This is a genomic window from Verrucomicrobiota bacterium (assembly GCA_037139415.1).
Lineage (GTDB): Bacteria > Verrucomicrobiota > Verrucomicrobiia > Limisphaerales > Fontisphaeraceae > JBAXGN01.
In genome coordinates, this window is record JBAXGN010000032.1 from 1 (window position 1) to 49,573 (window position 49,573).

Below are 49,573 nucleotides of genomic sequence, written 5' to 3' on the forward strand. Positions count from 1 at the left end.
TTTCTTATCCTCTCAGCTATCGTCGGCCACTTACACGAAAATATTTATAGCCTCAACGAATCCATTTGGGGTTGGGCCAGGATGGGTTCCGTATCCCCTACCCTGCCCGCGGGGAGGGAATTTTCTCCCCGACCCAGGTGGCCGTTTTGGTTTCGCTTTCTTATCGCCACGGATTTGCTAGGTTGTGCGCATGCCGGATAGTGCGGTTACAACATCTGAAGCGCCAGACGCAATCCACGATGCCCTCGTGGAGGAATTCCTGCGTCATCTGGCCCATGAGCGCGGCGCTTCGATTTACACCCAACGCAATTATCGTCAGGCCCTGGTGGAGTTTCATCGCTGGCGGAGCGCGGCGCACCACCAGCCACCGCACTGGGAGGCCTTGCAATCGGATGATTTCCGCGCCTTTTTGCGGCACCTCGGACGCGAGGATTTCAGCCGGGCGGCGGTGCAACTGCGCTTTTCCGCATTGCGCACCTTTTACCGGTATTTGATCCGTAAAGGGTTGGTGGAAATTTCGCCCATCCGCAAGCTGGCCATGCCCAAGCCGGTCAAGCGGTTGCCCCAATTCATTTCCGTGCAGCAGATGGGGGATCTGCTGGACGCGCCATTGAAGGATCTGGCGCAATTGCAAACGCACGCGGAAGCAAAGCCGGAGGCCGCTCCGTTTCTGCGCGATGTCGCCATCCTGGAAACCATCTATTCGTGCGGGTTGCGGATCAGCGAACTCTGCGGGTTGCGGGTGGCGGACCTGGATGCCCGCGAACAAGTCGTGCGCGTGCGCGGCAAGGGGAAAAAGGAGCGGCTGTTGCCCATTGGGGAACCGGCGCTCAAAGCGATTGAGCATTACTGGCGGGCGCTGACGCGCCGGCCGGATGGCCCGGACCCGGTGTTCTATGCCAACCCGATCAAAGGGCGTCCGCTTTACCCCCGTTTGGTGCAACTGCGGTTGAAACGCTACTTGGAAATTGCCGGGTTGGACCCGAATCTGACGCCCCACAAACTCCGCCACAGCTACGCCACCCACCTGCTCAATGCCGGGGCGGATTTGCGCAGCGTGCAGGAATTACTGGGCCATGCGCACCTGGTCACCACGCAAGTTTACACGCACGTCTCCACCGAACGGCTCAAACAGGCTTATGATGCGGCGCATCCCCGGGCCTAATCGACGGGTGGGAACCGGGCGCTTATTTCACCAAGTTGTTCTTAATGGCATAGCGGACCAGCGCCGCCGTGGTATCCAGGCCCAGCTTCTCCAACAAACGGGCGCGGTAGGTGCTGACGGTTTTGACGCTAAGCGAAAGTTCTTCGCCGATTTCAGATACCGCCTTGCCCGCCCCCATCAGGCGCAACACTTGAAACTCACGGTCGGAAAGGGCTTCCACGCGCGGCGGCCCGGAGGGGTTCACGTTCTGAAGAGCCATGGCCTCAGCCATTCTGGGGCAGATATACCGCCGGCCATCCAGCACCGTGGTAATGGCCGTGCGCAATTCATCCGCCGACCCGCCCTTTTCAACATAACCCGAGGCCCCACTGCGCATGACGCGTTGCGCGAAATCAACATTCGCCGCGCCGGTGAGGAATAACACTGGCGTGGTGGGACGCTCGCGCTTGATGTCATCCAGAATATCCATCCCGCTCCGATCCGGCAAATCAATGTCCAGCAGAATCAGATCCCAGGATTGCTTGCGCACCCAGACCATGGCCGCTTGCGCGGTCTCTGCCTCGACCACGTTCACCACGCCAAAGGTCTGGCGGACAAATTGCCCCAGACCAATACGGATAAGCGCGTGATCATCTACGATAAGAACCTGTCGCATATTCTAGTCTAACCGGGGTCAAACATACGCCATTGGTGCGAAGATTCAAGTGAATTGGCAGGCGACATGGTGGCGTGGCGGCAAGCGGCGGCGGATTTTCAAGGGCTTTCCAGGTTTCATTTCCTTACCGGATACGGCATGCGGTGCGGTGTTTGTACGATTTCAGCCTACACGCTTTTGTGTGTATGTCCCATACCATTTGGCGGTTTGCACCGATTTTAATTCCATGGCGTTGGCGTAGATTGCTTTCATGAAGATGAATTTAAATAGTTGTAATCGGCCAGCGATGCAAATCAGCCGCTGGATGACCCCAATCGTCATGGGCATGGCTCTGGCGTGCTCGTCGTTTGCCGCAGCGGCGCCACAGGGATACCAGCTCCGCGCCGGGGATGTGTTGACCTATCGCGTGGAAGTGGTGCAATCGTGCAACCAGACCGCGGCGCCAGTGAGCGTGACCGTCAATGAAGAGGGGCGGATTATTATTCCCGCGCAGGAATCAAAGCCGGGGTTCGTGGCGGTGAGTGTGCGGGGCAAAACCGTGGCGGAAGTGCGTGCCGAGGTGCGGCTGGCGCTGGCCCGGGAGTATCAAGAAACCAATGCCTTCGATCTCACGTTGACCACCAGTCACACGACCGAGCCGCAAATCACGCTTTGCGGGGATATCCAAGCCACGGTCCATCTTGATCACGGCGTCAACACCCATTTGGCCCAGGCAATCCAGTTTTTTGAACCGAGTGAGTATGCGGACCTCAAGCATGTCACCATTTCCCGGCAACAGACGGATGGCTCGGTGCAGGTGATCCAAGTCAATGTTCGGAATGTGTTGAAAAATAAGACGCCGGATGTGGCCTTGCAATCAGGCGACATTGTTTATGTTCCCAAGACGGTTTGGCCCGCTGGCCGCATCGAGACGCTGGACAACCGGCGGATGCCCACCGCCAGTCCCCTCTTGATTTGGCCCAACCTCAGGTTGATGGCCAGCAGGTGATAAGCCAGTAGTCTGGTCGTCCGCCCTGCCCCGCTTACTCGAATCCACGCCGGGCGGCTTCTTGCAGAATGGCCTCGGTGGCCGAAGCCCCCACCCGCTCAACCCCCAGTTCCCGTACCGCCAGCAATTCATCCAAGGTGCGAACCCCACCGGAGGCCTTGATTTTTACCGATGGCGGGCAATGTTGGCGCATGAGCGCGAGATGGGGCAGCGTGGCCCCCTTGTAACTGAACATGCCGTTGGCTTGTTTGACGAATCCAAAGCCCGTGGACGTCTTCACGAACGCCACCCCGATGGCCGAGCAAATTTCGCAAAGCTGGATGATGTGGGCATCCTGCAAATAGTCATTCTCAAAAATCACCTTCAGAATGGCGCCTTGCGCCACGACGCCCTCGTTCACCGCTTTGATTTCGGTTTGCACATAACCCCAATCACCGCCCAAGGCCTTGCCGATGTTGATCACCATGTCAATTTCCGTACCACCCAGTTGAGCCGCCTCCACCGCTTCCACAACCTTGTTGCGGGTGGTGCTATTGCCGTGCGGAAAACCGATCACCGGACAGACACCGGTTTCAGAGCCGGTCAAAATCTCGCGGGCCAGCGGGATGGCATACGATTTGACACAGGCGGTCGCACAGCCCAATCGGCGGGCCAGTTCGCACCCGGCGCGGATTTCCGCATCGGTCATGGTTGGATGCAACAGCGCGTGGTCAATCATTCTGGCCAGTTCGCGCACGGAAGGAGGATGGGGCATAAAAGTGAGGTTGAGGTTAATCAGGATTTATAGTTTACAGGTCAGTGGGAACCGAAGGAGGCCGACCATCCAGGCAATCTCGCACAATCCGGGCCAGAGTGATGGGACGGTATGGTTTGGGCAGAAAATAATTACCCGGGGCGTTGGCCATGGTTTTACCGGCCATTTCCACACTGTAGCCACTCGTAAAAACGACTTTCAAATCGGGCCGCTCAGCAAGCAGCCGTTTAGCCAGTTCCTCGCCGCTCATGCCGCCCGGCATCATCAGATCAGTTAGCAGCAAGTCAATGCTCGCCTGATGCTGCTGCCAAACAGCCATGGCTTCCGGCCCGTTATTGGCGTCAAACGTCTGATACCCAAAGCTGCGCAAAATTTCACGCACCAGCAGACGCAAGGCCGGTTCATCCTCCGCGATCAGGATGGTTTCCGTGCCCCCTGGAACACCCACAAACGAGGTGGAAGCCGTAGCCATGGTTGTGTGATCAACCATTTCGGGCAGGTAAATGCGGAAGGTGGTCCCGACATTCACCCGACTTTCCACTTCGATCCAACCTTGATGTTGCTTGACAATGCCATAGATGGAGGCCAGACCAAGTCCGGTGCCTTTGCCGACCTCTTTGGTCGTAAAAAACGGCTCAAATAAGCGGGCCTGCGTGGCTTCATCCATGCCGAGCCCGAAATCGGTGACCTGCAAACAAACGTATTTGCCCGAGCGCGCCTCCGGGTGACGGCGGGCAACCAAGTCATCCAGCGTTTCGAGACGGGTGCTAAACACTAATTTGCCGCCTTTGGGCATGGCATCACGCGCATTGACGGATAGGTTCATGATCACCTGTTCGAGCATGCCCAAGTCCGCCCAAACATAAATCGGATGCGGGGTGAACTCACAACGTACCTGGATGTTTTCGCCCACCACTCGACTCAACATTTTCACCACATTCCCCATCACCTCGTTCAATTCCATCGGCTCGGGGTTCATCACCTGCTTGCGGCTGAAAGCCAGTAATTGCGCGGTCAAGCGCGAGGCGCGTTCTGCTCCAGATAGAATATTTTTCACCGCCTCATTTTGTTGCGGGGGCAGGTTGGCAGCCTGCATTAGCATCGTTGCATATCCCTGGATAATGGTCAGGATGTTATTGAACTCATGCGCCACACCAGCCGAAAGCTGGCCCACCGCCGCCAAACGTTCCTGCCGCACTGCCGCCTGCTGGCTTTCGCGCAATTGCTCATTGATCTGCTGCAAATCGGTAACCAACCGGGCGTGATGCGCAGCCATCGAGATGTGCTCGCTGAGCGCCTTTAGGAACTCAATCTCATCGTCCTTGAACGCATCCACTTGGCGGCGCATGAGGGAGAGAATCGCAAAGGTCTTTCCCTCCACAGCCAAGGGAACGGCGACCGCCGAGCGAAATCCAAACCGGGCCATGTCCCGAGCCTTAGGGAGGATCTCCGTTTGTAAGTCCCGGTGATGTACAATTGTCCCGTTTAGACATGGTTGCAGGTCGGTCATGGCCAGAGGAATGGCTGTGGACGACATCCCGATCTGATTACTGACGACCTCGCTGTGCGGCCCGTGCGCCACCAACCGCAGTGATTGTTGCCCCGAGTCGTAATAAAACACGCGGCCCAAATCAATCGCCAAATGCTCTTCCAGATGGGCTAGGGCCACCTCGAAGATGCTGACCATGTCCTGCCGCTCCGCGATGGCGCGGGTAATCTGATTCAGCAGACTGATGCGCAGGAATTGCTGGCGCAGGCGCAATTCGCTCTGCCGCAGCGCTTCCGCCGCCCGATGCCATTGCAGCGAATAACGGATCGCACGCTCCAGTTGCGCGGCGTCCAAACCGCTCTTGACCAGGTAATCCGAGGCACCCGCTTGCATGGCCGCCATGTCCACCTCGCGATCCCCCTGCCCGGTGAGAAGAATAATGGGGATACGAATGCCTTCGCTCCGGGCCGTCCGTAACAGATCCAGCCCGTTTGTCGCTCCCAAACGATAATCACAAAGACATAGGTCCACTTCTTCGCGGCGTAACACCTCCAGTCCTTCCGTTCCGGTTCGTATCCAGCGAACATTAAACCTTTCCCGCTCCACTTCCTGCAGCAAGTCCCTCGTGATGAGGTAATCATCCTCATCATCATCAATTAATAATATCCTGATGGAAATGGGCGGCATGTCAGGTGGCGCTGGCGCGGAACGGCAGCCGGACGATATCCGACCAGTATTGAACGAAGGTTCGCATCATCGGGAGCAACGCCTCCGGCGAGGGCGGCTTCACAATAAAGGACGTGCTCCCCAAGTTGTAGCTGGCGGCAACCTCCCGCTCCTGGCGGGACCCGGTCAACACCACGACCGGAATGATGCGCAGGCGTGGATCGGCCTTGAGCTCTTTCAGAACTTGCGGGCTGTTTGCCAACTCCAAATCCCAATCCAGCAGGATCAAGTCAGGCAAGGGGAACTGCGCCGCATTGGTGTAAGGCCCACGATGGTGCAGATAATCCAGCAGCGTTTCGCTGGTAGAGACCACCGTCCAATGGCAGATCTGCGGCAATTGGGATAAAGCATGAGAAACCAACAGCGACTGGCCGGGATTGGACTCCAATAATAATAAACGCAAGGCACGCCTCATACTTCAGCATTCTCCCGTGGCAGTTCCACAATTTCAAACCAATATTGGCCCAGCACCCGCATGATTTCCACCAACCCTTCAAAGGTCACCGGCTTGGTGATGAACGAACTGACCCCCAGATCGTAACTGCGGAAAATATCCTCTTCCGCTTTGGAGGTGGTCAGCACGACGATGGGGATTTGTCTCAGATTCGGGTCGGCTTTGATTTCGCGCAAGGCCTCGCGGCCATCTTTTTTTGGCATGTTCAAATCCAGCAGGATAATGCCGGGCCGCGGCGATGTTTCCGGATTGGCAAACGCGCCCTGTTGTCTGAGGTAGTCCAGTAATTCTTCGCCATTCTCCACGAAGCGAACGTCATTGGCCAAACGGCTTTCCACCAGCGCGTCTTTGGCCAGCAAACGATCGTCGGGGTCGTCTTCGGCGATCAAGATCGTAATCGGTCGCGGGTTGCTCATAAATTTTTGATAACAGTAGTCAAACTTGTTTCAGAGGTAAAGTAATAATGAACGTGGCCCCGGCCCCCGGCTGACTGTGCGCGGTAATGTCGCCTTGGTGCCGTAACGCGATTTTGCGGCAGATCGCCAGTCCCACACCGGAACCTTCGTATTCGCCACGCCCATGCAACCGCTGGAACACCACAAAAATCCGGTTCAGGTATTTTTCATCAAACCCAATGCCGTTATCCGCCACCTCGATTCGGCAATAACTGCGCCCCGCCAAGAACCGCTCACCCATGGTCGCGTCCGCCACAAACGTCTGGCTCCGCACCTGAATGACCGGGACGTCCTGCGGTTGGTGAAACTTCAATGCGTTCCCAATCAGGTTTTGCAGCAGTTGGCGCATTTGCATGGGATCGGCCTCCAAGGTAGGCAGGGGACCCGCTTCAACCCGGCCTTTGGTGCGTTCAATCGCCAGTTCCAAATCTTCCAAAACACCTTTGATCACCTCGTTTAAATCCACCAACACAAACGGCTGAGCACGGGTCGAAACGCGGGAATAGGACAGCAACGCATCAATCAGATTCTGCATGCGTCCGGCGGCGTTTTGCATGCGCTCCAGGTAATCCTTGCCCTCGGGGGTGAACGCATCGGCGCACTTGGCTTTGAGACGGTCGCCAAACGCACGCACTTTGCGCAAAGGTTCCTGGAGATCATGTGACGCCACATACGCGAACTCCTGCAACTCGCGATTATTTTGCTCCAGTTGGCTGGTAAACTGGCGCAGCTTTTGTTCTGCCAGCTTGCGCTCGGTAATATCCGTGAATAATCCCACCAACCCGATGACCTCACCCTCGTCATTGATCACCGGGGCCTTGACCACCTCCACAACGCGTTCCTGCCCATGGATCAGGTTCTTTTCCTCGATCGTGACTGGTTTGCGATGCGCCATGACCCGCATATCGTCCATTCGATACTTGTCTGCCAGCTCTTTGGGAAAGAAATCAAAGTCGGTTTTACCCACGATTTCAGCAGGTTTCTTCCCCAAATCCCCCGCAAATGCCTCATTGGCACCCAGAAATACCAACTCCCGGTCTTTGAAGAAAATCCGCTGCGGCAGGCTCGAAATCAGCGTGCGGTTTAACTCCTCGCTCTCCCGCAATTCCAGTTCGGCCGCTTTGAGCGCCGTGATATCCCGCGAAATGCCAATGAGCCCGGTAACCCGGCCACTAGAGTCTTGCAGAGACGCCTTGGAAACCAACGCCCACGTTGTATCTCCTGTCTGGTTGGTTTGGCGTTCCACCTTGTTGATGATGGGTTGCCCGGTCTCCATGACGCGCCGTTCATCCTCGGCGAATTCGTGCGCGCGTTCGGCGGGATGAAAATCAAAATCATTTTTGCCGATCACCTCTTCATGCCGTTGCACTCCCAGCCGCCGCAGCATTTCCCAACTGCACCGGATGAACCGACTTTGCCGGTCCTTGAAATAAATGCGGTCGGGCATGGTGTCCAGCAGAGCGGTCAGCAAGTGCCGCTCGTGGGACAAAGCCAATTCGAGTTTCGCAAGTTCCAGCAGATATTCCCGCATCAGACTGATGACCCGCAGCCAGATGAGTAACAGGGCTGGCACACCGGCCATGAGTACAAGCAACGCGCCGGTCATTCGTTGCCACTGCCACTCAATCTCCTGTTGTTGTTCAAATGCCAATCTGGACCGCGTCTGCCGAATCAATCGCGAAAACTTCTGCTGCTGTTTATTATAATCCGCACTATCCAAGAGTTGGGACGCCGCCTCGGGGTGCCCTTGCTTGAGCAAAACCATCGCTTGCTTTTCCTGTGGGCCGATCGGTCTATGAAAAATCTGCAGGGATTTTGCATCGGTCACGAACAGGTCCGGGCCGATACTTTCCGCCAGAATCAGGGCCTTGTGAAACTTGATGTCAGCTTGAAGGTACGAGCGCTCCCATTCCTCATCCTTGCTCTGGATAAATATGCGTGCCTGAGTGCTGAGAAGGATATCCAGATTCTGAAGGCTTTCCAACGCTTCGCGAAGATAGGGTTGCCGCTGAGCGTGATTCTGGTAATCCTTGAACGCCTGCCAGATTTGCCAACCCGGAAATGCCAATACGCCAACCGTCAACACCAATGCCAAAGTCAGGATTCTAAAAGGAAACTCCTTTGGACCTGTGCGCATTTTATTCATGGTGTTAGTGCTGGTGTGAACGTAGCGACGGAAGGTTTATTTTGCAACCCTATTCATGCATTTCGCAATTGCATTGAATATTCCTTCTCCGGTAGCATCCAACCTGAAACCGATAGAAACGTGCGATATAGACTATGAAAAACAACTTATTCGGCAACCTGCTCTTGGCGGGCGCTGTTACCTTGGCGGTCTCCGCCCAAGCTCAAACGAAACCTCTGAAGGCCCTGCTGCTCACCGGCGGCTGCTGCCATGACTATAAAAATCAGAAAGAAATCATCTCCAAAGGCATCAGCGCCCGCGCCAATGTCGAATGGACCATTGTTCTGGAAGAAGGTGGCACCACCCATAAGGACATTGCCAACAGCACCTATAACAAGCCGGATTGGGCCAAAGGCTACGACATCATCGTTCACAACGAGTGTTTTGCCTCCGATACCGACCCCGCTTATATTGAAAAAGCCCTCGCGCCACATCGGGATGGCGTTCCCGGCATTATTTTACATTGCCAGATGCATACGTTTCGCGATTACAAGGAGGACAAGTATCGTGAATTTCTCGGGGTGACCTCCAAGCGGCATGGGCCGCAACATCCCTTGGATGTCAAGGTTGTGAAGGCGGATCACCCGATTATGGCGGGTTTCCCGGCAGATTGGAAGACCGGCAACGAGGAGTTGTATGCCATTGAAAAAGTATGGCCAAATACCATTACCCTCGCCACCGCGAATGACAAAGTCAAAGAAAAGGCACCGCCCGGCCAGAAGGCCCCCGATAAATGGAATACTACGGAAAAATCCCATACCCTGATTTGGGTCAATACCTACGGCAAAACGCGTGTTTTTGGCACCACCCTTGCGCACGCGAACAAAACCATGGAAGACCCGGTTTTCCTCGATCTGATGACGCGTGGGCTGCTCTGGGCTTGTGATAAGCTCGATGATAACGGCAAGCCCAAGCCCGGTTATGAAGCCAAGAAATGACGGCTGAGCGTCATCCCAAAGTCAGCATCATCATGCCGACGCTGAACGCGGAGGCGATTCTGGACAACTGCCTGGCGTCCATCGCCAGGCAGACGTATCCGCGCGACCGGTTTGAAATCATCCTGGCCGACGCTTTTTCCAAGGATCGCACCCGGGAGATCGCCTTGCACTACGGCGCAACCGTGGTGGATGACCACGGCAAAAACATGGAGGAGGGCAAGCGCCTTGCGCTGAGTCACGCCACCGGCGAGTACATCGTCTTTATTGATGCGGACAATGAGTTAACCCACCCGGATTACCTGGAATTGGCCGTGCGAGCCCTGGCTGACCATCCCCAGGCACTGGGCGTCGAGGCGTACTATCTGCCGTCCGCCAAGATGAGTTCCTTCTGTGCCTACGTGACGCACCTACTGCATATTAGCGACCCGATCTGTTGGCTAATGGCCACCAACCCGGTTCGCGTGGCGGTGGCGGGTGACGTGGAACGTTGGACGCTCCCGGGTAACTCGCTATCCTATCCGCTTGGTGCCAATGGCTTTGTGTTTCGCCGAGCTGATCTCGAATCCGTCAAGGCCGGAGAACATTTCCAGGATACGCATATCGCCCTCCACCTCATGCGGGCCGGCAAGCGTGAATGGCTGCGCATCCACGGTCGCGGGGTACATCATTATTATGTGCAAACCCTCACCGGATTTTTACAGAAACGGCGACGGGCAACCGTCCACTTCCTAAACGTGCAGCAAGAAGTACAGGTCAACTGGATGAAAGAAAAACCGCCGGTGCCCGCCTGGCTGGCGGCGGTTTATTGCGTTTCGGTGGTTGGGCCGGCGTATCACACGGTCAGGGGTTGGGTACGCGACCTGGATTGGCGCTGGGCTTGGCATCTTCCCGCGAGCGTGGCTTCGATTTTGGGAGTGTTCTGGGGAATTTGGACACATCGCCAGTGGGGCGGGAACGGCGGTAAAAAAACGATCGCCGATTTGCAGGTCAAACAAACCCTCAAAAACAAGTAACCTGCGCTACCCGGCCGGTTCGAACCTCGATCCTTCAGTTTCGGTATTTCCAACTCCGACTACCACGCTCCATCCACCAGCACGGACGCGGCGTTGTGAGCCAAGTCATCAGCCAGCACCGGGATGGCCTCGCGTTCGCCGCTGGCCAGATCTGCTCCAACGCTCAACGCGGAACGGCCAACCACCGATTTTTCCAGAATCACCTTGCCGGTAGCCCGCTCAAATAACGTGATTTTGGCAACCATCGCGAGCCGGTAGTCACGCACAGTTGCCGTATCGCTGGGTTGGTAGCTAAGCGGTGCCCGCCGAAATTGAGAGATGACACCTTTGACGACATAATCCGCATTACCAGAGGTGTCCAGACGATACGTGCCATCCTGCTGGAGGGTGCGACGCAATGATTGGGTGACCGCGTCGGAAAGCCGCGCTTCAAGCGTTTCGTTGGTAAACGGCAGCACTTGGATGGATTTTTCACCCGCTTTGAGTCCATTGGTTGGACCTAGCCGATACCCCGAACATCCCATGCATAAGGCCAGCAGGAGCAGCATGGACAACCAGACCAGTTGGCGGACAGGTATCATGTGCAAAGGCAGTGGATCAGCTACTTTTTCGGCGCGACTTCGGCTGCTGATGCAGGAGGCGTCGAGTGTTTTTTCAACTCCTCAAGCCGTTTTTTGGCTTGGGCATCGTAGATGGAATTGGGTGCCCGTCGCTGGGCTTCGTTATAATAAATCTCGGCGGCGGCATAGAACTTCCGTTTGTCGTAGAACTGGGCGATTCCGAAATCTCCCCGCGCCTGTTCCAATTTCAACACCTCGATGATTTCGTTGGCGCGCTTGCAGCGCGAGTCATTGGGAAACATAGTCTTGAAATCCTCGAACGTCTTGATGGCGTCGGAGGCGGCATTCTGATCATACTCGGCCTTTTGTGCCTGCTTTTCGTACGCCAGCCCCGCTTTGAATAGGGCGTCAGAGGCAATCGCGGTCTTGTCGTTATAACGATCAGCCGCCCGCTCATACGCCTTTACCGCCAGCGGGTAGTCTTTTTGCTTTTCCCGGGCGGTGCCGATGTTCATCTGGGCTTGTGGTGCGACTTCGCTATAGGGACCGCTCTTAATGATTTTTTCGTACATCGTCACGGTCTTATCCATGGAAGAAAACAACGGCAGCACCCCCCATTTCCAGAACCATTGGCCGGCCAGGTAACGGTTGGCAATCTCGCACTGGCGCTTGAGAATCTCCTGGTGATTGGCCAGTTTGGGATATTTATCAATGCACTTTTGGTAAGCCTCAAACGCCTGTTCATCCTTATGACGCGCTTCGTAGGTCCGGCCAATCAAATACTGGGCATTGGCCGCAAAATCCGAAAGCGGCCACTGGCTGACGACGCGGCGGGCGGCGCGCAGAGCGGTTTTATAATCCTGCTTGTCGAAGGCGGCCTGCGCCACATCGTACTGGTCTTTGGCGCGCCCTTTCATCCAAGTACTGGTGGTTCCGTACTGTTCATACACCCAACCCTCACCGGGCCGATAGATCAATGGCGCCGGGGACGGGTACGGCAGCGCCAGCAGAAATAACGCCGCCAGCAAAATACGTTTTGTCCAACAATTCATGCGGACAACCGTAAACAACCGCCCTCGGCAAGTCAAGACAGGCGCAGACAATAAAAAAGCGTCGCGGGTTCATTTTACGCTATCACTTTACGCTTGTTTTTTTCACCCCTTATGGAATTCTAGGCGGGTCACATGAGTTTAGTCCGCACCAAGTGTTTCGTGTTCCTGCTGGCGGTGTTTGGCGGGTTATTCGTAAATTCAGGGCTCAGCCAATCCTCGCCGGACGCAGTGGTGGATGTAACCAGCGTTCCCTCGGACACGCCGCCCTATATCACCTTGCGTTGGTCGCATCGTCAGTCAGGTTACATCACGAATTATACCGTCGCGCGCAAAGCCAAAGCCGATACCAGTTGGACGGTCCTGACCAATCTATCCGCCACAACCACCAGTTTTGCGGATTACACGGCAGCTCTGAATACACCCTATGAGTATCGCGTGGCGCGATATTATACCAATTTCAGCCCGACAGATGTTTACGGGTACCTCTATGCCGGTGTGCGCGTGCCCATGACGGAAGCGCGCGGTACGCTGCTCATGTTTGTGGATCAGAGCATGACCAACTCATTGGCACCTGAGATTGATCTAACCTTCCGCGACCTGATCGGGGATGGCTGGCAGGTGTTGCGCTATGACGTCCCACGGATGGTTGCCCAGCCCAATAATACCAATGCCAATATTTGGGCGACGCGCTCCAACGAGATTGCGTCCGTCAAAAGCCTCATCGTTTCCAACTACCAAGCCAATCCGACGACCGTGAAGGCGGTCTATCTGCTGGGACGCGTACCGGTTCCTTATTCCGGATACCTGGCTCCCGATGGACATGGCGACCATTATGGCGCTTGGCCCGCCGACGTGTACTATGGGGATGTCAATGGTACTTGGACCGATTCCTCCATCAATACTACCAACTCCAGCGATAAACGTGGGTGGAACCAGCCCGGAGATGGCAAGTTTGACCAATCCAGCCTGCCCAGCGATCTAAAATTGCAAGTGGGACGCGTGGATTTTGCCAACATGACAACCTTCCCCACTGCGTCAGTGACGGAGACGGACTTGCTGCGGCGTTACCTGCGGCGCGCACATGATTTCCGGTGGCGACGGGGAACATTTACCAACGTGCCCCGCCGGGGACTGATTGATGATAACTTTGGCTGGTTCGGCGGTGAGGCATTTGCGGCGACGGGCTGGGGCACGGGCTACAGTTGGTTTAGCAGTGCCAATGTCGCTTCTTTGGATTGGTTTACCACCCTGCGCACGAACCAATACCTGCTGGCTTATGGTTGCGGCGGCGGCAGTTCCACCAGCGCCAGTGGTGTTGGTTCCTCCACGGATTTCGCCAACATTAGTTCCCGCGGCATCTTCTGTGAAATCTTTGGCAGCTACCATGGCGATTGGGATTATAATAACAACTTCATGCGCGCCGCCCTCTGCGGAACCCCGGAGACGGAAGGACTCACCATTTTCTGGGGTGGTCGCCCTTATTGGTTTGTCCACCACATGACGCTCGGGGACCACATCGGTTACTGCGCAATGATTTCCCAGAATAACAATTCTCTGTATGATTACGCATACACTTCCTCCCCGCGCGGGGTTCACATGGCTCTGCTCGGCGACCCGGCTTTGCGCCTCCACCCGGTGATTCCGCCCATCAATGTGCATGCTCAAGCTTCCACCACCCAAATCCAACTGGACTGGGCGGCCTCCGCCGACACCAATCTGCTCGGCTACCATGTGTTCCGCGCCAGTTCATTGACCGGAACTTTTACCCGGCTGACCTCCTCCGTGGTGGCGACCAATGCTTTGACCTATACGGATACGTCGGTTATCAGTGGCCAGAGCTATACTTATCTCGTACGCACGTTAAAGCTGGAAACCAGTCCGGGCGGCTCTTATGAGAACCTTAGTCAGGGTGTGGCGGTCACAGCGACGGCATCCACCCTTGGTGCTCCCGTCGCGCCGCAAGGATTATTGGTCTTGGCCACCAACAGTCAACCTGGGCTCACTTGGCAGGACAATGCCAGCAATGAAACCGGATTTGAAGTTCAGCGTCAGGCGGGTGCGGCCACCAATTTCCTCTCCATTGCCACGCTGCCTCCCAATGCAATCCAATACACTGATCCGGGCCCGCTGCTGCCAGGCGCCACTTGGCTTTATCGTGTTCGGGCTTTGGGCACTTCCGCTACTTCAGAATGGAGCAACGTCGAAAGTGTGTTTGCCCAACCGGCTCAAATCCAGTTGCTCAACCGCGCTTTTCTGGCGGAGAAAACTTCAGGTACTGCGACCGTCATGCTGCAACGTCTCTACGGAAGCGTTGGCGCCGTCAGTGTCAATTTTGGTCTGACTAATTCCACGGCCACCGGAGCGGTGCATTATACGCAGTCCACTGGCATGGTAAGTTGGGCGGATGGTGAACTCGCCAGCAAAAACGTGCTCATCCCGTTGCTGAGTGACGGCCAGTCAAAGCTGACGCGGTCGTTTAGCATCACGCTCAATACCCCAACCAACGGCGCCTACCTCTACACGAATGTGGCGGAAGTAGCCATCAACGATGCCACCACGCCGCAAACGTCGCCCTGGCTGGTGACGAACTGGTATAACACTGCATATTTCGTGCCGGGTAAGGCGGGCGAGGCCGAAGGAGCGTGGGGACTCAGCACCATGGGCGGCGGCATGGGCAGCGGCAGCAGTGGCGTATCCGATGCCGGAACTTTCGCATACCAGACGGTGAGCGGATATGGTTCCATTGTGGCCCGAGTACGGGCGCGCCAACCCTCCATCACCGGCGCACAGGCTGGAGTAATGATTCGCAGCGGCCTGTCCAATGCTGCTGTCTTCGCTTTTTCCACACTCAACCAAGGTACCGGTGCCCGCTTTATGGCGCGCGAAACAGTCAATGGTTCGGTGACCAACATTACCATCACCAACAACACGTTTACGGTGCCATACTGGGTGCGACTCACGCGGATGGGCTCGAATTTCACCAGCGAAGCGTCTGCCAATGGCACCAACTGGACCACCATCAACACGCGTGCAATGGCGGTTCCCCCAACAGCTCAATGGGGATTCGCCGCTGCCGGTGTCGCTACCGATTACCGGTTTGTATTGTCGCAATTTGACAACCTTACGCTGAACACCAATGTTGAACCGCTCCTATTCACGCTAGCCATCAGCGCCTCGAACACCTTCGTGCGCACCAACGCCATTCGGCAACTCAGTGTCAGCAAAACAGATCAATACGGCATCACCTGGCCGGTCACGTCCGCTGTTTGGAGTGTCACTGCCGGATCCATTAATACCACGGGCCGTTACACTGCCCCTGCGTTTTCCGGACCGGTCACTGTTACAGCCTCCGTGGAAGGGTTGACTAACACGCTGGCGTTGACAGTGGTACCCCAAGCCATGGTCGTCATGCCGGAAACGAACTTTGCCGCTGCTGGCAATTACGGTGGCCCCTTCTCACCCTCTTCTGCAAACTATACCTTGTATAATGCCGGCGGTTCCACCCTCAATTGGAATATGGGCGTGGATGAAACTTATTACTTGAACATTACCACTGGTTCGCTGGCCTCCGCGTCGTTGACCAATTTCACGTTATCCTTAAGTGCGGCGGCCAATTCCCTGGCGGCGGGTGCTTATACCAATTCCATCAATATCACCAACCTCTCGCAATCCGAACAGCTCACCCGCCTGGCCACCTTGAATATTGCGCCCGCGACCATCGGTGCGGTCACTGCCAGCAATGGCTATGGCAGACTTGCTCCCAACGGCTGCGCGAATGTCTATATCACCCTGAAAAACAACGGTTCTTCCACGCTTACGGGTGTCAGCGCCACGCTTGGCGCCAACGCCATTCCTGGTCTGAGCATTCCCGTCGCCACTGCTTCATGGCCATCCATTGCAGCGGGACAAACCACCACCAACACCACGCCATTCCGCGTGTGCGCTTCACCGACCTTCATTTGCGGCACTTCCAAAAATCTCCAACTCGCTTATCAATCTTCCGCTGGGGCTGGAATTTTACCGGTAAGCATTGACTCTGGGGGTGGCTATCAGATGACGGTCAACACCGGCGCCACCTATGTGGCGGGCACAAGTAATATTAACGTAACATGTGATGATTGCGGTGCTGCCATCGCCCTGCCTTTCCCAGTCACTTTCTATGGCAACACCTATACATCCATCTGGGTATCGGCGAACGGTTTGATCGGTTTTGGCGTTGCCAACACTTCCACCTACCTGGGCTGCCTGCCTTCCGCTTCGGCAAATGGTGTCTTGGCTGCCTTCTGCACGGACCTGCGAACGGATCAAACGGGACAGGGTATTTTCTCCAGTACCACCGGGACCGGATCGAATCGCGTTTACAACCTGGAATGGCGCGCGGGCACCTTTTCCGGAAACCTGGCGGTGAATTTCACCATCCGGCTCTATGAAGGTCGTCCACGCATGGAGATTGTCTATGGCACCAATGCCGCGACCAGTACTGCCGGTACGGTGGGTATTCAGGAGAGTATGAGTAGTTATCTTGCTTATACTTGCTCGGCTGGCGTGGTCAGCAATGGATTATCCGTCGCCTTTGAGATGGTTTCCTGCCTGGAAACCAGTGTCGTCGAATTTGCGTCAGCCAACCAGACTATGCCCGAGCCTTTAACGAACATGGTCCTCTATCTGACCGTCAACCGCAGCGCCGGTCGAGTGGGCGACATTCAGATGGATTACGAGGTGGGAGCCAGCGGCAGCACGGCCACACCCGGCATCCAGTACCAGCCCGCCACGGGAACTTTATACTGGGCAGACAATGACACTGCGCCAAAAAACATTCCGGTCACACTTCTGGCAGAACACTACCCATCGGGAAATCGCACCGTATCTGTCTTGCTAAAAAATCCTGGCGGCTACGTTCAAGGCGGCGCTCAAACGAACTTGAACATTACGCTGCTGGATGATGATTCCGTCAGTAACACACCACCCGTCATCAACGTCGTGAATAGTGCAACGACGGAGGAAAATACACCCCGCACCATCCCCTTTGTGATTACTGACGCTGAGTCGCCTTCCGCTATGCTGCTGGTCACTGCCAGCGTCGTGGACACCACTCTGATCACCAACCTGACGCTGACTGGCGTGGGCAGCAACCGTTTTCTTAATATGTTCCCCGGAACCAACTGTAACGGCGGCACGCTCCTCACCATCACGGTGAGCGATGGCCTGGCCAGTCGCTCGACCAACATCGCGTTGACTGTGGTTCATGTGAACCAGCCACCTGTGGCTAATATCACCGCACCCGCTTCAAACACCACGGTTACCAACGCCAACGTGACCATCACCGCTGATGCCAGCGACCCGGAAGGGGCCTTATCGCGCGTTGAGTTTTACGGCGACGGCCAGCGGCTCGTCGTGATTTCCAATGCGCCCTATACCTTCTCGTGGTCCAACCTCGTTGCCGGTTACCACCAGGTTCAGGCGTGCGCGGTGGATACCGATAACCTGGGTAGCTGGAGCACGCCAGTATTCCTTCAAGTATCTGGCAACCTGACCAATCTGGTCAGTCCTGGCGCTTTATGGCGCTACCACGATCAAGGGGTGGACCTGGGTACCACTTGGGTGGCCACGAATTATTCCGATGACGCCTGGCCGCAAGGGCCTTCTCCACTGGGTTACGGGGATGCCAATGGTGTCTGGCCGGCCACCACCAATTCCTATGGACCCGATCCCAACAATAAATACCCGTCGGCATATTACCGCCGCGTCTTTCAAGTTACCAACGCCGCGCTCTGGCGAAGCCTGCTGCTCAACATTCAGCGGGATGACGGTGCCATCATTTACCTCAATGGCACAGAAATTTACCGTAACAACCTGCCCACTGGCACAGTGACGTACAGCACCTTGGCCACCACCACCATCAATGGGTCCGCTGAAACCAATTGGTATGCCACCAATGTGAGTCAGAGCTTGCTTTTTGAAGGTACGAATTGGTTGGCAGCGGTGGTGCATCAAAGTGCCGTCAACAGTTCGGATCTGTTTTTTAACCTTCAGCTTTCTGGGCAACAATTGCAACCACCCCCAAAAGTCACTTTGGGTGGCGGTACGAATGGCTTCAACTTTAGTTGGCCCGATTGGGCGGCAGGCCTCTCGCTTTGGTCCGCCACCAACCTGGCTCCCCCGGTGAACTGGACGTTGCTCACCAACGGCATCATCGTCAGCAACGGGCAGACCATTCTAAATCTCCCGCCCGAAACGCGACGCACCCGTTACTTCCGCCTGATTAGCCAGTGACAATAATTCGACGGCGGCGACCCTCGGCAGGATAAACAAAAAACCCGCTGACGCAAGCCAGCGGGGTTGTTTGTACCAAAAGCAGTTTAACGCTTGCTGAACTGGAAGCGCTTGCGGGCACCCGGTTGCCCGTATTTCTTGCGTTCCTTCATGCGTCCGTCGCGCGTCAATAATCCTTCACCGCGCAGCACCGCTTTGAACGTGGGATCCATGGACAACAGAGCGCGGGCAATACCCATGCGCACCGCGCCGGCCTGCCCCACCACTCCGCCACCGTCCACCTTGATGCGAAGGTCCACCTTCGCAGCGGTATCCGTGACCAACAACGGCTTCAGTGCGTGACCACGGTGATTTTCCACCGTGAAAAAGTTTTCCAGCGCCCGGTCATTGACCGTGATTTTTCCGGACCCCAGCGCAAGGCGCACGCGTGCCACCGAGGTTTTGCGGCGACCGGTCCCGAGATATTCCTGAATCTTTGCTTCTGACATAATCTGAATGGCTTGGGTTGTGAATGATTGATTAACCGGTGATCTTCATGACTTCCGGCACTTGCGCGGCATGCGGATGGGTGCCGCCTTTGTACACTTTCAGCTTGGTGAGCAGCACGCTTCCCAAACGGTTCTTGGGCAGCATCCCTTTCACCGCATGCATGACCAGAAACTCGGGATTGTGAGCGCGGATTTCCGCCGCGCTACGATGGCGCTCGCCACCTTTCCACCCGGAATAGGACATGTAATCTTTGGCCTCTTCCTTCTTGCCGGTCAGGCGTACTTTCTCGGCATTGATCACGACGACAAAGTCGCCCGCATCCAGGTGAGCCGTAAAAACGGGTTTATCTTTTCCACGCAGAGCGTTGGCCACTTGGACCGCCAAGCGGCCCAATACCACACCATTGGCATCCACAACGTGCCACTTGCGCTTTTCCAAATCAACTTTCGGCAAATATGTTTTCATCAGGACCTTCAATAAAATCAAGGAGCGGAGAAAGTATCAGACGGCACACGTTAGTCAATACACAATTCTAAAGAAATTTTATCGACCGGGACGAGCTGACTTCCCACCGCCCACCAATACACAGAACTTCTTCACAAACAATGGGTTACTTTCACCCGCTGGTCAGGAAGTCGTTTCGGCCGGGGTTGCGGTGGCGACCACCAAGGTCTTCGGAACAGCCGGTTTCGCCTCAGCCGGCGGCGCGACTTGAACGATTGCGGCGACGGGCGGAACCAGATCGCGCTTGGGGGTCGGTTTCCGTTTCACCACCTCACGCTTTGGCTTGGTAATAATAATCGTTCTTGTTTCGCTCTTCGCCACCGGCTTCGTTGGCGCCGGATTGGCTGGCTTGGGCAGGGACTTGACCGCTGGTTTGGCCGCCGGGACAGTCTTCCGCACCGCCAATGCCTGCCGCGCCGTGGCGAGTGCGACCTTGGCTTTCTTGATGGCTTTCTTGTCGTGTTTTGCCTGTTTCCGAGCCTGTTTCCATGCGGCTTTGGCACGCCGGGCGTTTTCCTTGGCGACTTTGGCTTTCTTCTCCGTCATGTTCAACTGTCGTTCGGCACTACGAATGAGACGCTGAAGCGACTCCACGGATGTTGTTTCAATCTGCACCATAAAAATTTACTCTGAATAGGTCTTGCCGTAACAAAAGTGGATGGCCGGGCCACTTGCGGCATGACGGTTCAATCAATAGCCTGTGAGCAATAATAATTATGTTGTGATAAAAAAGTGAGCGCATGGTACCCCCCTCACCCCACAAGTCGTCAAGATCAATACGCGCAAAAAAACTGAGGGGAAAGGAAGTCCGTCATAAAAAGAAGGCCGATTTTCAAACAGGACGAACCAGTGCTCGCGCGTCAATGCCATCTTCAATGCCATGATGATGATGGACTATCTGAGAGGACGTGATAAACATCCAAGGCTGCATCAAGCGCGTTGGTGCGTTACGAAAACCCCGAACCGCCGCTTCCAGCTTGAACCAAACCGAGCTTGATGCAGCCCTGATAAACATCAGTTTCCACAATTTTCCGCTTTTGATCGGGAGAAAAATAATGCATACTTTGCGTTGGTATGACGCGGGTTGTGGTTTTATGGATGCTCTGGCTGGGCTTTGCAGCGTCGAGCGTATTCTTCGCGCTGGCGGAGACTGCGCTTTTCTCGCTTGGCAAGTGGCAGGTTCGGCAGTTGGCGTTGCGACATCCGCTGCGTGGCGAGCTGGTGCAAAAGCTGCTCAGCGTCCCGCATGATTTGCTGGCCACGATTGTCCTGGGCAACACGTTCTCCAACGCCTTCATGGTGGGGCTGATCGTCTGGCTGACACCGCACAACGATTGGACGATCTACCTGGTCATGGCGGCGCTGTTCGCGCTGATTCTGCTGGGCTGTGAGGTGGCCCCAAAAACCCTGGCCGTGCGTGACCCTGTGCGATGGGCGTTATTAGTGGCACCCACGGTGCAATGGCTGCTTCGTGGTAGCCGCCCCTTCCGACGGATCGCACAGGGGCTGAATGATTTGATCGTGGCCATCGCGGCCCGGCGTGCCATCAAGCCACACACCGGCGTGACGGAAGAGGAATATCAGGAACTCGTGGAAATGGCGTTTCAGCAAGGTTCACTGGGCGCCTCGGAAAAAGAAATCATTCTGCAAATTATCGCGCTGGATCGCAAAACCGCCCACGATGTCATGCGACCGCGCTCCCAGATGGCCTGCATTGCCGACGACTTGAGCGTCGAGGGTATGATCGCTGCCGCGCGCAAGTACCGGCATAAACGACTGCCCATTTATGATGAAACTCCGGACACCATCGTGGGCATTCTGAACACCCAAGCGCTGCTTTTAAATCCCGGCGTGGATTTGGCGGAGGTGATCGAGTTCCCGTCGTGCGTGCCGGGCTCCATGAACCTGCTGCAACTGTTCAAAAGCCTGCAAAAGCAGCAACGCGGTCTGGCCATCGTGCTCGATGAATTCGGCGGCACGGCGGGAGTGGTTTCCATGGAGGATATTCTGGAAGAAGTCGTGGGGGAAATTCGCGGAGAAGTCGAGCCGCAAGGGTTTGTGATGGAAAAGCTGGGAGAGGGCCGCTGGCGAGTCAACGGCACGATGCGGCTGGATGATTTTCGACGGGAATATCCGGCCTTGAATGATTATCCCGGGGTGGACACCCTCGGGGGACTGGTCTGCGCGCTGGCCGAAGTGGTACCCGGCGAGGGGGAGATTTTTCAACATCATGGCTTACGGTTAAAAGTGCTGGTGGCTGACGAACGTCGTGTGCGTGAACTGCTCGTGGAAACAATCGGACGGACACCGAAAGGAACCGCCGCATGAAAATACCCCTGCTGTTTGCCCTGTTTTTCTTCAATGCGCTGGCGTCGTTTCTGCTCTCCGGGATGGAAGCGGGGGTACTGGTGCTGAATCGGATGCGCGTCCGGCAATTGGCACGCAAAGGGCATCAGCGGGCCAAGCTGCTGCATACCTTCCTGGAAAAACCGGAGCACTTCCTGTGGACAATCCTGGTGGGCAATACGCTGGCAAATTTCATCATCATCACCTTGGTGGTCGGGGTGCTGATCCATCAATTCAATGAGCGTCCGGCGCTGCTTCTGGTGGTGTTTATCCTGTTGGTGTTCCTGCTCTACGCCGTCTGTGATCTGCTGCCTAAAATGCTGTTCCGTGCTTTTCCCAACCGTTTATGCATGATCACCGCGCCCTTGTACCAGTTTATGGCCACCACCCTGGCACCCTTGGTCGGCCCGTTGCAAGTGCTCACCAACCATCTGTCCCACTGGTTCGGAAAGCAGGGTTTCACCGTCAGCCTGTTCGGCCATCGCGACGAATTGCGCCTGATGATGCAGGAATCCGCCCCCGCCCTCTCCAGCGAAGAGCGCCAAATGATCAAGCGCGTGCTCGAACTGCAAAACATCACCGTGAGCCAGATTGCCATTCCGCTCGACCGCACTGTCACCGTGACCACCACCACCCCGATGCGGGAAGTCATGGAAATCTGGCGTGAAAAAAAGATCAACCGCATTCCCGTGCGCGACGCGGGCGGCGGCACCCGCCAGATCGCCGGCATCATCAGCCTGCGGGCAGTCTTGTACCGGGAAGACGTGCAACCCGACCGCCCGGCCAGCCAATATGTGAAGCCGGCGATGTATTTGGACGAGGATACCCGCCTGGAAGTGGCGCTGGGGCGGCTGCAACGCAGCGGGGAACGCATGGCCATTGTGCTCGCGCGGGATAAACGCGAAATCGGGGTGGTGACGTTGCAGGACATTTTGCGCGTCGTGTTTGGCGAAGTGAGCATTTGACCTGAACGCATGGACGATAACGGACTCATCTTATTTTTGAAAGGGATGGCGGTTTTCACGCTCATCCTGCTCAATGGTTTTTTCGTGGCGGCAGAGTTTGCCTTCGTGAAGCTGCGGGATACCCAACTGGAGCCACTGATCCTCAAGGGGCATCGCCGGGCCAGCATCGCGCGCCGCATCATCCACAATGTGGAACAATGCCTGAGCGCCACGCAGTTGGGCATCACGCTGTGCGGGATGGGCCTGGGCGCACTGGTGTACCCGGTGTATGAAGCACTGCTCGCGCCGGTGTTTCTGTTGCTGGAGGTGCATTCCGAAGTGACCCGGCGCACCACCGCCATCATTTTCGGTTTTGTCATCAGCACGGTGTTGTTGATTGTGATTGGCGAATTGGTGCCCAAAGCCCTGGCCATTCGCAAAACCCTGCCCACCGCGCTGGCGGTGGCGAAACCATTGGAATGGTTTTTCAAGCTGACTTACCCCTTCATCTGGACGCTGAATCACCTGGCCAATTGGTTCCTGCTGCAACTCGGCATCCAGCCCGTGCCGCATGGTGCCGCGCACTCGGAAGAGGAAATCCGGCTGCTGGTTTCCTCCGCGCAACAACAAGCCGGCGCCACCAAGTTGGGCCGGGACATCGTGTTGAACGCATTGGAACTGCGGCGGCGCGTGGTGCGGGAAGTCATGCGCCCACGCCAGGAAATCACCGTCCTGAACACCGAAGCCACGATGGAGGAGTGCCTGGAGGTGGCGGATAAGACCCGATTTTCACGTTTCCCACTCTGCGAGCATGGCGACCTGGATCGCACCATCGGTGTCATCCACATCAAAGATTTGTACGCCATGCGCAAACGCGTGGCCACCGCCCGGGGCCTCATCCCGGTCAGCAAAAAAATCATCTATCTGCCACCCACGGCCCGGTTGGAAAGGCTGCTGGCTTTGTTCCTTGACCGAAAGCTGCACATGGCTGTGGTGGTGGATGAATATGGCGGCACCATCGGCATGATCACGCTGGAAAACATTCTCGAAGAGCTGGTTGGTCAAATCCAGGATGAGTTCGATCAGGAAAAACCGCTCTGGGTAAAAACTGACGTTCAAACTTGGGAGATCGAGGGGACGCTGCCACTGCATGAGCTGGCCGATCTCATTAATGAGCCGATGAGCGCCGAGGGAATTTCCACGGTGAGCGGCTGGGTCACCCAACGCCTGGGTGGTTTCCCGAGGGAAGACAACGTGGTGCCGGTGGGGCGCTATGAATTGCGCGTGCTGGAAGCGGATGCCACGCGCGTCGTCCGGCTGAAGGTCAGCCGGATTTCCGAGGCCAGCGCAACGCCGGAATCGGGCAATGCGAGCTGATGATCTGCAGGCTACCACCGCGTAGGCGATGCCGTCTGGAAGGTGTGGGCTTGAGCCATGATTCAACCCCGTTGGGGCGAACTGGAAAGCTTCTGCTCCATCGTTGAAACGGATAGTTCCGTCGGTTTACGCGGTGGCTGATTGGCCAACCAACCTTCCACCCCCAACGCCAGCAAGGCCAGGAGAAGAAACGGCAGGAAGGTGTCGAGCGACGATTGCATTTTGCGGGCTTCGGCGGCCACCGATTCGGCGTCTGAGAAATTACGAACCCCGTAGCTCAGGCCGGCCAGCGCCGGGACTTTATCGCTCGCAATAAACTGGCGCACGCCTTCCTTGCTGGAAGAACGCACCGCCACGCAGTACATTTTTTTCCCGGCGGTAACGGCATACACTCCGGTTCGCGGAAACACCGGGCGGTTGGCGGATTCGCCTTTCCATTCAATCACACTGCCGGAGATGGTCTTGATTTCCATCGCCGGAGAATCCTCGGGCACCTGCACCAAACGCTCACCCGCCACCAGCGACACAATGAGGTCGGGCATCTCTTCACCCGCCAGTGCCATATTTTGCAATAGCGCCAGGCTGCCGCCTTTCAGCGGCAGTGTGCTCCAGGTTGGGTCCATGGCTACACCGCTGTAAAACACCGTGCCCTTCCCTTTTTTACGTTGCGCGAGCAACACCCGCCCATCCTCCAACCCCATCAACGGATTGACCTGCTCGGTAACTTTCAAGGGCAGAAACTTGAACGCCTTGAGGCCGCGCAAAACGAGTTCACCGCGGGTATTGCGCAGATCGGCATACACCGGCGCATCCGGTTTGAAGGCGAGCATGGGCAAACCTTGCTCCAAGGCGATCAATGGTTCAGTGCTGGCGCCAATCCAATCCGTAGCCCCACGCGCCGGATCAGCAGAACTAGTGGACGGAACGATCAAGACGTTGCCGCCCTGCTCAATAAAGTTCTGCACCGTTTGCCGCTCCGCCTGGCGTGCGGGCAGGTTGTGCCAGGGAATCACGAGCAACACCGGTTTGCGGTCCAAAATCGCATCGTTCATGGCCGCCGGTTCAACGTAATCAGGGACGAGGCCGGTGAATTTACCGTCGCCGGAAGGCGACAACGCAGTGGGAAGTAGTCCGAACTCCTCGCGCGCCCCGATGAACAGCGCCAGGCGTTTATCCATGCACGAAAACGCCAGACTGGCTTTGTTATCCGCCGCAAAACTGTCTCCTTCAAACCAGACGTTGACCCAATGCAGCCCGGGATTGAGCGGATCGAGCAGCATGGCGGCTGATTTTTCCGAGCGCGCCGGAATATTGAACTCGGTCAGCCCCTTATTGCCTTGATCATCAGACCAGTTAAGCCGTCCGCGCACTTCCAACTCGCCAGCATTGGCCAGATCCAGGGTGAGGGGAATTTTGCGGCCAGCGAGAATCTTGCGTTCAGGCAGGCGCACCCCAACCAGACTGGCATTACCCTCACGATCCGTTTGGGTGGGGATGCGATGTACAATCACCACCGTCCCCGCGCGGGGATTGCGCAGGCTGACGGATTTGGTCCATTCGACTTCTTGAAGGTCGGAAAAAATGTGAATTTCATAACGGGTGGCGGCACTGCTTTCCAACAGGGCGACGGCGCGGGACAATGCCTGGGCAGCGGAACCGGAAGCCTCCGTCTCCTTGATGTGCGAGAGTCCCGTTTTTAAAGCGGTTTTATCCGCAATCAAGCCCGGCGGCAACGGCACCGAAACGTCCTCCACCAACAGCACAATGCCGGCGGAATCCTTGGGTTGCAGGCTGGCGATCAATGCCTGAGCCCCATCCACCGCAACTTTCAACTTGGTCTGTTCGCCTTTGAACCTGCCGCTCATCGAACCGGAGTTATCCACCATGACCACCATGGCAATGCTTCCGCTGGAACCCGCGCCAAACCAAACGATTTTGCTCAGCGCCAACAGCAGGAAAAGAATGAGCAGGGTGCGCAGGAGCAGGATGAGGTATTCCATGATCCGACGACGCGAACTGAGCTTGGGGTCAATCCGGTGAAAGAACATCAGCGATGGAAATGGGCGCGGACGTTTCTTGATGCGGAAAAACAGGTGAAACAGAATGGGCAGCGATGCCAACGGCAGCAGCCAGAGAAAGAGCTGATGGATGATCGTAAAACTCATGGCCTCAGCTTCTGGTCACCCGCATGTGCATGGTATCCTCGATGGATTTGCGGGTCTCCACGAGATGATAATCCGCCAGGCAATCCATGCAGCCCTTGCTCAACCGCTCGATAAACCGCTGCACCTCGTGCGCATAGGCGTCGCGAATTTCATCCGCCTGCACCACCAGTTTATGGCTGGTCTCCAACTCCTTGAGTTCCACCAATCCCGCAAACGTAAGGCGAATTTCCGCCGGGTCGAGCACATGCATAACGGTGACTTCATGGCCATTATGGTGCAGGTGCCGGATGCCGCGCAACGTGCCAGCAGTATCATTCAATAGGTCGGAAATGAGAATAATCAGGCTGCGCGACTTGACCTGCTCAGCGACCTTATGCATGGCTTCTTCAATCTTGCTGCGCCCGGACGGCTGGATGTCTTCGAGGCCAAGCAATAGCGGACGCAACCCTTCAAGGTTCCCGGTCGGCTGGAACATCCGATGAATATCATCGTTGAAAAACATCATCCCCACCGAGTCACTCTGGGAAACCAGGACATAGGCAAAACTGGCCGCCAAATAGCAGGCGTAATCCATCTTGGTATGGATGCCTTCGTCCTTGAAATTCATGCTCTCCGAGGTGTCCAGCAGGACAAAGGCGCGCATGCTGGTTTCCTCTTGGTATCGGCGAATCACATAACGATCCGTGCGCGCATACACCGCCCAGTCAATCAGGTTGGGCGGATCGCCCCGGGTATATTCACGGTAGTCCGCAAACTCCACGGAGGAACCATGATGCGGCGATTTATGCTGCCCTTGGCGCCCGCCTTCCATGGGACGGCGCACCGAGATTCCGCTGTTGCGCAAGCGGTCGGCCAATTCCGGCGGCAGAAATTTATAGGCGGCGGTTTTCACCCGGCATCGCTCACTTGGAATAATCCGGTTCCTTGACCGTTTCGAGGAGCTTTTTGACGATGTCGTCCGTGTTGACGCCTTCGCTGGCGGCGGCAAAGTTACAGAAAATACGGTGGCGCAGCACTGGCAGGGCATGCACGCGCAAATCAGCGCACGAAACACTGAACCGGCCTTGCATCAGGACACGAGCCTTGGCAGCCAGCAGCAGGTATTGGCCGGCACGCGTTCCCGCGCCCCACCGCACCCAACGCTTGATAAAGTCCGGAGCCTCCTCGCCATCTGGACGGGTAGCACGGATTATCCTCATGGCATACAGGGCCACGTGTTCACTGACCGGCACCTGCCGCACCAAATCCTGGAATTCCATGATGCTCGCACCATCCAGCACTTGTTCGATGGTCCACTTGACCTCACGCGTCGTCTCCAACAACACCCGCTGCTCGTCTTCCAAATCAGGATACCGCAAGTGTACGCAAAACATGAAGCGGTCCAACTGCGCTTCTGGCAACGGATACGTGCCTTCCTGCTCAATCGGATTTTGGGTAGCGAGCACCATGAACGGATTTGGCAGATCCATGGTCTGGCCCGACGCGGTCACGCGCCGCTCTTGCATCGCTTCAAGCAACGCTGCCTGGGTCTTCGGCGGCGTGCGGTTAATTTCGTCCGCCAGTAGCAGGTTGGTAAAAATGGGCCCCTTGTGGAATCGAAAACTGCGCCGCCCCGTCACCGCGTCTTCTTCCAAAATATCCGTGCCAGTGATATCCGAAGGCATCAGGTCCGGGGTGAATTGAATACGCTTGCTGTCCAACGCAATGGCGGATCCCAGCGCCTTGACCATAAGGGTTTTGGCCAGCCCAGGCACCCCAATCAACAAACAATGCCCGCGCGCAAACAACGCCGTCAAAATTTCATCCAATACCGGCTTCTGCCCAATGACAATCTTGCCAATCTCGTCCAGAATACGCTTATGTGCAGCATTCAACTTGGCAATGGACTCGGTCGGATTGTCGAGCTTGATTTCCCCGCCTAGCTTGACCTCCATCGGTTTAACTTCCGGCGCCTTGGCGGGCGGCGGGGTGGGTGGCTTCGGTGCAGTTGCCGCCACTGTGGGCTCTGGTACCTTGCCGGTCTCGGCTTTGGCAAGCTCCGGCTTCGGTTCCGGTTTACTTTCCGTAACCATCGGTGGTGGCGGTGTTGGTTCGCTGCTGGCAGGTTTGGTCTCGGGGACTGGCTCGCTCCCCTTGATTTTCACCTTGATCGGAGTTGCCTTGGCGCTTTCCGCCGGTGCCTCAGCCACAGAAAAGGTAAATTCAACTTCGCCCAGGCTGAACACTGCGCCTTCGACCAACGGCATTGAACGGACCACCTGTCCATTTACCAGAATGCCATAGGTGCTGCCGTCATCCTGCAAGGTGAATTTATCGCCTTCCCGCACCACCACCGCATGATGGCGGGACAGGGATTGGGCGGGAATCCAGAGATCATTGGCCTCGGAGCGGCCAATCCGCGTGCGATCCTTCAGGTTCACCTGCGTCACCCGATCATTCAATTTGTATTTAAGGCTGGGCATAAATTTTGGTTAGCGTAAGCAACTTTTGAAAAAAAAGCAAAGGCTCTGTTTCGTTGCACGAAACCGAGCCTTGATAAAGCGAACCCAACAGACCGATATTTAACTCGCATTGCTTCACCATCTGTCGTAACCGTCGAGCAAGGAGACTGGCAAATCCGAAATCCGAAATCCGAATTCTTTGGGTCCGCCTCCTTACCTCGGCGGCTACGCGGTGCGGGTTAATGCGTCATCGTGTACATCACCATGTTCACGCCAAGCTGGGCGGCGGATTCGGGATCGTACCCTTTGGCCAGAGGATGATCCATACCCTGCCAGCCCATCTCGATATCAAACGGACTGTAGATCACCTTGATGTCACCGCCAATGGTGATGCCTTCCAGCAACGGAGATTTGAGATCCGGCATCAAACGCTGGACCGCCGGAGTATAATGTACTTCGCCAATCTTATAGACGGAGCTATACAACGGATGGCTGGGCGGGATGACTTTTAGCTCGGCATCCGGCAAAATACGGCGCAACTCGCGCTTGGCCGCGATATCAAACGTGCGCAACCCCAAACCGTTGTTGACGAACAAGGTGCCGCCGCGATTGAGAAACTGGCGGATGCTGCTGACGGCGGCATCATCCAGATAGAAATTATCCAAGCCGGTCAGGTACAAGAAGGTGTACGAGGAAATATCATCCTTGCCCGGCAACACCGGCACCCGTTTGAGGCTGACTTTGATGGACGTATCCTGGCGCATCCGGCGCAGGAGCGCGGCAGCACCGCCAGAATGCACGTTCCAAGCACCCTCATGTTTGATCTGGGCAAACACGAATTCATCCGTGGGATGCTTTTCATCCAGCGTACCGAATAACTCCGGTTTGGAGGATTCGCGGGCAACGTTGGCATAACCGATGGCATACGAGACAATGTTCACGCCCAATTTGTTGGCGGAGGGGATATCGTAATAAACGGCCTGTTGAAGGAACGGCACCTCGCGGTCATCCCAGCCGCAACCCATGCCATACTTGGAGAGCAACACACCAATGCGAGAATTGATGTAAAGGCCCTCCAGCATCGGCTTGTCGGAGGTATTGTTCTTGGGATACTTCACTTTATCCACGTCGGTCATCATGTGGTACACCGGGTGGTCATACGGCATCTCGCGCCAGGGGATTTCCGGGAAGGCCTGTTCCATGGACTTCTTGAACGAGGTATAGAAATACGGCGAACCGGCTATGTTGTCGGCGATGATCATGCCGCCTCGCAGCACATAATTACGCAGTTGTTCCAACTGTTTCTCAGAAAACTTGAGGGTGCGACTCCCGCTGAAGAACAATACCGGGCTCTTGATGGGATCCCAGTGAAACGCGGACAAGCTCATGGCCTCCGAACCATAGGGGGTGCCGACGGTACCGCTGGCTTTCTGCATGATCTGCTGCAAGTCGGCCGGGCACTGGTTCCAATCCGCAACCTGGGCGGCACGACCATTCTCGAACTTGTATTCGGCGGTGTCACCCCAGATGACCTTGGTGAGCAGTTTGGGGGGAGAAGGATCGCGTTTGCGCTCAGAACGACGCAACGGGGTAGCCGGCAAAGGCAGTGGTGCCACGCCTTCACCACCGTTGATGCGCCGCGGGGCAGCCTGAGGGGGGGGACCTAACGGCACTAACCATTCATTCTCACCAGCCAGCAACTCAAGGCCAGTCAATACAACCAACGCCAAGGCAATGCGCTTCTTCATAGTTTAGTCGGTTCGGTCTAAATGCACTGTGAAACTATCCCCTTTGACGCTTAAAAGCAAGTATTATATTCACAGTTTGACGCAGTAACAGGGCTGCATCAAGCTCGGTTTGGTTCACGCTGGAAGCGGCGGTTCGGGGGTTCCCATGGCCGCGGAATTACCCGCAAGAAAGTGAATCCATTTAAGCCGATTCCCTCAGCCGGATAATGATATCCTCTCCCCGAGGGAGAGGATATAGGTGAGACTTCCCCGAACAGCAGAATTTCGCTCTTTGAACCCATGAACCTGGAAGTGAGGGTTCGTGGGGAGGGGTACGGAACCACAGACCCTGCCCACCTCGTAGTATTCGTAACGCACCAACGCGCTTGAGGCAGCCCTGACGTGGTAATGGCTTGCCAAACATACGTTTTCAAAGGATCATCGGGCACCATGAAAACACACACATCAACCTCCCGACGGTCTTTTCTGGGCCTGACCGCCGCCACGCTGGCTACCGTTAGCATGGTAGGTATTGCCAAATCTGCCACGGCTGAAAAAACGCGACTGCCCATCGGGTTCATGGGCGTGACCCATTCGCATGGATTGGAGAAGCTCAAAGTGATCATGGCGTCGCCCGATTACGAACTGGTTGGGGTATGTGAACCGGACGAAGCGGCCCGCACGCTTTGCGAGAAACTGGGAGCCAAACTGGTCACGCAAACGGAACTGCTGGAACGAAGCCAGGTGGTGGCCGTGGAATCGGCAGTGCGTGATCATGCGCGGCAGGCAATGCTGGTCCTGAAAGCGGGCAAACATGTTCACGTGGAAAAACCGGCGGCCACCAACTTGGAGGATATGCGGACCCTGATCGCCTTGGCGAAAGAGAAAAAACGTCTACTCCAGTGCGGTTACATGTGGCGTTATCATCCCGGTCTGAACGCCATGCTGGAAGCCATGCGGCAAGGCTGGCTGGGGGACGTGTTCCTGATCCGGGCCAGCATCGTCAATTCGCTGCCTGCCGTCCGCCGGGGTGAATGGGCGGAGTTTGCGGGTGGCTCCATGTTTGAACTGGGTTCCCACCTGGTGGATGCCACCGTGCGGTTCCTCGGCAAACCCAAATCCGTGACGCCGTTCCTGCGGCGGCATGGCCGGTTCAATGACGACTTCAAGGACAACAACGTGGCAGTGCTGGAATTCGACTCCGCCATGGCGGTCCTCACCAATACGTCATTGCAGGGAGCGTCCACCCCGGCACGCGCGTTTGAAGTGCTGGGCACTCGTGGCTCAGCCATCCTCCAGCCCATCGAGCCACCAGAACTCAAGTTCGATTTTCTGGCGGCAGTGGGGCCATACCAGAAAGGCCGGCAAACCGTGCCGCTCACCTACCGGCGTTACGAAGCGGATTTCGTGGAGTTGGCTGCCGCGATGCGCGGCGAACGGGCATTGACGGTTTCCCTCGACCAGGAATTGCTGGTGCAGGAAACCGTGCTGCGCGCGAGCGGCATGTTGTGAAATAAGTGATGGACGCTTCATTGACGCATTCCGGGTTTGCATCCGGCGATTTTTCACGGCAGACTCCGGCTGCAACATGAAAACAAACATGACACACTTTGTTCGTTACAGTGTAATCGCCGCACTGGTCGGTATTGCTCTGGCACTCCAAGCCGCGCAACGCCCCAATATCCTGTACATCATGTCGGATGACCATGCAGCGCATGCAATCAGCGCCTATAGCGGCGGGCGTCTGAACCAGACTCCCAATCTGGATCGCATCGCCAAAGAGGGCGTGCGGTTCGACGCGTGTTTTGTCGTTAATTCCATCTGCACCCCCAGCCGCGCCACGATCCTGACCGGCAAGTACAGCCACCTAAATGGCTGCCCGACCTTCAACCGTCTGGATGGTGCGCAACCGACTGTCTCGAAGTTGCTCCAAGCCGGCGGCTACCATACCGGCATGATTGGTAAATGGCACTTGGGCAGTGATCCCACCGGCTTTGATTATTGGAATATTCTCCCCGGCCAGGGGCGATACAACGATCCCATCTTTTATGATAAAGCGGGTGCGCGACTCTATCCCGGGTATGTCACGGATATCACCACCGATCTGGCGATTGGCTTCATCACGAATCGCCCTCTGGATAAGCCGTTTTTCCTGATGTGCCATCACAAAGCGCCCCACCGGGAATGGACCCCGGATGAAAAACACCGCAAGCAGTTTGAAAACAAGGTCATCCCGGAATCCCCCACCCTGTATGACGATTATGCCACGCGCACCGATGCCCTCCACGAACAGGAACAGTCCGTGTTTCGCGACTTGACACGGCGCGACCTCAAATTAACGCCCCCCGAGGACCTGAAAGGCCCGGCGCTGGCCAAGTGGTACAACACCAAACCCATGGAAGTGGAGATCGAGGTGGATGGCAAAAAGAAAACCCTCACCGGCGATGCCTTGAATAAATGGAAATACCAACGGTATCTGCAGGATTACCTGGCCGTGGTGCAAAGCGTGGATGATAACGTGGGACGGCTCATGGAGTACCTGGAGAAAAACGACCTACTAAAAAACACTGTGGTTATTTACACCAGCGACCAGGGCTTCTTCCTCGGTGATCATGGGCTGTACGATAAGCGCTTCATGTACGAAGAATCGTTGAAGATGCCGTTCATGGTGCGCTGGCCGGGAATCATTACCCCCGGCAGCGTTCAGAAAGCCATCGCCATCAACCCCGACTTTGCCCCGACGTTCCTCGACATCGCCGGTCTGGCCATCCCGTCCGACATGCAGGGCCGCAGCCTGGTACCCCTCTTCAAGGGTGAACCGCCTGCGGACTGGCGCGCGGGCATGTACTACCGCTACTACCACGACCCCGGTCATCATAATACCCGCGCGCATTACGGCATCCGCACGGACACCCATAAGCTTATTTATTTTTGGAAAAAGGACCAATGGGAATGCTTCGACATGATCAAGGATCCGATGGAATTGAAAAATATCTACCAGGATCCGGCTGCCCAACCCATCGTTGCGAAGCTCAAGGAACAACTGTATCAGCTCAAAAAGGAGTTGAAGGACGAGGATCAATTTGCTGCCCAGCAACCTCCCGACGGAGTGGATGGTCCCCCACCCGCCTGGGCACCGGACTTTACTCCCCCACCAGGAACCGTCCTCCCAGGAGCGGGCAAGAAGAAGCAGGCTGGGGCTGGCAGTCAATAATCTGAAGCCGAGGCAGTATTTTCGAGAATCCATGAACGCCGCCGTCATTGTTGCCGCGGGCAAAGGCACCCGCATGGGGCCAGACCGCGATAAGATATTTCTGGAATTGGCCGGACGCCCGGTCATCGCCCATACGTGGAACCGCTTTGATAGCGCACCTTGCATTGACACCATCGTCCTTGCCGTGCGCGAGGGAATGCAGTCTGCCTTCCAAGAGATTGCCGCCCAATACGGATTCCGCAAACCGTACCAAATCATCGTGGGCGGCAAGGAACGCCAAGACTCTGTGTGGAATGGCATTGCGGCTTTACCAGCCGGGACGGATCTGGTGGCCATTCATGATGGTGCGCGCCCTTGCGTCACCCATGCGCTCATCGCTGCCACCTTGCAGGCCGCCCGTGAAACCGGGGCGGCAGTAGCCGGACAAAAAATCACGGACACCATCAAAGAGACCGAGGACGGTTCAGTTATCGCCCGCACCGTGGACCGTTCACGGCTTTGGTCCGTGCAAACGCCGCAGAGTTTCCGTGTGACCGTGATCAAGCAAGCCATCCGCACCGCCAAAGCGCAAGGACTGAACCTGACGGATGACACCGCGGCCTGTGAACTCATCGGCCAGCCGGTGCGGTTGGTGGCGGGTGAATCGCCCAATCCCAAAGTAACCGTGCCATCCGATCTGCCCTACATTGAATTGTTGTTGAAAAACGGCTGAAGACCGCCAAATCATTCCGCGTTGAATATCGGCAGAGTGCGCTATATTGGGTCTGGCAACTAATTTACTGACTCGATAATGCCTGATGCAAATCCAAATCAAACTCCAGTCCCTGTAGAATGGCTGGTAAGCGGGATGACGTGCAATAACTGCGCACGGCACGCCCAGGAAGCGTTGGCGGCAATCCCCGGAGTAGCTGGCGTCACCGTGCGTTTGGAAGCCGGCACCGCAACCATCCGCTGGCAACCATCCGCGACGCCGGATGAAAACTTGGTCCGCCAAGCGCTTCGCCAGGCCGGGTTTGACGGGAAACCAGTGGTGCATGCAGCGGGAAATTCGGCACCAAAAACCAAGCCCACTGCCATGAATGGCTGGCAGGTGAATGTGTTATTGGGTTCCACCGTCACCGTCATCTTGATGGCCTGCGAATGGGGACTGGGCGTTGGGATGCAGCGCTGGTTCCATTGGCTGGCCTTTGCGCTCGCGTTACCGGTCCAGTTGGTTTGTGGCGCGCGCTTTTATCAGGGAGCCTGGCGGCAGCTTAAAGCCGGCCACTCGAACATGGATACCTTGGTATCCCTGGGTTCCACGGTGGCGTTTGCCTATAGCGTTTGGGGATTAGTCCAGGGCGGGACGCCGCACCTGTTCTTCCTGGAATCGGCAGCCATTATCACGCTGATCAGCATCGGCCATTGGATTGAGGCGCGCGCCAGCGCCAAGGTCGCTAGCGCGCTTGAGGCGATGCTGCACTTGACTCCTGCCACCGCCCGCCGATTGCAAAACATGACCGAAACCGAGGTGCCGGTGGCAACGTTGCAAATGGGCGATTCCGTGGTGCTCAAGCCCGGTGACCGAGTTCCCGTGGATGGCACGGTGGCCTTTGGCGGTTCCGCCGTGGATGAATCCATGCTCAGTGGGGAATCCCTGCCCATAGACAAAAACCGGGGGGATAAATTATACGCGGGCACCCTCAATCAGAGTGGCCGGCTGGTCATGCGGGTGACGGCCACGGGCGAAGCGACCGCGCTGGCCCGCATCATCACGGTGGTCGAACACGCCCAGCAGAGTCGCGCGGCCATCCAACGGCTGGGGGATCGCGTAAGCAGCGTATTTGTGCCAGTCGTTATTCTCATTGCACTGGCAACCGCCGCACTCTGGTTTTGGAATGCCGCCGGGATGCACACCGTGCAGCAGTGGGCGTCGCAATTTCTTTGGGCGGCCGAGCCCCACGGGAACATTTTTGCCGCCGCCATCATGCATGCGGTGGGGGTATTGATCATCGCTTGTCCGTGTGCCATGGGCTTGGCTACGCCGGTCGCCATCATGGCTGGCACCAATGCCGCCGCGCGCCGCGGCATCCTGATCCGGGATGGTCAAGCCCTGGAAAAATCCGGCCACATCACCGCCGTGCTGTTCGATAAAACCGGCACCCTGACCACCGGCAAAGTAAGCGTCGCCGCCGTGCAGGATTTGCGCGCAAAGGACGAACGCACCGTGCCAGTGGAAACCCTGGCCGCGTCCTTGGCTCAAGCCTCCACCCACCCGCTGAGTCAAGCCGTGGCCCGATTATTAACCTCCCCTGCCCTCGCATTAAACGACTGGCGGGAAATTCGCGGGTGCGGCGTTCAAGCGGTGACGGCTGCCGATCCGGCACTAACGCTTCGCCTGGGTTCGCTGAGTTGGCTGGCCGAGAATGGCGTGGAACTGGCACCCGCCCAGTCCTTCACGGATACCTGGAGCCAACAAGGCGCTTCCCTGTTGGGGCTGGCCAGGGGAAATCAGTTGCTCGGCATCATCGCCCTGAGCGATACCCTTAAACCGGCTGTGGGGGACGTGGTCCGATTGCTGACCATCCAAGGGAAAAAAGTATTTCTAGTAACCGGTGATCATGCGAGCACGGCCACTGCGATTGCCCGGGAGGCCGGAATCCCGGCGACGAATGTCTTTGCCGGGGTGCGGCCTGAAAACAAGGCACAGATTGTCAGCCACCTCCAGCAACAGGGAGAACGGGTGGCCTTCGTGGGCGACGGCATCAATGACGCCCCGGCCTTGGAGCACGCCGACCTCGGCATCGCGGTGAGCCGGGCCTGCGATGTCGCTCGCGACGCGGCGGACATCGTACTCATCAAGTCCGATCTGCACGGCATTCCCGAGGCGCTGGACTTGGCGCAAGCCACCTTGCGCACCATCAAGCAGAACCTGTTCTGGGCGTTTTTTTATAATGCCGCCGCCGTGCCGCTCGCCGCCTTGGGATTCTTCAACCCCATGGTCTGCGCCGCCGCCATGGGCCTATCGGACATCGCCGTCATCGGCAACGCCCTGCGATTAAACCGGCGGCATTTTCTCACGCCACCTAAAGCATGAATCATGAGTTGACTTGTGTGCCACTTTGATGCTCATTGCGATCATGACAGTGACGATGACATCACGCCAGACGCCAAAGCGGGAGCGGTTAGTGGCCCGTGTTTCCGCCGAAGATAAGGCGATTATCAGCCAAGCGGCGGCCATTGCCGGCCAATCGGTTGGCAGTTTCATCCTGTCGGAAGCGCGAAAAGCCGCCGTGCAGACCCTGGATACCCGCCAGCGCATCCTGCTGAATGCCGAACAGTCGCGTCGGCTGGTCGAAGCCCTCCTCGCGCCACCACGTCCGCCCACCAATCGGATGAAGCGCGCACTGGAACTCTACCGCAAAACGGTGATCTCCGATGTCAACGCTTGAAGCGTGCCGTTTCATATCTGGCTCTTTTGGAAATGGAACAGGATTTCCGACATGGGCAAATTAAGGCGCGTCGCTCATGCCGGCTCGGCAGAACCGTTGGTCGGCGAAGGCATCGCGGCACGCATCAAGACAACATTGTTCTCAGAAGTGGCATCGTAATCCAATTCCCAAGAATCCCCTAATTCGCCAATCCCACCGGTCTTGTCGTCGTAGATGTAGAGTTTCCAAATACCGTAGGGATTGATACTGACCCCAGCTTGTAAAGCGGAAGGTTGTTTTCATCGTCGCCATCGTCGCCAGAGCAGTCCGCCGAAAACGGCCAACCCGCCAAACACCGCCCCCCCCGGCTCCGGCACGGGGGTGAAGACAAGGTTATCCATGTACCATTGTTTGGAGGGAATATCCACTCGCAACAAGTTTTCGGCAAAGCCGCCATCAAATAGGAAAGTCTGCAATGATGTTGAGCCACCACCGGCGGTAGTAAACGCATTTGTGACAACCGAACCATCACTTTTGAAACCATTAAAAACTATTGTCACTGGTGTGTACGAGGGAAGATAGATGGACCCTAAATCCACTGACGATAAACCAAAAGTGGTTTCATTAGTGAGGCTGAAAGTAATGACATCTGGAAGATTAGGGGCACCATTAAAACGCAAAAGTGGCGTGTTACTATACGTTGCAAATTTGACGCGGTAAAGATCATGATATGGTTGTTTTGGAGCAGGTGCAGTCTCCCTGACCCACATGCCGCGTTCATAATAATTTCCCACTACTATGGGAGAGCCCCCCCATGGGGTATCGAAGGTCATGACTTCACCTTGAGCGGCGGGTATTCCCGCAGTAGTGATGAAACCAAACAGCAAGGACCTCAGCCAAACACTGGCCACCATCTTACCAAGAGAACGTGCATGTACATCATTCATATATTCAACCACCGGTTGTTCAACCCGGTCATGTCGCCTTGCTTTCAGGTTTGCGCCGTTGACATCCCCGCCAGGCACCGAAGCCCAATATGCCCAACGCTACAAGCGCACCTGTCCCCGGCTCCGGCACGGGAGTGAATACCAGGTTGTCCATGGCCCAGACTTTAGAGGGAATATCCACCCTGAGCAGATTCTCGGAAAACCCCCCATCAAAGGTAAAGGTTTCAAATACCCGTGAACCATTACCTGCAGTGGTAAAGGTATTAGTAATCGCCAATCCATCCATCTTATACCCGATAAATTCGATCGCGAGAGTTCGGGCTGCTCCAGCATAGATGTCCGCCAAATCTACCGATACAAGGCCAAATGAACTGCCATTAGTCAGGCTAAGCCTCACGAAATCAGACATGACATCGTAACAGTTAAATTGAATATGCGTGGTTGTATTATTTGCATGTTGGGGATAGAGCGCCTCATTCACAGCGGACATCATTGTATATGGTGTTTCAGGTGGCAGCGGTGGCCCACCAATGACTTGGAACTGAAGACCGCTTTCGATGTAATGCATGAAAGACCCCCTGTTTTTTGCTGCCTCAAAGTCAACCACCACTGCACCGGAAGCACTGGTGCCATAGACTAGCAAGGTCACAGCCCATAACAACCCTCTGAATAGTGGGCCGGTGGAGCGTTGACATTGATTCATTGGCGGCTTCGGATTCTGATTAGTATTCATATCGTCACCTTTCACAGGTAAAACAAAGCATCATTCATGCCGAATGGCGGATTTGCTAGGGATTACTCCCAAACAGGGTCAGGTTATTGATCATGGGATATTGATTCGTGGCCTCACGACTCAAACTCAGGCGGAACTCGATATATCTGCCAGCCACATTGGTGAACGCGACGTTGTTGGTCACCGGCAGAAACGCCCCGGATAGCGCACCGCGATCATCATTCGCCCGCACAAACACGTTAATTTCACACCCATTAGTCAACGCGGCATTCCAGGAGATCAGGTTCCACTTCAACCCATTCACCTGGCTATCATGAATGACGGTCCAATAACCTTTGAACGGCTGTAACGAAGGATTCACCACCCGGTTATTCAACCCGGTCATGTCACTGTAGTTATAGGGATGAGCGGGATTCTGATAATCCAAGGTGTGCCCATTGCCATCCCCCAAATGTACCACCCTATCCACCGCGCCGAGACGGTTGGTCAAGCCATCCCTCACCACTTGCGGCCCCGCATTCGGATCAATCCGCATCACATTGTCCGAATAGAAACTGCTCACCCAAATATTGCCATCGGCTGCCACCGAAACACCCGTTGGCCCCAGTCCCACTTGGGCAAAATCATTGGTGGCAAATGCGGTTTGGGGTGACGCGGTTGCCGTCTCTTTCCACTGGAGACGAATCTCTGGATTTCCCCCCGTGTTCTGGTATTCCAAAGTGATGCGGAAGTTGCTGTTCCACGTAATATCCCCGCTCAATTCCAGCACGCCGGGGTCCGGGCTGGTCCAGTTATCCAGATACACCCAGGAATTGTTGTCCAGGTCAGTGATTTTAAGCCGGTATCCGGCTCCGGCATTCGCACTTACATAGAAGGTGTATTCCACGTCGTTGGTGAGGTTGGCCGAGTAGCCGCTCCAGCGCACTGAAAAGTTGGTGGACACGATTCCTTGCGGCAGCCAGTTGGTCCCGTTGTAATTCACCGTCCCCTCCAACCGGGAGGTGGCTATTTCACCCATGGCATTGGTGTTCTGATAATATTCCGCCAGCAACCCTGGCAGGGTCAAATCAATATTGCCCAGCCACGTCGCATTGGTGTTCAAGTGGCCGACCGTGCGGCTGAGTGGAAGATAGCTATGCGCCACCCAAACCTGGCCGTTGGTGTCCACCGTCAAGCCTTGAGAATCCGCGTTGCCATGATAAAAAAGCGTATCGGGCGTGGTGGACACAGTGCCATTGGTCTGCCAGCGAAAGACCGAATTGCCAGAGGTTTGCCAGACATAAGGGAACACCGGGTCCAACGCAATACCGTATGGAGCCGTTCCATCCGCGTATAAATAGGTCCAGTCATTGGTGGTGGGCGGGTAGTTGGTGGAAGGACGCAGCCACATTGCCCCGCCCCACAGCGAGGCAGACCATAGATTCCCCAATCCATCTATCACCCCGCCGTAACCGCCCGCGTATGGATCAAACGCCGAGTCAGGTACAGGCTGGCCAGTTAAACCATTGATTTTTTGGTGGGTTTGTGGGGTGTCTCTGCCGCCCACCCAAATGTCATTAAACCGGTCCACGGCGATGGTCCGCGTGCCAATGCAGGCTACGCGAGTATATTCCGTAATGGCTTCATCCTCGGCGGTGGTCACCCCGCCATAAGTATCCACCTCATTGGCGTTAGACCATGGCAGGACGTTCGCCAGTCCCGTTGAAGTCCGGATATATCCATCGCCATCCCGATCCAGACAGGTGTTGTACGCCGCATCCGCAATCATAACGTATTGCCCTTTGGGATTCGCAACATAATTGGTTCCACTCTTATCGTAGCGCGTGCCACCTAAAATAAGACCAATGCGCGTAATTGAACCACTGGTGAAACTGAGATTGTCTTCGCGATTGGCCACCCACACGTTGCCGTATTGGTCCACCGTGGTTCGAGAAGGACTAGGGTTTGGTACGGGTGCTGTTAAATATTCCCCAATCACCTGCCCATTCGTGGTGTTAATCCGCGCCACAGTGCCACGATCAGAACACGCCACATTGATAAACGGGAACATGGGCGGCAGGTTGGTCTTGAATTGCACCTGATTACTGACCGCCTCCAGACCGCTCATCAACCCCAGGTTGAAATCCGCATTGGAGGAATAGACCTGCGCGTAATCGGAATAGTCCAGAATCAAAGCGGTTGCCTGGTTGGTTGCCCGCCACCGCCCATAATTGGCTATGAACTGGAGAGTGGCGGTTTCAGCGCCTTCAACGGTTGTATCTTGAAGCGGCGTTAGAATCACATCCACACTGGCCTGGTTCGCCGGAATGGTCACCGTCAGGTTGGTTCCGTTGGTGGTGATGGATGATAGCGTATAATCCGTTGCATAAACCGCCGTCCCCGAAGCAAGTAGTTCCACTGTCAGCGCCTCATTGGTAGAGACCGGGTAGTTTCCCAGACGGAAGATACGGAATGTAGCGGTGTTGGTCGCCGGAGGTTCCATCGCCACTCCATCCACAAGTTCTAGCCCCACCAGTTGATCATCCGCTGGATTATTCGTTGCTGTATGGCTTACGAGAAGTTCAAAGGCATCAGTAAATCCCCCGACGTCCGAGTCGTTGGTGGTGCCGAGAATGAAGAAGACCACCGGGCTGGGCGGGTTGGAGAGGGTGAAAAGGTCCGTGATATAGCCGTTGGTTACCCAGGTCCATTGTGAGTTGGTGACGTGGTTCATCACCAGGTTGGTGGTCATGAACAGGTCATAGAGGAAATTGGTCATGCCGTTGCTGATGGTGGTGCTGAGCAGGTTCGAGCCAAAGATGGGAATGGTCAGCATCAAACCATTGGTGGGGCCGGGACCGAAGGTGGGACCGCCGCCACTGGTGCCGCCACCGCCGCCAAACGAGGGTGGCGAAGGAGGGCCGCTGTCGTCCATCGTGTACAGGGTGTTCATGGTCAACCCCGCCCGGCGGGCCAGTATTCGTTGCCGCCGGGATTGATCTTCCTCAGGCGTGATCGGCCCCAGGTTCATGCGCGGTGATTGCTGGGCGAAGTCCCATGCGTAATGCGCCTCGGTGCATTGCCCGCTCCACGCCACCAGTTCGTTAAAGCATCCCTCAGCCGGGTGCCGGCCTTTGCTGGTCGAGCCGACGAATAAACCCCACCGTTCCATGGGCACCAATTGATCCATCGGCCCCGGTCCCGTGCTTTGGTCGTATATCTGGCCGTCCACCATCAACCGGAATACGTTGTTGCTTGCGGAGACGACCACCCCCAGTTGATGAAACGCCCCGGCTTCCCATTGGATGGGCGCGGACAGGAGCAGCTCAGGATCATCTCCCGCAAAGGCGTGGATTTGCAGGCGGGTGCCTTGGGGATTGACGCTCAGGGTCCATCCGCAGGCGGGTGTTCCCGCCACGTCCGTCACCTCGATCAGCACGGCGCGGTGACCGGGACCTTCGCCGCTGGACCAGCCGGGCGCGTAGTACCATCGGAATGAGCCTTCGAGGGGGTTGAAGTTGCGCTTGGGGCCGCTCAAGGCCGGAATATAGCAATAAGACGCTGGTGCTTGATCGCCACCGAGGGCTACCGAATACCCCGCCCAGGAATCAAGCCGGGTGACATTGCGCAGGTAAAGATTGTGCGTGGTGAGTTCCGGGATGAAGAGGTTGCTGGCCCGGTTGGTGGGGAACAATTCAAAACGCTGACGGTAGTTTTCGTGCTCGGGAAGGAAAGGGGTAAGGGGGCGGGGACGCGCGATTACTGACAAAGCCGAAAGACAAAGCAACACCGTCAGAGTTGCAGTAACCCTTCCCAATTTGATTCTCGGCCACCAACCATGGTTTGCCGCCGAATTCGTTTTCATAATTTGACTTACCTGCCCGTGGTTTGCCACGCTCAGGCACTGAATTAAAGAACAATCCCTATGAAAAGTTTTGCTTTTTCATAAGAGATGGTTTGCAGACTACGCTAATGTAAGTGTTCGTCAATAGCATTTGAAAATAATCATCTCTTTCCGTTGCGCGAGGAAACCGCTCGACAAAGGGGAATTCGCCACGTTAGCCTTGCCGCATGGTTGCTGATGAATTTGATGTGAAATATGTGGCCCACCTGGCCCGGCTGGCGTTGACGCCGGAGGAACAGGCCAAGTTGGGGGCGCAACTGGAAAGCATTTTGACGTATGTCAACCAGTTGAAGGAAGTGGATGTGTCGGGCGTGGAACCCACCGCGCACGCGTTTCCGCTCACCAATGTGACGCGCCCGGATGTGGTGCGGCCCTCGCTGCCCAATGAGGACGCCCTGCGCAACGCCCCCGCCAAGGCCAACGGGCTGTTCCTGGTGCCTAAAATCGTCGAATAATCCCGCCCATGCCAAATCAATTGACCATTTCTGCGGCCCGCGCCCAATTGGATCGCCGCACCCTTTCCAGCCGCGACCTGATGCAGGCGTGCCTGAACCGCGTCGCCGCTGTGGAGCCCAAATTACACGCGTTCATCAGCCATGACCCCGCCGATGCGCTGAAGCAAGCCGAGGCGGCCGACCAGCGGTTGGCGGCCGGGGAACGGCTGCCGCTGTTGGGTGTGCCGATTGCCATCAAGGATGTTATTTGCGTCAAGGATCACCCCTGCAATTGCGGTTCCAAAATCCTGGGTAACTTCGTTTCGCCCTACGACGCCACCGTGATTGAAAAGCTGAAGGCCGCCGGGGCCATCGTGTTTGGCCGGGTGAACATGGATGAGTTCGCCATGGGCAGCTCCACGGAAAATTCCGCGTTCGGCACCTCCCGCAATCCCTGGGATCCCACCCGCATTCCGGGCGGCTCCTCCGGCGGTTCCGCCGTGGCCGTGGCGGCGGATGAATGCCTGGCCGCACTCGGTTCGGATACCGGCGGTTCCATTCGGCAGCCCGCCGCCTTGTGCGGGTGCGTGGGGCTCAAGCCGACGTATGGCCGCGTCTCCCGTTACGGGTTGGTCGCGTTTGCGTCGTCGCTGGACCAGATCGGGCCGTTCACCAAGGACGTGCGCGATGCCGCCATTTTGCTCCAAGCCATCAGCGGCCCGGACGGGCGGGACTCGTCGAGCGTGCCGCAACCGGTGCCGGATTATGCCGCTGCGTTGGATGGCAATGTCAAGAGGCTGAAGCTGGGGTTGCCCAAGGAATACATGATCGGCGGCCTGGACCCTGAGGTAAAGCAGTCGGTGGATAACGCCGTGCGCAAGTTCCAGGAGATGGGCGCGGAAATCCGCGAAATCTCCTTGCCGCATACCAATTATGCCGTGGCGACCTATTACGTCATCGCCACCGCCGAGGCCAGCGCCAACCTGGCGCGCTTCGACGGCATCCGCTATTGCGCGCGCGTGGACGGGCCGGACCCCATCGCGCTGTACATGCGCACGCGCGGCGCGGGCTTTGGGCCGGAGGTGAAGCGGCGCATCATCCTGGGCACCTACGTGCTCAGCAGCGGTTATTACGACGCCTATTACCTGCGCGCCCAGAAAGTCCGCACGCTCATTCGCAATGACTTCCTCAAGGCCTTCGAGCAGGTGGACGCCGTCATCACGCCCACCACGCCCACGGCCGCGTTCAAGATCGGCGAGAAATCCGATGATCCGTTGCAGATGTACCTCTCCGATATTTTCACCATCTCCTGCAACCTGGCGGGCATCTGCGGCATCAGCGTCCCGTGCGGGTTCACCGCCCATCCCCGCCTGCCCATCGGCCTGCAACTCCTGGGCAAACCGTTCGGCGAAGCGCCCCTGCTCAAGCTCGCGCACGCCTACGAACAAAGCACGAACTGGCACCAACAAAAGCCAACGCTCTAATTTACCATGGAATACGAAGCCGTCATCGGGCTGGAAACGCACGTTCAGCTCAAAACCAAATCCAAAATGTGGTGCGGGTGCGCCAATGAGTTCGGCGCGGACCCCAACACCAATGTTTGCCCGGTCTGCCTGGGGATGCCCGGCGTCCTGCCCGTGGCCAACGACGAGGCCCTGCGCCTCACCGTGCTCACCGGTTACCTGCTCAATTGCGAAATTCCCCGCTACGCCAAGTTCGACCGGAAGAACTATTTCTATCCGGACATGCCCAAGAATTACCAGGTCACGCAATACGACAAGCCTTCCACCACCACCGGCTGGGTCGAGTTCGAGTATGCCGGGGGCATCAGCCGCGTGCGCATCACCCGCGCCCACCTCGAAGAAGACGTCGGCAAGAGCTTTCACTTCGACCATCACAGCGGCGTGGACTTCAACCGCGCCGGCGTGCCGTTGCTGGAGATCGTCTCCGAGCCCGACCTCACCAACTCGGACATGGCGTATGAATACCTCAATGCCCTCAAGGAAATCCTGATCTACGGCGGCATCAGCGATTGCGACATGGAAAAGGGCATGGTCCGCTGCGACGTCAACGTCAGCGTGCGGCCCAAGGGCGAGACCAAGCTGGGCGCCAAGATCGAAATCAAGAACATGAACTCGTTCAGCGGCGTGCGCCGCGCGCTCGAGTATGAAATCCCGCGCCAGATCGCCGTCGTTACCCAAGGCGGCAAGCTCAGCCAGGAAACCCGCCGCTGGGATGACGCCGCCGGCATCACCGAACTCATGCGCACCAAGGAAGACGCCCACGATTACCGCTACTTCCCCGAGCCGGACCTCATGCCCTTTGAGCCCACCGACGCCTGGCTGGCCGAGGTCAAGGCCCGCGTCGTGGAACTCCCCGCCGCCCGCAAGCGCCGGTTCATCAGCCAATACCAGTTGCCCGCCGGCGATGCCGAGGTGTTCAAGAACGACGTGCCGCTGGGCGATTATTTCGAAACCCTGGCGCGCGGCGCGAAGCACCCCAAGGCCATCGCCAACTGGGTCATCAACAACCTGCGCGCCAAAATGTCCGAGACCAGCACCGGCCTGGCCGAACTCAAATTCCCGCCGTCAGCCATCGCGGAACTGGCCGAGCTGGTGGACAGCGGCAAGATCAGCACCAAGATCGCGCAAGAAGTCTTTGCCGACGTGTTTGCCACCGGTGAAGCCCCGGCCAGCATCGTGGAAAAGAAAGGCCTCGTGCAGGTGAGCGACACGGGCGCCATTGAGAAATTCTGCGATGAAGCCATCGCCGCCAACCCCAAGGCCGTGGCCGATTACAAAGCGGGCAAAATGGCCGCGCTCAATTCCCTCAAGGGCTTGGTAATGAAATTCAGCAAAGGCAAGGCCAACCCGAACCTCGCCGGGGAAACCCTCGAACGCAAACTAACCACGTAGCCGCCGAGGTAAGGAGGCGGATTCCCCATTCCCCTTTCCACGTAGCCGTCGAGATAAGGAGACGGAGTTCGGGAATTAACGTCTAAAAATCCGTCTCCTTACCTTCCAAGATACAGAAGTGTTGAAAAAATGCAGAACATGTTGAATATAAGTATCTTTTGCCCCAGCAAGCGCGGAGCGATTGATTTGCTCGACGGCTACATGGGTGGTTCGGCTTCCCGGGTGGTCACATAGAACTTCCAGTAGCGCTCCCAGAATTCTTCATCCAGGGGATGCATCCGGGGATAGCCCGGCACCATTGCGCCGCTGAACGGCCACTTTCGGGCAGCGGCTACCAACTTGGCGCGCGCCGGATTTTCCAAGACATAGAAGCATGTGGCGGCAAACGCATTTCGGCGGCGCTCTTCCTCTCGCAGCACATGGTCATGCGGTTGGGGTTGCCACTCCCGACCTTGGCCAAGCGCAGGCTTCAACTCGGCGCGCAGGAACTTCATTGCATTGAGTTGGTCGCTCTCCCGGCGCAATCCCATCCAAACCAAATGCAAGTGATCTGGCATCAGGCAATAGGCCGGGCACCAGACCATATAGCGCACCGCCGTATGCAGCAGGATTTCACGGAAGGTGGCGTGAAACGCGGATGTCAGCCATCCGCGTGAACGTTCCTCCAAGGTGTTGGTCCAAAGAACCACCGCGTGCCCTTGGTAATACTGCCGTTCCAATCGCGGCAGGTTGCTTTTAGGTTCAAATGGCATGGTCGTACCGTAGCCAAGCCCATGGGGAAAGCGGAAGAAAAAAATACACCAAGCGTAGCCGTCGAGGTAAGGAGACGGATTCCCTTTCCCGTAGCCGCCGAGGTAAGGAGACGGATTCCCTTTCCCGTAGCCGCCGAGGTAAGGAGGCGGATTCCCCATTCCCCTTCCGCGTAGCCGCCGAGATAAGAAGACGAAGTCCGCGAATTCAGGTTAAAAAACTCCGTCTCCTTACCTCGACGGCTACGCGACGTCAAAATAAATCCTTGCTATGCGGCCCGGAACGGCGCAACCCTACACCCGTGAGCCGCGTTCCTGATAACCGTAAGGAAACTGGCCTGCGCCAACCGGCGGAGGTCAAGGCCGATGCTGTGGCGAAGGAACGTCTGGAGCACCTCGCCTCCGAAGTCGCCCTGAAGACGATTCACGAGCTGGAGGTGTATAAGATCGAGTTGGAAGCGCACAACCGGGAATTGCGCTACACCCAGCAGGAAGTCGAATCCGCCCGCGACAAATACTTTGGCTTCTACGACCAGGCCCCCATCGGTTACCTGACCTTGAGCGAAAAGGACTTGATCCTGGAAGCCAACCTCAAGGCCGCCGAACTGCTGGGCGTGCCCCGGAACGAGTTACTCCGGCAACCGCTCATCCGGTTCATCCTCCCCGACGACCAGGCCCGCTACCGCCAGCATAAAAAACGACTCTGGGATACCGGCGCGCCCCAGCAGTGCGACCTGCGGTTGCTAAAGGAAGACGGCACCGAATTCTGGGTGCATCTCAAAGGCGTCGCCGCGTCGGAGCCAGATGGCACCCGCGTCTGCCGCCTCATCCTGAGCGACATCACCGAGCGCAAGCGCATGGAAGAGACACTGCGGGAGAGCGAGCAGCGGTTCCGAACCCTGACGGAACTGGCCCCGATTGGCATTTACCGGTCCACACCGGACGGCCACTGCACATACGTCAACGACTGCTGGTGTGAAATAAGCGGCCTAAGCCTGACCGAGGCGCTCGGGCTGGGCTGGGCCAAGGCGCTACATCCTGAAGATCGGGACGTCGTCTTTGCGCGTTGGCAGGAGATGGTGGATTCCGCCAGCCACTGGGGAATGGAATACCGTTTCCAAACCCCAGCCGGAAAAGTCACCTGGGTGTACGGCCAGGCCGCCCCGCAGCGCGACGCACAGGGCAAGATTATCGGCTATGTCGGCGTCAATTACAACATCACCGAGCGCAAACAGGCAGAGGCCGAGCGGGAACGGTTGGAAACCCAGACCCGGCAACTCCAGAAGGCCGAGAGCCTGGGCCGCATGGCCGGGGCCATCGCCCACCACTACAACAACCAGCTCCAGGCCGTGATGTTGAACCTGGATATGGCCATGGAAGCACTGCCGCCCCAGGCCGAACCCGCGGAAAGCCTGGCCGGCGCCATGCAGGCCGCCCGCAAAGCGGCGGAAGTAAGCCGCCTGATGGTGACTTACCTCGGGCTGGACCAGGTCAAGCACGAGCTGCTGGACCTCTCTGAAACCTGCCAGAATTACCTGCCCCTGCTGCGCGCCAGCCTGCCGCACAGCGTGAGGATCGACACCACGTGTCTCATCCCCGGCCCCGTCATCCGGGCCAACGCCAACCAACTTCACCAAGTGCTGACCAACCTGGTCACCAACGCCTGGGAAGCCATGGGTGAGACCCGGAGCGCCATTCATCTGGCCATTAATACTGTTCCCGCCACGGCTATCCCCGCCGCCCACCGCTTCCCCATCGGTTGGCAGCCGGATGCGCCGGCCTATGCCTGCCTGGAAGTCGCCGACACAGGCAGCGGCATTGCGGACAAGGACATCGAAAAACTCTTTGACCCGTTTTTTACCACCAAATTCATCGGCCGGGGTTTAGGCCTGCCGGTCGTGCTGGGCATTGCGAAGACCCACCACGGGGCGGTCACCGTGACGAGCGAACTTGGCCAGGGCAGCCGCTTCCGCCTCTTCCTGCCGTTGTCCACCGAGGCGATTGTCCGCCCGCCAGCCCCAACCGTTCCCGCCCGGAAGTCGCTCCTGACGGGCACCATTCTGCTGGTGGAGGATGAACAAACCTCACGCACCGTGGTTGCCCTCGCCCTCAAACGGATGGGCTTTAAAGTGCTGGCGGCAGCGGATGGCGTCGAGGCGGTGGAATTATTCAAGCAGCACCAGGCCGAAACCGACTGCGTGCTCTGCGATCTCACCATGCCGCGCATGAACGGTTGGGAAACCTTGGCAGCCCTCCGCCAGATCGTGCCCATCATCCCGGTGATCCTCGCCAGCGGCTACGATGAAGCGCATGTCATGAAAGACGAACATGCGGAAAAGCCCCAGGCATTCCTGGGCAAGCCGTATGAATTGGACGCCCTGCGCACCACCCTTGAACGCGTGCTGGGGCAGGCGTAACTCCGCACTCCGCATTCCGAAATCGAAGGTTCCCCATTCCGCACTCCGCATTCCGCATTCCGAAATCCGCAATGGAAGGTTCCTTCCCCGTACCGCAGGTTTCCTAACCTGCCGTATCGCCGACTTCCCAGTCGGCAGACCGTTTGGCATTTCCCAACGCTTGCGAATTTT

At 56.9% G+C, this 49,573-nt stretch carries 36 protein-coding genes; 17 read left to right on the forward strand and 19 right to left on the reverse strand.

What is annotated here, in order from left to right:
• Positions 1 to 190 precede the first annotated feature (190 nt).
• Positions 191 to 1,165, forward strand: coding sequence for a tyrosine recombinase XerC (locus WCO56_07635; GenBank protein ID MEI7729428.1), 975 nt, complete (start codon positions 191 to 193; stop codon positions 1,163 to 1,165).
• A gap of 22 nt (positions 1,166 to 1,187) precedes the next feature.
• Here the strand turns inward: WCO56_07635 and WCO56_07640 are convergent, their stop codons facing one another.
• Positions 1,188 to 1,820, reverse strand: coding sequence for a response regulator transcription factor (locus tag WCO56_07640; protein MEI7729429.1), 633 nt, complete (start codon positions 1,818 to 1,820; stop codon positions 1,188 to 1,190).
• Between the two features lie 304 nt (positions 1,821 to 2,124).
• On the opposite strand from WCO56_07640, the gene WCO56_07645 reads away from it, so the two are divergent.
• A complete protein-coding gene (locus tag WCO56_07645; protein MEI7729430.1) occupies positions 2,125 to 2,808 on the forward strand; it encodes a polysaccharide biosynthesis/export family protein in 684 nt (227 codons plus the stop codon).
• A gap of 34 nt (positions 2,809 to 2,842) precedes the next feature.
• Here the strand turns inward: WCO56_07645 and deoC are convergent, their stop codons facing one another.
• The 5 genes from deoC to WCO56_07670 are packed head-to-tail and all read right to left on the reverse strand — an operon-like array spanning position 2,843 to position 8,823.
• On the reverse strand, positions 2,843 to 3,562 hold the full coding sequence (deoC, locus tag WCO56_07650) for a deoxyribose-phosphate aldolase (GenBank protein ID MEI7729431.1): 720 nt from the start codon (positions 3,560 to 3,562) through the stop codon (positions 2,843 to 2,845).
• 34 nt (positions 3,563 to 3,596) lie between these two features.
• Positions 3,597 to 5,738, reverse strand: coding sequence for a response regulator (locus tag WCO56_07655; protein ID MEI7729432.1), 2,142 nt, complete (start codon positions 5,736 to 5,738; stop codon positions 3,597 to 3,599).
• A gap of 1 nt (position 5,739) precedes the next feature.
• Positions 5,740 to 6,192, reverse strand: a complete 453-nt coding sequence (locus WCO56_07660) for a response regulator (protein ID MEI7729433.1) — start codon at positions 6,190 to 6,192, stop codon at positions 5,740 to 5,742.
• On the reverse strand, positions 6,189 to 6,647 hold the full coding sequence (locus WCO56_07665; GenBank protein ID MEI7729434.1) for a response regulator: 459 nt from the start codon (positions 6,645 to 6,647) through the stop codon (positions 6,189 to 6,191). Before WCO56_07665 ends, WCO56_07660 begins: the two co-directional genes overlap by 4 nt.
• A 19-nt stretch (positions 6,648 to 6,666) precedes the next feature.
• Complete coding sequence (locus tag WCO56_07670; protein MEI7729435.1) at positions 6,667 to 8,823, reverse strand: PAS domain-containing protein; 2,157 nt, start codon at positions 8,821 to 8,823, stop codon at positions 6,667 to 6,669.
• 143 nt (positions 8,824 to 8,966) lie between these two features.
• On the opposite strand from WCO56_07670, the gene WCO56_07675 reads away from it, so the two are divergent.
• Both WCO56_07675 and WCO56_07680 read left to right on the forward strand, forming a co-directional pair.
• Positions 8,967 to 9,809 (forward strand): ThuA domain-containing protein, encoded by an 843-nt coding sequence (locus WCO56_07675; protein MEI7729436.1) that lies wholly within the window; start codon positions 8,967 to 8,969, stop codon positions 9,807 to 9,809.
• The gene (locus WCO56_07680; protein MEI7729437.1) at positions 9,806 to 10,822 is read left to right on the forward strand and encodes a glycosyltransferase family 2 protein; all 1,017 of its coding nucleotides are present in this window, start codon (positions 9,806 to 9,808) and stop codon (positions 10,820 to 10,822) included. Before WCO56_07675 ends, WCO56_07680 begins: the two co-directional genes overlap by 4 nt.
• Positions 10,823 to 10,881: 59 nt before the next feature.
• On the opposite strand, the gene lptE is transcribed toward WCO56_07680, so the two are convergent.
• The gene (gene lptE / locus WCO56_07685; GenBank protein ID MEI7729438.1) at positions 10,882 to 11,403 is read right to left on the reverse strand and encodes an LPS assembly lipoprotein LptE; all 522 of its coding nucleotides are present in this window, start codon (positions 11,401 to 11,403) and stop codon (positions 10,882 to 10,884) included.
• A 20-nt stretch (positions 11,404 to 11,423) separates the two neighbouring features.
• Positions 11,424 to 12,434, reverse strand: coding sequence for an outer membrane protein assembly factor BamD (gene bamD, locus WCO56_07690; protein MEI7729439.1), 1,011 nt, complete (start codon positions 12,432 to 12,434; stop codon positions 11,424 to 11,426).
• 132 nt (positions 12,435 to 12,566) lie between these two features.
• Here bamD and WCO56_07695 point away from each other — a divergent pair, with 132 nt between their 5' ends.
• Positions 12,567 to 18,707 (forward strand): Ig-like domain-containing protein, encoded by a 6,141-nt coding sequence (locus WCO56_07695; GenBank protein MEI7729440.1) that lies wholly within the window; start codon positions 12,567 to 12,569, stop codon positions 18,705 to 18,707.
• A gap of 86 nt (positions 18,708 to 18,793) precedes the next feature.
• Here WCO56_07695 and rpsI read toward each other — a convergent pair whose 3' ends face one another.
• The 3 genes from rpsI to WCO56_07710 form a co-directional block, all read right to left on the reverse strand.
• On the reverse strand, positions 18,794 to 19,195 hold the full coding sequence (gene rpsI / locus WCO56_07700; GenBank protein ID MEI7729441.1) for a 30S ribosomal protein S9: 402 nt from the start codon (positions 19,193 to 19,195) through the stop codon (positions 18,794 to 18,796).
• 31 nt (positions 19,196 to 19,226) lie between these two features.
• Complete coding sequence (gene rplM / locus WCO56_07705) at positions 19,227 to 19,661, reverse strand: 50S ribosomal protein L13 (GenBank protein ID MEI7729442.1); 435 nt, start codon at positions 19,659 to 19,661, stop codon at positions 19,227 to 19,229.
• Positions 19,662 to 19,823: 162 nt separating this feature from the next.
• Entirely contained in the window at positions 19,824 to 20,318 is a 495-nt protein-coding gene (locus WCO56_07710) for a hypothetical protein (GenBank protein MEI7729443.1), read from the reverse strand.
• A 456-nt stretch (positions 20,319 to 20,774) separates the two neighbouring features.
• On the opposite strand from WCO56_07710, the gene WCO56_07715 reads away from it, so the two are divergent.
• The 3 genes from WCO56_07715 to WCO56_07725 are packed head-to-tail and all read left to right on the forward strand — an operon-like array spanning position 20,775 to position 24,367.
• Positions 20,775 to 22,028: a hemolysin family protein gene (locus WCO56_07715; GenBank protein MEI7729444.1), complete on the forward strand. Its 1,254-nt coding sequence runs from the start codon at positions 20,775 to 20,777 to the stop codon at positions 22,026 to 22,028.
• On the forward strand, positions 22,025 to 23,011 hold the full coding sequence (locus WCO56_07720) for a CNNM domain-containing protein (GenBank protein MEI7729445.1): 987 nt from the start codon (positions 22,025 to 22,027) through the stop codon (positions 23,009 to 23,011). Before WCO56_07715 ends, WCO56_07720 begins: the two co-directional genes overlap by 4 nt.
• 9 nt (positions 23,012 to 23,020) lie before the next feature.
• The gene (locus WCO56_07725; protein MEI7729446.1) at positions 23,021 to 24,367 is read left to right on the forward strand and encodes a hemolysin family protein; all 1,347 of its coding nucleotides are present in this window, start codon (positions 23,021 to 23,023) and stop codon (positions 24,365 to 24,367) included.
• A 62-nt stretch (positions 24,368 to 24,429) separates the two neighbouring features.
• Here the strand turns inward: WCO56_07725 and WCO56_07730 are convergent, their stop codons facing one another.
• The 4 genes from WCO56_07730 to WCO56_07745 all read right to left on the reverse strand — a co-directional run bounded on the left by WCO56_07730 (position 24,430) and on the right by WCO56_07745 (position 30,721).
• The gene (locus WCO56_07730) at positions 24,430 to 26,532 is read right to left on the reverse strand and encodes a BatA and WFA domain-containing protein (GenBank protein MEI7729447.1); all 2,103 of its coding nucleotides are present in this window, start codon (positions 26,530 to 26,532) and stop codon (positions 24,430 to 24,432) included.
• Positions 26,533 to 26,536: 4 nt separating this feature from the next.
• A complete protein-coding gene (locus tag WCO56_07735) occupies positions 26,537 to 27,424 on the reverse strand; it encodes a DUF58 domain-containing protein (GenBank protein ID MEI7729448.1) in 888 nt (295 codons plus the stop codon).
• A 10-nt stretch (positions 27,425 to 27,434) separates the two neighbouring features.
• On the reverse strand, positions 27,435 to 28,994 hold the full coding sequence (locus WCO56_07740; protein MEI7729449.1) for an AAA family ATPase: 1,560 nt from the start codon (positions 28,992 to 28,994) through the stop codon (positions 27,435 to 27,437).
• A gap of 218 nt (positions 28,995 to 29,212) precedes the next feature.
• The gene (locus tag WCO56_07745) at positions 29,213 to 30,721 is read right to left on the reverse strand and encodes a DUF4159 domain-containing protein (protein MEI7729450.1); all 1,509 of its coding nucleotides are present in this window, start codon (positions 30,719 to 30,721) and stop codon (positions 29,213 to 29,215) included.
• Between the two features lie 429 nt (positions 30,722 to 31,150).
• On the opposite strand from WCO56_07745, the gene WCO56_07750 reads away from it, so the two are divergent.
• From WCO56_07750 to WCO56_07770, 5 genes are all read left to right on the forward strand, one after another.
• Positions 31,151 to 32,212: a Gfo/Idh/MocA family oxidoreductase gene (locus tag WCO56_07750; protein MEI7729451.1), complete on the forward strand. Its 1,062-nt coding sequence runs from the start codon at positions 31,151 to 31,153 to the stop codon at positions 32,210 to 32,212.
• 88 nt (positions 32,213 to 32,300) lie between these two features.
• On the forward strand, positions 32,301 to 33,914 hold the full coding sequence (locus tag WCO56_07755; protein MEI7729452.1) for a sulfatase: 1,614 nt from the start codon (positions 32,301 to 32,303) through the stop codon (positions 33,912 to 33,914).
• 31 nt (positions 33,915 to 33,945) lie between these two features.
• Positions 33,946 to 34,626, forward strand: a complete 681-nt coding sequence (gene ispD / locus WCO56_07760; GenBank protein MEI7729453.1) for a 2-C-methyl-D-erythritol 4-phosphate cytidylyltransferase — start codon at positions 33,946 to 33,948, stop codon at positions 34,624 to 34,626.
• A gap of 135 nt (positions 34,627 to 34,761) precedes the next feature.
• Positions 34,762 to 36,990 carry a heavy metal translocating P-type ATPase gene (locus WCO56_07765; GenBank protein MEI7729454.1) on the forward strand — a complete coding sequence of 743 codons (2,229 nt, stop codon included), beginning with the start codon at positions 34,762 to 34,764 and terminating at the stop codon, positions 36,988 to 36,990.
• A gap of 43 nt (positions 36,991 to 37,033) precedes the next feature.
• Positions 37,034 to 37,345, forward strand: coding sequence for a DUF1778 domain-containing protein (locus WCO56_07770; protein ID MEI7729455.1), 312 nt, complete (start codon positions 37,034 to 37,036; stop codon positions 37,343 to 37,345).
• 278 nt (positions 37,346 to 37,623) lie between these two features.
• Here the strand turns inward: WCO56_07770 and WCO56_07775 are convergent, their stop codons facing one another.
• From WCO56_07775 to WCO56_07785, 3 genes are read right to left on the reverse strand one after another with little or no spacing between them, the layout of a single operon-like run.
• Entirely contained in the window at positions 37,624 to 38,271 is a 648-nt protein-coding gene (locus WCO56_07775) for a hypothetical protein (protein MEI7729456.1), read from the reverse strand.
• Between the two features lie 28 nt (positions 38,272 to 38,299).
• Positions 38,300 to 39,004: a PEP-CTERM sorting domain-containing protein gene (locus WCO56_07780; protein ID MEI7729457.1), complete on the reverse strand. Its 705-nt coding sequence runs from the start codon at positions 39,002 to 39,004 to the stop codon at positions 38,300 to 38,302.
• 55 nt (positions 39,005 to 39,059) lie between these two features.
• Positions 39,060 to 42,848, reverse strand: coding sequence for a hypothetical protein (locus WCO56_07785; GenBank protein ID MEI7729458.1), 3,789 nt, complete (start codon positions 42,846 to 42,848; stop codon positions 39,060 to 39,062).
• A gap of 206 nt (positions 42,849 to 43,054) precedes the next feature.
• On the opposite strand from WCO56_07785, the gene gatC reads away from it, so the two are divergent.
• From gatC to gatB, 3 genes are read left to right on the forward strand one after another with little or no spacing between them, the layout of a single operon-like run.
• Complete coding sequence (gene gatC, locus WCO56_07790; protein MEI7729459.1) at positions 43,055 to 43,342, forward strand: Asp-tRNA(Asn)/Glu-tRNA(Gln) amidotransferase subunit GatC; 288 nt, start codon at positions 43,055 to 43,057, stop codon at positions 43,340 to 43,342.
• 8 nt (positions 43,343 to 43,350) lie between these two features.
• Complete coding sequence (gene gatA, locus WCO56_07795) at positions 43,351 to 44,805, forward strand: Asp-tRNA(Asn)/Glu-tRNA(Gln) amidotransferase subunit GatA (GenBank protein MEI7729460.1); 1,455 nt, start codon at positions 43,351 to 43,353, stop codon at positions 44,803 to 44,805.
• Positions 44,806 to 44,811: 6 nt separating this feature from the next.
• Positions 44,812 to 46,236 (forward strand): Asp-tRNA(Asn)/Glu-tRNA(Gln) amidotransferase subunit GatB, encoded by a 1,425-nt coding sequence (gatB, locus tag WCO56_07800; protein ID MEI7729461.1) that lies wholly within the window; start codon positions 44,812 to 44,814, stop codon positions 46,234 to 46,236.
• A gap of 197 nt (positions 46,237 to 46,433) precedes the next feature.
• Here gatB and WCO56_07805 read toward each other — a convergent pair whose 3' ends face one another.
• The gene (locus WCO56_07805; protein MEI7729462.1) at positions 46,434 to 47,147 is read right to left on the reverse strand and encodes a hypothetical protein; all 714 of its coding nucleotides are present in this window, start codon (positions 47,145 to 47,147) and stop codon (positions 46,434 to 46,436) included.
• 140 nt (positions 47,148 to 47,287) lie between these two features.
• Here WCO56_07805 and WCO56_07810 point away from each other — a divergent pair, with 140 nt between their 5' ends.
• Positions 47,288 to 49,402, forward strand: coding sequence for a PAS domain S-box protein (locus WCO56_07810; GenBank protein ID MEI7729463.1), 2,115 nt, complete (start codon positions 47,288 to 47,290; stop codon positions 49,400 to 49,402).
• Positions 49,403 to 49,573 lie beyond the last annotated feature (171 nt).

Coding starts and splice junctions, on each gene's coding strand:
- WCO56_07635 (MEI7729428.1), top strand. CDS start 191: ATGCCGGATAGTGCGGTTACAACATCTGAAGCGCCAGACGCAATCCAC.
- WCO56_07640 (MEI7729429.1), bottom strand. CDS start 1,820: ATGCGACAGGTTCTTATCGTAGATGATCACGCGCTTATCCGTATTGGT.
- WCO56_07645 (MEI7729430.1), top strand. CDS start 2,125: ATGACCCCAATCGTCATGGGCATGGCTCTGGCGTGCTCGTCGTTTGCC.
- deoC (MEI7729431.1), bottom strand. CDS start 3,562: ATGCCCCATCCTCCTTCCGTGCGCGAACTGGCCAGAATGATTGACCAC.
- WCO56_07655 (MEI7729432.1), bottom strand. CDS start 5,738: ATGCCGCCCATTTCCATCAGGATATTATTAATTGATGATGATGAGGAT.
- WCO56_07660 (MEI7729433.1), bottom strand. CDS start 6,192: ATGAGGCGTGCCTTGCGTTTATTATTATTGGAGTCCAATCCCGGCCAG.
- WCO56_07665 (MEI7729434.1), bottom strand. CDS start 6,647: ATGAGCAACCCGCGACCGATTACGATCTTGATCGCCGAAGACGACCCC.
- WCO56_07670 (MEI7729435.1), bottom strand. CDS start 8,823: ATGCGCACAGGTCCAAAGGAGTTTCCTTTTAGAATCCTGACTTTGGCA.
- WCO56_07675 (MEI7729436.1), top strand. CDS start 8,967: ATGAAAAACAACTTATTCGGCAACCTGCTCTTGGCGGGCGCTGTTACC.
- WCO56_07680 (MEI7729437.1), top strand. CDS start 9,806: ATGACGGCTGAGCGTCATCCCAAAGTCAGCATCATCATGCCGACGCTG.
- lptE (MEI7729438.1), bottom strand. CDS start 11,403: ATGATACCTGTCCGCCAACTGGTCTGGTTGTCCATGCTGCTCCTGCTG.
- bamD (MEI7729439.1), bottom strand. CDS start 12,434: ATGAATTGTTGGACAAAACGTATTTTGCTGGCGGCGTTATTTCTGCTG.
- WCO56_07695 (MEI7729440.1), top strand. CDS start 12,567: ATGAGTTTAGTCCGCACCAAGTGTTTCGTGTTCCTGCTGGCGGTGTTT.
- rpsI (MEI7729441.1), bottom strand. CDS start 19,195: ATGTCAGAAGCAAAGATTCAGGAATATCTCGGGACCGGTCGCCGCAAA.
- rplM (MEI7729442.1), bottom strand. CDS start 19,661: ATGAAAACATATTTGCCGAAAGTTGATTTGGAAAAGCGCAAGTGGCAC.
- WCO56_07710 (MEI7729443.1), bottom strand. CDS start 20,318: ATGGTGCAGATTGAAACAACATCCGTGGAGTCGCTTCAGCGTCTCATT.
- WCO56_07715 (MEI7729444.1), top strand. CDS start 20,775: ATGACGCGGGTTGTGGTTTTATGGATGCTCTGGCTGGGCTTTGCAGCG.
- WCO56_07720 (MEI7729445.1), top strand. CDS start 22,025: ATGAAAATACCCCTGCTGTTTGCCCTGTTTTTCTTCAATGCGCTGGCG.
- WCO56_07725 (MEI7729446.1), top strand. CDS start 23,021: ATGGACGATAACGGACTCATCTTATTTTTGAAAGGGATGGCGGTTTTC.
- WCO56_07730 (MEI7729447.1), bottom strand. CDS start 26,532: ATGAGTTTTACGATCATCCATCAGCTCTTTCTCTGGCTGCTGCCGTTG.
- WCO56_07740 (MEI7729449.1), bottom strand. CDS start 28,994: ATGCCCAGCCTTAAATACAAATTGAATGATCGGGTGACGCAGGTGAAC.
- WCO56_07745 (MEI7729450.1), bottom strand. CDS start 30,721: ATGAAGAAGCGCATTGCCTTGGCGTTGGTTGTATTGACTGGCCTTGAG.
- WCO56_07750 (MEI7729451.1), top strand. CDS start 31,151: ATGAAAACACACACATCAACCTCCCGACGGTCTTTTCTGGGCCTGACC.
- WCO56_07755 (MEI7729452.1), top strand. CDS start 32,301: ATGACACACTTTGTTCGTTACAGTGTAATCGCCGCACTGGTCGGTATT.
- ispD (MEI7729453.1), top strand. CDS start 33,946: ATGAACGCCGCCGTCATTGTTGCCGCGGGCAAAGGCACCCGCATGGGG.
- WCO56_07765 (MEI7729454.1), top strand. CDS start 34,762: ATGACGTGCAATAACTGCGCACGGCACGCCCAGGAAGCGTTGGCGGCA.
- WCO56_07770 (MEI7729455.1), top strand. CDS start 37,034: ATGACAGTGACGATGACATCACGCCAGACGCCAAAGCGGGAGCGGTTA.
- WCO56_07775 (MEI7729456.1), bottom strand. CDS start 38,271: ATGAATGATGTACATGCACGTTCTCTTGGTAAGATGGTGGCCAGTGTT.
- WCO56_07780 (MEI7729457.1), bottom strand. CDS start 39,004: ATGAATACTAATCAGAATCCGAAGCCGCCAATGAATCAATGTCAACGC.
- WCO56_07785 (MEI7729458.1), bottom strand. CDS start 42,848: ATGAAAACGAATTCGGCGGCAAACCATGGTTGGTGGCCGAGAATCAAA.
- gatC (MEI7729459.1), top strand. CDS start 43,055: ATGGTTGCTGATGAATTTGATGTGAAATATGTGGCCCACCTGGCCCGG.
- gatA (MEI7729460.1), top strand. CDS start 43,351: ATGCCAAATCAATTGACCATTTCTGCGGCCCGCGCCCAATTGGATCGC.
- gatB (MEI7729461.1), top strand. CDS start 44,812: ATGGAATACGAAGCCGTCATCGGGCTGGAAACGCACGTTCAGCTCAAA.
- WCO56_07805 (MEI7729462.1), bottom strand. CDS start 47,147: ATGGGGAATCCGCCTCCTTACCTCGGCGGCTACGGGAAAGGGAATCCG.